Below are 57,671 nucleotides of genomic sequence, written 5' to 3'. Positions count from 1 at the left end.
GAGCAGGAGGGGAGCACCACATCGGCCAGCTGGGCGGTTTCGGAGAGGAAGATATCCTGCACCACCAGAAACTCCAGCTGCTTGAGCCCCTCGATGACGTGATGCTGATCCGGATCGCTCAGCACCGGGTTCTCCCCCATTACATAGAGCCCCTTGAGGCTGCCTGCGCAGGCGGCATCGATGCTCTCGGTGAGGGTGAGGCCGGGTGTGCGCGGCAAGTTTGGCTGCTGCCAGGCGGTGGCGAAGCGGGCATGCACCTTGGGGTTGGCCACCTTCTGATAGCCGGGGAGGCAGTTGGGCAGTGCCCCCATGTCACAAGCTCCCTGCACGTTGGACTGGCCCCGCAGCGGGTTGATGCCGCCCCCTTCGATGCCGATGTTGCCGCACAGCAGTTGCAGGTTGGCGATGGCCCGCACGTTGTCGTGGCCGGTGGTGTGCTGGGTGATCCCCATGGAGTAGTAGATGGCGGTGCGTTCGGCGGTGCCGATGAGGCGCGCGAGTTCGATCACCTGCTCGGCCGGTACGCCGGTGACGAGGGCCACCTTGTCCGGTGCATAGGCCGGGGAGAGCACCTCCGCTTGCAGCGCCTCGAACCCTTCCACTCGTGCGGCAATGTAGGCCTTGTCGTGCCAGCCGTGCTGGATGATCTGCTGCATCAACCCGTTGAGCAGCATCACGTCGGTGCCGGGTCGGTGAGCCAGATAGAGGCTGGCGTGGTCGGCTATCTCGATCCGCTTCGGATCGGCCACCACCAGCCACGCCTTGCCTGTGGTGACCGCACGCTTGATATGGGAGCCGATGATGGGGTGGGCTGCCGAGGTGTCGGAGCCGATGATGAAGATGAGATCCGAGTGATCAATGCTCGGGATGTCGTTGGTCATGGCGCCGCTGCCGAGCGATGCCTCCAGCCCGGTGACAGTGGAGGCGTGGCAGAGCCGCGCGCAGTGATCCACGTTGTTGGTGCCCAGCTCCCGGCGCATGAACTTCTGGAACAGGTAGTTCTCTTCGTTGGTGGTTTTGGCCGAAGAGAAGCCCGCCAGCGCATCGCTGCCATAGCGCTGGCGCAGGGCGGTGAAACGCTCGGCGACCAGGGCGATGGCCTCCTGCCAGCTGGCGGGCACCAGCTCGCCATCCTTGCGGATAAGCGGGGTGGTGAGGCGTTCCTCGCTCTGGATAAAGTCAAAGCCGAAGCGCCCCTTGACGCAGAGCAGTCCCTGATTGACTGGCGACTGGCGGTTCCCCTCTACATAGCGGATACGGTTGCGCGCCTCATCGACATAGAGGGTGACGCCGCAACCAACCCCGCAGTAGGTGCAGATGGTATTGACCGGCGTGAGCAGTTCGGTGCGCCCCTGCGACTTGTCGCGGGCATCCACCAGGGCGCCGGTGGGGCAGACCTGTACACAGGCGCCGCACTGCACGCAGTGGGAGTCGCCCATCGCCAGCCCGGTATCGAACTGCGGGCGGCTTGAGAAAGTGCCATCGCTGTTCTTGGCAAAGTGCAGCACCCCCTGCACCGCTTGTTCACCACAGGTCTGCACGCACTGGCCGCAGCCGATGCAGCGGTTGGCATCAAAGACGATAAATTCGCTGCTGTTATCCACGGCAAATTTCTGGCACTGGCGGGTATCGAGAGCGCTCTGCTCGACCTTGTACTCGGTGGCGTAGTCGCGCAGTGCGCAATCGGTGTTGGCCTGACAGCCGCACTCGAGGCAGCGGCTGGCTTCGCTGCGGGCATCGGCATCACTCAACCCTCGCTCCACCTCGGCAAAGCTTCCCTCACGCTCGTCATCTGCCAGATGGGGCATGATGGTGCGGGCGACCTGCTTGAGGTGGGCAAACTGGGCGGGATCGACCTGCTTGAGTTTGGGGGCCTTGCAGGCGTTGAAGGGGGGCACCGGATCGACCATATCGCCATGGAGGAACTGGTCGATGGCCAGTGCGGCCTTGCGGCCATCGGCGACTGCCTCGATGGCGGTGGCTGGCCCGCGGCGCAGATCGCCGATGGCGAACAGGTTGCCGTGGCCGCTGTGCATGGTCTCGGGATGGGACTCTAAAGTCTGCCAGCGGGTGAAGGGGAGGGTGAGAGGCTCTCCCTCCATAAAGCTCAGATCCGGCTGCTGCGACACAGCCGCAATCACGGTATCAAACTCTTCAATGAGGTACTCGCCGGTGGGCTCGGGGCGGCGGCGGCCGGAGGCGTCTGGCTCGCCGAGGGCCATTTTCTCGAGGCGTACCTGACAGACGCGACCACGGCTATCCGGCAGGTTCTCTACCGGATTGGTCAGCATCATGAAGCACACACCTTCCTGCTCCGCCTCGTCGATCTCGTACGCCTCGGCAGGCATCTCGGCACGGGTGCGCCGATAGATCAGGGTTGTTTCCGCCCCCAACCGCACCGCCGTGCGGGCGCAGTCGATGGCTGTGTTGCCGCCGCCGATCACCGCGACTCTCTTGCCGGTGGTGAGTCGCTTGGCCAACATCTGATCCTTGAGGTAATCGACCCCGAGATAGCAACCGGCCAGGGTGCTGCCCGGGTAATCCATCGGTACCGCCTTGGAAGCGCCGACTGCCAGACAGACCGCATCATAGTCGCGGCACAGCGCCGAGAGGGTGATCTGGTGGCCCAGTCGCTGCTCGGTGTGGATCCGCATGCCGCTCTGGCACATCAGGTCGATCTCCTGATCGAGGATCGCCTTGGGCAGCCGGTACTCGGGGATGCCGTAGCGCAGCCAGCCACCCGCCTCGGGCATCGCCTCAAACAGGTCGACCTCGAACCCCTCGTAACCCAGATAGTAACCGCAGGTGAGGCCGCCCGGGCCACTGCCGATAATGGCCACCCGCTTGCCCTTGGCAGGCTTCTTTGGCGGTTGATAGGGGGCCGCCTCTGCCAGGTCCAGATCTGCTGCATGGCGCTTGAGGTGGCGAATGGCCAGAGGCTCATCCACCAACGCGCGGCGACATTCCGCCTCACAAAAAGCGGGGCAAACTCGGCCGATGGAGAGAGGCATCGGCAGGGTCTGCTTGATGACGGCCATGGCTGCCTGGTGATCCCCCATGGCGATGTGATGCAGATAGGATTGAATGTCTACTCCGGCCGGGCAGGCGCGCTGGCAGGGAGCCTCGCAATCGGCGTAGTGATCCGAGAGGATGCGGCCGAGCGCCTGCTGGCGGTGGGCGCTCAGTGCCTCGCTTTGGGTCGTGATCATCATCCCTGCCTCGGGGCGCGTCTCGCAGGCGCGGCGGATACCGAGCCCGGCAATTTCCACCACGCAGAGATCGCACGGCGTCTTGGGGCCGCTGGTGTTGTCACCGCACAGGGAGGGGATGTCAATGTGGTGCTGTTTTGCTATCTGGAGCAGGGGCTGGGTCGGGTCAACCGTCAACTGAGCCCCATCGAGGGTGATGGTGATCATGGCGTCATAAACTCGCTTTCAAGGCGCAGAAAATGCTGCATCTGGCGGAGCCAGCAGGGGAAGCGACAGGGAGGCCGCTTGCTATACGCTCACCATAGCAAAGGTCATTTACAACTTTATTTGATTTTGGACAGGTTATTGCGCTAAACAAGAAAACGATTTCAGGGTGGTGATTAGGACCGAAGTTAGATGGACAAATGAGAGGTTTCGTTGTTTTTCGTTACCAGATAAGCCGTTTATTACTGTGCATGTCAGATTTGATCTGGTTGTAACAGGGGCCAGAGTTCCATAAGGAGCAGGTTGTGTTGAGCCTGTATTTTCAACTTTTTTTGAAGATGGTAGATGGTGCAACCGTATCAGGCGATGCTGCATGACCGGCGGTCGTGACCGGATCCAATGACTGGAGTCAGTGCTCGGAAATATCACAGCAAGAGATAGCTGGGTCTGGGCGTGAACAACTGCCGCTTAGTAACAAGCAACCACCTCTTGCAAGGTGGCTGTGCTATCGGGGGATATCAGGGCTTTAACCGTAGTGCCAATGGGCTTTCAGCCGCTCACCGGGTGGCTTTTCGGCTCAGTGCGAGATCAGCGTTGGTAATCTGGCTTGCCAAATCTGGTGCCAGTCTTGCAGCTCATTGCGCGGCATCGGCCGGGCACTGAAAAATCCCTGGCAGACATCGCAGCCCAATTTGGCCAGCAGTTGCCAGGTCTGCACATCTTCAACTCCTTCGGCGACCGATTTGAGCCCTAGCTTGCGAGCCAGTTCGATACTGGACTCAATAATGGCCAGGCGTGAAGGATCGGCATAGCAGCGATCGACAAACGAGCGATCCAGTTTCAGCTCGGTAAAGGGCAGCAGCGTCAGCTGTTGCATCGAGGAGTAGCCGGTACCGAAGTCGTCGATAGAGAGGCCAAAGCCGTGCATCCGAAGTCGGGTGAGCGCTTCCAGTGCCTTGCCAAGATCCTGCACGAACGAGCTTTCGGTCACTTCCAGGGTGATCAGCTCAGGGTTGACACCCCAGCGCTGGCACTGGTTGATCAGGCTGTGGCACAGATCTCCCTCGATCAGCGAGGTGCTTGACAGGTTCATCGACAGATTGAGGGAGAGGCCGGTCTGTTCCCACAGGTGACAATCTTGCAACGACTTGTTGATGATGACCTCGGTCAGCTGATCGATAAGACCGTTATTTTCGGCCAGGGGAATAAACACGTTGGGTGAAATAAGGCCATATTGCGGATGCTGCCAGCGGGCCAGCGCCTCCATCCCTACCCATTGGCCAGACGCAAAGGCGACCTTGGGTTGGTACCAGGGCAACAGCTGGTCATTGTCGAGGCCGCGCTGCAACTCGTCCACCGTGAGGGTGGGGCCATCCTCCTTGCCAGCAGGGGCGGAGGCCGGTGACCAGGCACTGATCAATTGTTGCAACTGTTGTGAGCTCGACGGCTTGTCGATGCGGCCCAGTACATGAAGGCCATAGGCGGTGCTCATGCGCAGCACTGCATCGACCACATCATCTTCCAGCGCACTGGATAGGATGATTCCGCCTTGAAAGCCTCCCAGCGAGAGGCGGCGCAGTAGCGCCATGCCATCCATGCCGGGCATCCGCAGGTCGCACAGCACAATGTCGATGCTGTGATTCTGGCACTGGGTCAGCGCCTCGATGCCGTCCCCCGCCTCCAGCAGGTGTTGATAACCGAGCCCACGGATCTGGTGCATCAGGGTCTTGCGCTGAAACGCATGGTCTTCCACGACCATGATGACCAGCTCATTTGCCGCTTTATTCATGGAGCCACAATCCCATGTTATGTTCAACGTCGTTCATCAATTCGCTTACCCCTTGCCCCAAATGTTCAAGCTCATTGAGTTGTTTCAGACGCGCCGCAGATTCAAGCTTAGCCGCCTGTGCTGCTAACAGTACTTCACCAACCATTCTGGCTGCCCCCTTGATACGGTGGGCGACCTCCACTAATTCCTCGCTATCACCAGCGGCGATCGCTTCTTCCATATCTTTGCAATCTTTGCGATTAGAAGCCATGTACTCACTGGCCATGCTTTTGGCGGTCTCGAGATCGCCAAACAGCCCTTGCCAGCGTTCGCCTAATGTGGACGCAGAGTCCGGCTCTGACAAGCTGGTTGCAGCTGCAGGTGCCGCAGGCAACCAGCGGGTTAACATCTGGCGCAGCGAGTCCAGCGAGTAGGGTTTGAACAGCATGCCATTCATGCCCGCGGCCTCCATACGAGCAGAGGCTTCTTCCGAGGTGTCGGCGGTGACCCCGATGATCGGGGCCTCTACCCCTTCTGCCCGCAAGGTTTGGGTCAGAGTGTAACCATCCAGCTTTGGCATATGGCAGTCGGTGAGCAGTAGCGCGAAGTGCTCATTTTTCCAAGCATGCAACGCTTTTTCGCCATCTTCCACCACGTGGCAATCTACCCCTAAAATAGCCAGCTGGCGGGTCAGCAGCGCACGATTGACCAGATGATCGTCTGCTACCAGCACCCGGCCCCCCAGTTTTTCGATGCTGGCTATCCCGTGGGTGACTGCTCGCTCGGTCGTCAATTCGCGACAGCTCTCGAGCAAGAGGTCAGGGTAGAGGGGGGAGTGGCCCAGACGCCACCAGTGTTCGGAGCCCATGCGTGCCCGCAGCGCTTCGCGAGGCGAGACCACCACCCCTTTGAGTGAACTGTTTAGCAACAAGGTGTGCCAGTCACTCCCCAACGCCGTTTCAAGGGCGCACTCTTCAGCCAGTAGCAAACCGCTCAGACCTTCTGTAAGCAGTTGTGCATCCAGTGGCATTAATGTGGCACCCAGCCGTGCCATGGTGGCCTGCAAGCCAGGGTCATCACCCACAAACCACCATTCGCTGCCCGCGAGGGCTAGCGGTTCCCACAGACCATTCACCAATGGGATCGTGAAACTGAAACAGGAGCCTTCACCGGCCTGACTGCTGACCGCTAGGGTACCGCCCATTTTTTTAACTAACTGTTCACAGATGGTCAGACCGAGACCGGTACCGCCAAAGCGGCGGGTGATATCGGACTCCACCTGTTCAAACGGGGTGAAGAGCAGCCCGAGTTTCTCTGTGGCGATACCGATCCCGGTATCAGCGACGGCGATCACCAACTGCTGTTCATCGTAACTGGCCCGGATAGTAACAGAGCCTCGCTCGGTGAATTTCACCGCATTATTGAGCAGGTTGGAGATAACCTGGCCGACTCTGATCGGGTCGATATCTGCCAGATCAGGCAGGGCATCATCCCAGTGGATCGCCACGTTCAACCCTTTGCCATAGGCCAAAGTGGCATGGCCACGGATCACATCACAGATGACCGATTGCAACCGGCATGATTGGGTGTTGAGGTTGAGCTGACCCGCTTCAATTTTGGAAAAATCGAGGATGTCGTTGACCAGATAAAGCAGGTTATTAGCCGAGCTCTCCACATTGCGCAGCAGATAGCGCTGGTCATCATTGAGCTCGCTCATGCGCAGTAGCTCCAGCATGCCGTGCATGCCCGAGATGGGGGTTCTCAGCTCATGGCTCATGGTGGCCAAAAAGCGGCTACGGGCCTGCATCGCCTGTTCGGCAGCGGCACGCGCCTCACGCAGTGCATGCTCTTGTTGTTTGAGAGTGGTGATGTCCTGTACGACCCCGTTAAGCAGCCGATGACCATTGGCTTGCGGTACAAAGTTGCCACGCACTTGAAAATAGCGCTCCCCTTGCACCGAGGGCACCTGTACCTCCATATCCAGCGGCTCAAGGGCGCGAGCATGGCGTGCTACTTCGTCAACAAATACCTTGTGAGCCGGATCATTGAGTCCGAAGATGGCCCCGCCGGATTCTGATGCCTGCAACATTTTCCGTGACATTCCCAGAATGTTGCTTGCCCCCTGAGACAGGTAGAGAAACTGTCCCTTGCCAGCTTCCTGCCAGAGATATTGATAGACGACCCCCGGCATGCTGTCGGTGATATCACGCAATCGCGCTTCCACTTCCCGGATCTTGTCCTCGGCAGCTTTGAGGGCGCTGACATCGGTCAATACCGTCAGCACCCCTTGAATAGAACCGTCCGGTGCCCGGTATGGCAGTTTGACGTAAACCACATGCAGGGGGACCTCATCTTCGCGCTGGGTATAACCCGATCCCTCGAAGATCTCGCCGGTTTCCCAGACCGCACGCTCTTCGCGCAGCATCTGTTGCCGCTCGTCATCGGTCATATAGCCCCAGCCATCGCCTGCTGAGCTGTCACCGATAAACAGCTCGCGGTATGCCCGGTTGCAGAGGGTCAGGTGATGCTGGCGATCCCGCAAGGCCACCATGTTGGGCAGGGAGTCGAGCAGGGTCTGGACGAATACCAGCTGTTCATTGAGCTTTTTCTCTACTCTGTGACGTTGCATGATTTCCTGTTGCAGGGTGCGGTTCCATGCCCAGAACAGGGCAAACAACAGGGCGGCGGCAGCACCGACAATGGCGAACCAGAGCAGCACGGTTTCGGCATTGATACCGGTTTGCACGTTCGTGGAGAGCCAGCGTTTTTCCAGCTTGTCGAGCTCTTCCGGTGGTATGGAATAGAGCACCTTGGTGAGGATCCGCTGCAACATGGGGTCTTGTCGAGTGGCCATGGCTATCGGCAGGCGCAGGTCTTTGCCGGCATAGACAATCTGATAGTGCTCGCTGACTCGCTTGTTCAGTGAGGGCATGGTTAACAGGACGTAATCCGCATCGCCATGATCCAGCAGCTCCAGCAAGCGGTTGTCATTGTTGACCTGAATCGGGTGGGCTCCGATGTTGGCCAGCAGTTCTTTATCTACCGATCCATGCACCATGCCGACACGTTTTCCCCGTAAGTGGGATATATCGGTTAAGTCCGCGCTGCGCTTGGTGCCAATGACCACCCGATCGACAAACAGATAGCTGGGGGTAAACAGCGCAAACTGGTTACGTTCAACGCTTGGCGTTATGGTGGGAATAAAATCAATCTGCCGCGCTTTGAGTAAATTCAGGGCTTCACTCCAGATGTGGGTGCGTACCAGAGAGAACTCCTGCCCGGAGTATTGACGCATCAATTCCATCAGCTCTGCGACAAAACCGACCAGCTGGCCACGATAATTGAACTCGCTCATCGATATCCAGTCAGGGAAAACGCTGTAGGTCAGCACGCCATGCTGGCTGAGCCACTGCTGCTCCTCGGCGGTAAATTGGTTCGATGTAATCTCTTCGGGGTCAGAATTCTTGTGCGCTGTTGCTGCTTTCAGCATAAGGCGGCGATCTTCAACCGGGATCTCGTTGAAGGCCTTGGTGACCAGACTGATCAGTGCCGGGTTGCTCCGGCTCATATTGATGGAGAAGGATGTCGCGCTCACCCATTCAGGGGTCACGATTGTGAAACCGGTTTTGGGGTGCTGCTCTTTCACCATCACCAGTGACGGCATATCGGCCAGATAGGCGTCAGCCATGCGCTTTTTGAGCATAAAGGCCGCTTCGCTGCGACTCTCTGCCTCGGTCACACGGGGAAATCCCAGTTTTTTCAATTCACTGCAAGCATTGACTCCCGTGACACAGACCCAGTGCAAACCATGGGCATCCTGTCGTGACAGCTCCATTTTGCCATTGTTGAGTAGCACGCCGCGTGGTATGGAGAGCAAAAACGGGAGAGAGATGATATGGGAGCGCCACTGCTCGCCCGGTTGGTAGTTGACCTGCATGTCCACTTCGCCGTAGTCAAGTCCGGTCAGTGCATCCGTATAGGAGGGGTAGACCTTGTAGCGTAGGGTCAAACCGAGTTTTCTGGCAATTTGCTGTGTAATGTCGGGGACTGGGCCGGTAAAGCGCTGATCTGCATCCTTATAGCTGTATGGAGGATCACCCATCATCGGCATGCCGATGACCAGCTCACGGTGTGATGACAGCCAAGCGCGCTCAGACAGATCGAACTCGTCTTCATTCAGACTGGTAATAGCTTGCACCGCCACGCCCCAGAGCAGTAGCAGGAGAAACAGGAATAGGCGATCACATTGGCGGAACATCAGAAGGAATCCAACAGAATTGGGCACATATTGTAAGTGCATTAAAATGCAGCGGCCAACATCAATTGACTCAATATTGATCCACAGCATGCCGACGGGCTGGTGTGAGCCTTGCCATATGGGAGAGTGGTAGACCACTCTCCCATATGGCAGTTATAACTCCAGCTCGATAATGGGCAGTTCCCATCGTTCACTTCGAACTTGTTCCTGGTAGGCATCGTCTTCCTGTTCTTTGCTTCGCTCAATCATGGCGATCACGTTGGCGTGCCGGATAGTGGCAAACTGGTGCTGCCAGATCTGATGAGCACTTTGGGAGAGGCGAGCAACGGGTGTTTGACCATGGAAAACATGAAGTTTCTGACGCTTGTCGATATCGATACGCACTGCGTCTCCGACGTGTAATTGCCGCAGGTTCTGGTGTATCGAGTGGTTTTCGTTGCTACGTCCGGCATAACCGATATCCAGTTGACGCATACCCATGATGGCAAAACGGCGTTGCCGTACAGGGGGGGTGGCCTGGATCGACTCGTTGTCACAACGTTTGGCAATGAGAGGGAGGTGGGGATGCCGCTGGTCAGCGCGGGACATAACCACTAACCGTTGGATTGCTCGGGTCATTGCGACATAGAATAGTCGTCGCTCTTCCTCGATGTTGTTCGCATTGTTTTCTGCGCAGCGTTGCCATCCGCCATCCAGGATCAAAACATGGCGATACTCCTCCCCTTTAACGCCATGCACCGTGCTGAGGAGCACGCCCTTGCCAAAGCGGATCTGGCGACGCTGCTCGCTCAGATATTCGTAAAGGAACTGCAGGAAATAGTGCGCCGACAGCGCTTGCTCTCCCTGACTCTCCTGCCATTGGGCAATCAGATCGTACAGCAAGGTTTCCCAGCGGTTTGCCTGATCAAGAGGAGGGAGTGGTGCGGCAAGTTGTTGCGCTGTCAGGAGTGCGTGGCCTTGTTGATGCAACCAGTTCTGGTAGCGCAAGATCTCGCGACAACGATGTATCGGGAAGCCATGCTCTCGATCCAGGGTAAATCTGCAGGGAATAGAAGCATCCGCGAGTGCTGAACGTACCCATGCCAGCTCTTCTTTATCCAGCCCATTGCGAGCCAGTACTGCGATAGATTCCAGTGGGCATGTCGGATCTTTTTCACGGATCAGTGTGATGTGTCTGACGATTTCAGCGGCCTGTTGGGCTGCGTCAGTGCAGGATTGGACGATGACTTTGCCGTGTGCAGGCTCCAGCCCTTCCCAAGCGCCACCCGGTACCTCCATCTTGCGCCGTTCATCGATCACAATGGGGTGCGAACGCTTCATGCGATCCAGATTGTGTTCTATCAGCTGGTTAGCCGTTTCGATGATGTGGCTTGTTGAGCGGTAGTTCCAGGTCAGGTAGTGCGTCTGGGCGTTGTAATCTTGTTCGAAGCGACGGATAAAGCTGACGTTCGCTTCGCGAAAGGCGTAGATCGATTGGTCATCATCACCCACAGCCATCAGATGCAGTCGGGCCTCCTCATCCTCTTCGCTTTTGCCCACCAGTGCCGCGATAAGCTGGTACTGTTGTTCATCAATGTCCTGATACTCGTCGACGAGCAGAAATTGCAGCCCACCGAGCAGCTTTTCCCGCTGCTCTTCCAACTCTAGACCGAGCTGGCTCTGCTCTCCCCGGAGCAGCTTGATTGCGTCATCAATGATGGTGGTAAAGTCGATATCGTCGGATGTCCGATTTTGCACCGCATTGCCTGTCAGACTCATTGCGAGACCGTGAAAGGTGAATACCGAGACCCGTGCTCCGTCACGCCCCAGCAACTCGGTCAGGCGTCGGCGCAGGGACATCGCCGCATTATGGTTGTAACAGAGCAACATGATCCGCGATGGGGAGATCTGCTTGACCCGCATCAGATAGGCGCAGCGGTGAATAATCACCTTGCTCTTGCCTGACCCCGGCCCTGCCAGTACCAGCAAGTTTTGCTCGGGCGGTGCCTGGACGATCTGTTCCTGGGAACGGTTGTGAAGATCTTCGACGATGCGCTTCCAGGAGTGTTCGCTGGTCGCCAGCTCCAGGATCTTGTTGCGCCCTTTGAAGTAGTGACCGAGGAACTTGTCAGCTTCCATGGAGAAGTAGTCTGTCACCAGCTTTTTGGCTTTCTTGAAGTGCTCCAGGCTGATGCGGGCGTATTCATTCATCACATGGATCTGAATCACCTTCTGGCGATAGTGATGCTCAAGTGGCTGATAGTCTGCCTTGTTGTATTGTTGCTGCCGCTCAGCCGTCAGAGTGAGGGTCATGGCGCTTCGGAACACTGCAAGACCATTTTGCAGCACGATGGCGTGTTGCTCATGCAGGTAGAGCAGTGCCCGCTCTGCCCCTTTGAGCAACCACTCCTGCTGGCTGCTTGCCTCCCGCTTGTTCATTAGCTGAGCCACATCCATGTCTTCTCGCAGGTATTTGACCAGTTGTTCCAGGGCAAATGACAGCATCACTTGACGCTGGACACTCTCTTCGCTGCTTGCCAACAGGGTGTAGAGAAAATCGAGGGTGGCGCCTGTGACGCGATGGCGTTGATCAATTGTCTGCTCAATCTGGGACCAGGTTCGGTTGAAGGTGAGTTGGTAAAGATCCCGAGAGAGATATTTGACATCAATGGAGCCTTTCTCGCCCCCCGAGCGACCATCCTGGGCCCAGCTGGTCAGCAAATTGCGCAGCAAGCCAGGGTTACACCGCTCATGCCCCAGATCTTTGATGGCCTGATTGACCAGTCGAATGTTAAAGATCAGCCCTTGCCCTGTATCAGGTTCGGGTTCTTTTTCACGCAAGGTGTCCAGCATCGCCTTTTCAATGCTGTGTACTTGCCCGCAGAGCACCCGTGCATTGTCTCTTCCTTTGGGGCGAAGCCAGGTAGTCAGTAACATCCCCTGAGAGAGCAGACCTACATCCGCCATTTGGGTGAGTACCCGCATCACTTCGCTGGCCTGAACACCACTTCCTTGGTCCGCCATGTATTGGCCTGCCTCTTCGGCAATGGTATCGGCACTGAGACCATCATCATCGGCAGCACTCATCAGCGCCTGGATAACAGCTTGCCAGATGGCGTTGGCCTTGGGAGCCAGTTTCAGACTGTCTACCCTTTTCATCGCCTCCTCGGTGGAAGCAAACAGGGGGCGTCCCTGAAATACCTGAGTGATGTTGTCGCTGCGCTCCAGATAGCCAGCTCGCTCGAGCCAGGCGATAGCTGTCTTGACCTTGGTATCCGCATTGTTGTCATCGGCAGCGAAGCTGGTTTCCACCTCTGGCTGGTTGATGAGCTCTGCGCTGGTTGCGACCAGTGGCGGGTTGTTCTCCTGCTTGCCTCCTTTGCTGGCCCTGAGTCTTATTCCGCGCAGGATCTGTTTGATATCGCGCAGGCTGACCTCACTCATGGCCTCGAGCTGGAACTGTTTCTCGATGTCTTGTGCATCAAACAGCAGCACGCAGTGGGCTTGCTCTGTATCGCGGCCCGCTCGCCCCGCCTCTTGCAAATAGTTCTCGAGCGAGCCGGGGATATCGGCATGAATGACCAGACGCACATCATCCTTGTCGATGCCCATCCCAAAGGCATTAGTCGCGCAGATGACCCGGATCTCGCCACTGATAAATTGTTCGAGGGTTGCTTTCTTTTGGGCACTGTCCATTCGGGCGTAAAAGCGCGCGACGGTGAGGGATTGTTGCTGGCCGAGGAAATCAGCCAACTCGTCCACGCTACGCTTGGTTGCGCAGTAGATAACGCAGGAGCCGGGCTTCTCCCCGCCAAAGAACTGCTCGAGCAGGTTGAGGATATGGCCCTGTTTATTGAGTCCTGGGCACTCAACGACGGCATATTCGAGGTTGGTACGTTCAACCCCCCCTTCCAGTCTGCGAAGCGGTCGGGGCTGCTTGTCGAGAAACTGTGCGCAGATATCCTCAATCACATCCGGCTTGGCAGTGGCGGTATAGCAGAAGACAGGAGGCATGGGGACCTGCTGCTCGCTGGCAATGGCGGCGATGGCCTTGGCGCAGTAGAGATAGTCAGGGCGAAAATCATGTCCCCATTTCGACAGGCAGTGCGCTTCGTCAAATACCCAGCCACCGATCTGACGTTGCCGTATTGCCTGTTTGACTGTGCGGTTGCGCAGCTGCTCGGGGGAGATATAGAGCAGGGCGATATCCCCCATGCGGATCTGCTCAAGAATCGCGCCTCGCTCTGGCAGCGTCAGCAGCCCCGAGATGGCGGCAACCCCTTCGATACCGGCCTTGTGTTTAAGGTTGTCCACCTGATCCTTCATCAGTGCCTGCAGGGGGGAGATCACCACAGTGAGCGCACCACTGCGCTGGTTACGCACCAGTGCCGGGAGCTGGTAGCAGAGCGACTTGCCGCCGCTGGTAGGGAGTATGCCGAGCAGTGCGACGCCAGCCATGGCCTCCTCGATCAAGGTCTTCTGCAATGGTGTCCCATCAGGCAAATTACGGAAGTTGTCGAGCTCAAAGATACGTTGCAGATGGCGGCGTGCGTCGTGGTTCTCCTGACAATAACTGCAGTCGGCATGACCACAGTGGCGCTCGCGGACAGTGTGAATGATCTCTGCTGTTTGGGGAAAGCGGCGCCAAATCCAGGGCGGCAGCACAGAGTTGCCGCCGGAAACGGGCAACCAGGCGCAGGCATAAGCCAACGGTAACAGCAGCATAGGTTGACGCAGGGCATCGCCAATCACCCGGTTGAGCTGATTGGGGCAAGCCTTCTCATGGGCAATGCTCTTGATCAGGGTGGGTAGCTCTGAGACTCTCACTGGCGGGCGGCCTGTCAGTCTGGCAAACACCAGTGACAGACCCTGAGTGTTAAATTGCGCCATGACTCCCTGGTTGAACAGGTATTGATAAAGCTGCAATTGGGTCAGAGGCAAGGCTTGCAGGGCTATCAACTGTTCCGAGAAGATCTGCATGGCGAGCCTTGCATCAGCGACCGGATCATTGAGGGTATCCCGAACCAGTTTGTAATCCTTGACCAAGCGGTGATAGGGGTTTTTGGGAAAGGCAAGGGGGGATAGATAGAGGGTATCTATTACCGGTTTTTCGAGAAGCAACTGGGGACGTACCGCCTGTTTGGCCAACCAGGGGAGATCAAAATCGAGAATATTGTGGCCAAGGACCACATCAGCCTCTTGTGCCAGCGCATTTAACGCCTTGATGGAAAGATCCTGCGGGCCCTTGAGATTGAGCTCACGATCAGCTAGGAGGGCACCCAGATGACGGAGTTTTTCATCCCGGGTCAGTTCAAGGTCAAAAGAAAGAATCTTGTCATCCCCAAACAGGGCCACGACATCAGTCGAGTTCATCAATAGCCATCTCCATCTGGCGTTGACCTCTCATAGCGATAATAAGTGCCGAGAGATCAGTGTGTTGGCTAAATATTACCCGAATTGTTGCGCTGTAGCATCATTCAGAACCCTCTTGTCGCAGTTCTTTGGGTCAAGGCCTGGTTTGTCGTAAATTCCTTTGCATCCTTAATCGTTCATGTCTGGACAGTGTCGTCCTTGTCATAGTCAACCCACTGATCTTGTGAGACTATTTCTCTTTATTTTCCGATTGGAACGCATTGTGTCCCTCGATTACTACCAGCGCCACGCCACCGAATTGGCGACCCGTTACCAGCAGGTATCTGCTCGCGCCGTTCATTGCGACTGGCTCACTCTGCTGGAGCCTTGGCTCCTGGCGGCGCCGCACCGGTTGCTCGATGTGGGGGCTGGCAGTGGTCGGGATGCTGAGTTTTTAGCCGGGCTCCATCAGGACCACCGTGTGGTCGCTGTTGAGCCCTGTCCGGCACTCGCAGCGCTGGGACAATGCCATACCCGGGATGTTGCGGTGGCGTGGGTCAGTGACGCTATGCCTGCTCTCTCTCGTGTGACAGGCGCTTTTGATCTGATTTTGCTCAGTGCTGTCTGGATGCATCTACCCCCGGAATTTCGTCCCTTGGCTCTGGCACGTCTTCATGAGCTGCTCTCACCAGATGGTTATCTGGTACTGAGTCTTCGCCTGGTTATCTCGGAGCAGGAGATGCGGGAGCGAGCCATGTACCCGGTGGCTGCCGATGAAGTGGAGCGGCTTGCATTGGGGGAGGGGATGACACTGCTCCATGTGTCAGAACCACAGGAAGATGCTTTGGCGCGTACCGGCTTGAGTTGGCAGAGTCTGATCCTTGGGGGCGAACATGCACGCCTCCCCTGAGCAGCAACTCGCCTTTATTGCCTATCTGCAACGCATCTTTACCGAGGGCGATTTTGTTGCCACTTACAAGTGCGCCTTGCTCCACGGAATTGCGGATATCGCGATTGAGCGCAGCAGCGAGACCCATGATCTGACTGCGGCTCGCACCATTACGCTGGACGAACTGACCACCAAGTTTGTGGAGCTCTATTGGCAGCACAGTCTGCCCTATTCGGCGACGGGAGAAACGGCCACCTTGCTCAAACAGAGCAGCGGTCGTCAGGCCATCATGCTGACGGAGTTGTCCCAGCTGCGTGCAGAGGGGGTCCGTTCGGTAACTGCACTGCGTCGTCACGACGCCTGGCGGCCTCTTCTTGCCCGAGTTCGGCGCATCCTTGTTGAGGGACCCTTGTGGCGTCTGCAGATCCTGGGTGGGCGAGAGGAGTGCCACCTCTATCCTCATCAAAGGGGCGCGGATCATATCTGCCTTAACCCCGGCATTCTCTACTGTCTCCACCGCTTTTACGATCTGGTGGTCTCCCTCTCCCGACAGCATTGGTTACAGCTTATCTGCGACATCAAGGGTAATCAGCCACTGATTGGCCCAAGTGTGGGGTTGGAGAATTTTCTATTTGGTTCAAGCCGTCAGGCGTTGGGGCGAGTAGGAGAGGTATTGAGGGACTTGCAGGGGGGAACCTGTTTTTACTGTAACAAGGCGATACACGGGAGTGGTGAGGTAGACCATTTCATCCCCTGGCGTCGTTATCCAATCGATTTGGGCCACAACTTCGTACTGGCACACGCCAACTGTAACCGGAGCAAACGGGATTTTCTTGCCGCTCCCGAGCACAGGGATGCTTGGTACGAGCAGAATATCCTGACTCACGGGGCGTACCTCACGGACGAGCTGGCCCCTCTGGTGAGCGTCGACGCCGAGCGTTCTACCGCCATCGCCACTTGGGCCTATCAGCAAGCTGTGCGTGAGCATGCCCGGTTGTGGCGTGGTATTGACCAGTTTGTGGACGTGACAGCCCCAGGTGTGAATATTCCCCTGCGCTTTTTATGAGACGTTGAGGTTTTAAACGCGATAAAAAAGGGCCACCTCTTTTGAGGTGGCCCTTTCCAAACGTTTGGTGGAGCTGGGGGGATTTGAACCCCCGTCCAAAATTACTACATCCGCGGTACTACATGCTTAGTCACTCTTTACATTCGCCAACCCGCTGCGGAGAGACACGCCACGAATTGACTAGCTCGATTGGTTTTAATGCTTCCGCCCCGAGCAGGACTTCCACACGATCCTGTGAAGGATGACCTTCCGATTCCCTAGGACACAGGCAAGCTAGGGTAGAAGGGCTCTATGCAGGTTATTAAGCTGCTAGTGCGTAGTTTTCGTCGTTTGCGACTATTTTTTTGCGGTTTGTTAACGAGGCCTACCGCACCTCGGCATGCACCTTGGGTTTCGTGAATCTTGTCGAATCCAGAATCAGCCCCAAGTTGTTAGAAGCGATTGTACGCAAAAATGCTGTTATAGCAAGGCGTTGATAACCATTCCCTCTGGTCATTTGGCTGTTTGCTGATTTATTGTGCTCAGCTGACTCGGGTCAACTGCGCAGGGGGGGAGCAGAATGACTTGCTGGCCCTGAACATCCGGAGTGTGAGTCCGGATAACCGGGGATTAGCCGCGATTTTTGTTCTTCATGATGCGGGATTTTTCCCGATCCCATTCGCGCGCCTTGGTATCTTCGCGCTTATCGTGCTCTTTTTTACCTTTCACCAGACCAATTTCGACCTTGACCCAGCACTCTTTCCAGTAGAGAGCCAGTGGCACTATGGTGTAGCCCTGACGGGCGGTCAGGCTTTCGAGTTTGTCGATTTCACGGCGGCTCAGCAGCAGTTTGCGGGTGCGGGTCGGATCACAGACCACATGGCTGGACGCGGCGTTCAGCGGCAGGAAGCTGGAGCCGAACAGGAAGGCTTCACCCTGCAAGAAGATGACGTAGGCTTCGCTGATATTGGCCTTGCCCGCCCGCAGGGATTTGACTTCCCACCCTTGCAGGGACAAGCCAGCTTCCACTCTCTCTTCGATGAAGTATTCGTGGCGGGCGGCTCGGTTCAGAGCAATGGTGCTGGACCCGGCTTTGTTTTTACTGTTTTTTTTGCTCATGACGGGCGATTTCCGGCAATGACTAGGAGGCTCGTATTATACGTAGGCGTGAGCGGCTGTAAAACGCGCTGCAAGTCAACTGGTGGCTTTATGAGCGGTTTGGCTGAGGTTTTCGCTCCACAACCGGAAACATGGTGATAAAATCGCGCCGATTGGATGAGGAAAAGCCATGCCCCGGATTACGCGCAGTGCCCTGGTGATGTTCAGTGCAGAACAGATGTTCAAGTTGGTTAACGATGTGGATGCCTATCCGCAATTTTTGCCCGGTTGTGTCGGCAGCCGTGTCCACGAGGCGGGTGATGACTACATGACTGCATCGGTGGATGTGGCCAAGGCTGGCATTGCCAAGACCTTTACCACTCGCAATCAGCTGGATGTGAACCGTCAGATCAGGATGGAGCTGGTCGATGGCCCGTTTCGCAAGTTGGCGGGTTGGTGGACCTTTACCCCGCTCGATGTGGATGCCTGCAAGGTGGAGTTTGATCTTGATTTCGAATTTACCTCCAAGCTGATCGAGATGGCATTTGGTCAGGTGTTCCGCGATCTGGTGAGCTCCATGGTCTCCGCCTTCTCCAAGCGGGCGAAGGAGGTCTACGGTGTCTGACCAGCTCAATATCGAGGTTGTCTATGCCTTGCCGCAACAGCAGACGGTGATTGCGCTACGCGTGCCGTCCGAGACCTGCGTGCAGGCAGCCATCGAGCAGTCCGGCATTGTGCAAAAGCACCCCGAGATCGATCTGGCGGTTAACAAGTTCGGCATCTACAGCCGCCCGGTGAAAGGGAGTGAGTCGCTGCACGACGGGGATCGGATCGAGATTTATCGGCCCTTGACCGCCGATCCGCGTGAGATGCGCAAGAAACGCGCAGAAAAGGCCAAAGAGGAGGGGAGAGCCGATAGTGTGACCGGTGGCCGCCCCGATGTGCATCGCAAGCGCAGCGAGTAACGCTCAGGTTTTCTTGCAGAAAAAAAGGCGCCGAGGCGCCTTTTTTGATCCCGTCAGTCAGTAATTGGACTGCGAGAGATATCAAGGGCGGGCTGCGTCAGCCCAGGACTGGTTCTGCCACACCCAAGCGGGCGCGGGCCCAGGCGGCCAGCAGCTCGACGCCGCTTTGCATCACCCGCTCATCGAAATCGAAGGCGTTGTGGTGGTGCGGTGCCGCCAGATCGGCCCCCAGAATGAGGTAAGCCGCTTCGCCCCCCTGCTTTTGCACCCGCTCCATCAAAAAACCGGCATCTTCGCTGGCGCCAAAGCGGCGAGTCTGGATGGTGGCGAGCCCCTGTTTGCGGGCCAGCGCCGCCAGTTCGGCTTGCAGCGCCGGGCTGTTCTCCAGCGCAATCGCCTCACCCTGTTTGATGATGCGGTAGGTGACGCCGTGGGCGAGGGAGGTGCCTTCGACGATGCGCTGCACCTGACTGAACATGTAGTCGTTGAGGGTGCTGTCGGCGCCACGGGTTTCACCGTGCAGCTCGGCATGATCGGGAATGACGTTGCGGCCGCTGCCACCGTGAAGCTGGCCGACGTTGATGCGAGTCATGCCGTCGCGGTGGCGGGGAATGCCGAGCATGGCGGTGGTGGCCATGCAGGCGGCGGCCAGCGCATTGCTGCCAGCATTTGGCTCAAGCCCGGCGTGGGCCGCGGTGCCCATAAAGTGGACGTCGAACTTGGTGGAGCAGAGAAATTCGGTGGGGTTGATCACCAGCTCGCCGCTACCGGCGTGAATGCCGATATGGAGCGAGAGCAGGGCATCCACGTCATCGAGTGTGCCGCCGGCCGCCAGCGCCTTGCCACCGCGACATCCCTCTTCGGCGGGTTGGAAGAAGAGCTTGATGCGCCCGCACAGCTGCTCCTTCATCGCCATCAACTGGCTGGCCAGCCCCATGCCGATGGCGGTGTGGCCATCGTGGGCGCAGGCGTGCATCCACCCCTTGTTGTGGGAGGCAAAGCCCTCTTGCTGCGGCTGGTGCTGTTCGGCGTTGGACTCCTCCACCTCCACCGCATCGATATCGAAGCGAAAGGCCAAGGTCGGGCCGGGACGGCCGGTATCCAGCTCACCCATCAGCCCGGTGACATCGCCGATCCGCTCCAGCCAGTCGGGATGGGCTCCCTGACGGCGGGCGCGAGCCTTTTCGGCCGCCACATCCACATCACGACCCATCATCAGGTTGCTGGCCAGCAGCTTGTCGCCGAGCACGATGCGATAGCCGAGCTCGCTTAGGTGGTGGGCAATCAGGCTGGTGGTGCGAAACTCTTTCCAGGCGGCTTCCGGCAGGCGGTGCAGGTCGCGGCGCCACAGGATCAGGTGCTCAAGGGTCATCTTGGCTTCCTTGGTGATTCGATTTATCGGCTATTGTGCCTTTTTTCCCGGCTGACCACACGGGGCCCGCAGCTGGTCGGGGGAGCTGTGATCGCGGGCAATGGCATTGGAGGTCATTGACAGGGGTGAGAGAAGATAAAAAAACGCCTCCACAAGGGAGGCGTTGTCGAGGCGTGGTTATCAGGCCGCGTGATGGTAAGCGGAGGCTTCAAACAGCTTCTTGTTGGCCACCAGATCGATGGGGTCAAAATCATCGACGTTGATGGTGCGCAGGCGACTCACTTCGGCGCAGCGCAGCAGCTCGGCTTCGCTCTGGGTCAGTACGCCAGCGGCCAGGCCAATGTCGGCTACCTTGTTCAACTGGGTGAAGGGACGCTTGATGCCATCTGCTTTGCAGACCTTGTCAAACAGCGGCTCGGCGGCCAGCACGTCATCGAGCGCCTGCTCCAGCAGTCCGAAGGGGTTACCCTCTTCGCGGGTCAGATACTGCCCCTTGGCCAGACGGCTGCGGGTCTCGCTCGGGGTTTGCAGCAGACGGGCGACCTGGCTATCGAGCTTGTCGCACGGACGGTTGAGGTCACGGCCCAGTGGCAGCACCACGGCGCGCAGGGCAAGGCCAATCCAGCGGTTCGGGAAGTTGCGCAGCAGCTCGTCGATCGCCTCTTGCGCCTTGAACATGGCATCTTGCAGAGCCCAGTGCAGCAGCGGCAGGTCGGCCTGCTGGCGTCCCTCGTCCTGATAGCGCTTGAGGGCGCTGGAGGCCAGATAGAGCTGACTCAGTATGTCGCCAAGGCGAGCGGAGACCCGCTCTTTGCGCTTCAGTTCGCCACCCAGGGTGCCCATCGCCATGTCTGACAGGAATGCCAGGTTGGCCGAGAGGCGGGAGAGCTGCTGGTAGTAGCCCTTGGTCTGATCCTTGTAAGGTGCAGGTGCGAAGCGAGCGCCGGTGATCCCCAGCCAGAAGCTGCGCACCAGGTTGCTGATGGCAAAGCCGACGTGGCTGAACATGGCCTTGTCGAAATCCTTCAGTGCCTGCTCCTTGTCGGGATGGCTGGCAGCCAGCATCTCCGGCAACACATACGGGTGGCAGCGGATGGCGCCTTGACCGTAGATGATCATGCTGCGGGTCAGGATATTGGCCCCTTCCACCGTGACGGCGATGGGGGCACCCTGATAGCCACGGGCCAGATAGTTGTTGGGGCCCATGCAGATCGCCTTGCCGCCGTGGATATCCATGGCATCGATGATGCACTTTTGGGCACGGTCGGTGAGGTGGTATTTGACGATGGCAGAGATGACCGACGGCTTTTGCCCCAGATCGATACCGGTCACTGTCAGGGTTGCGGCGGCGCCCATGATGTAGGCGTTACCGCCGATGCGAGCCAGCGGCTCTTCGATCCCTTCCATCTTGCCGATAGGTAGCTTGAACTGGCGACGGATGCGGCTGTAGGCGCCGCTCGCCAGGGCTAGCATCTTGACACCGCCGGTACTGTTGGAGGGCAGGGTGATACCGCGACCGACCGACAGGCACTCCACCAGCATGCGCCAGCCCTGACCGGCCATGGCCGGGCCGCCGATGATGAAGTCGAGCGGGACAAACACATCCTTGCCCTGAGTCGGGCCGTTCTGGAACGGCACGTTGAGCGGGAAGTGGCGACGGCCAATGCCGACACCCTTGATATGAGTTGGAATGAGGGCGCAGGTGATGCCTAGCTCCTCTTCGTCACCCAGCAGGTGTTCCGGGTCACGCAGTTTGAAGGCCAGACCCAGCACGGTGGCGATGGGGGCCAAGGTGATGTAGCGCTTGTTCCAGGTGAGGCGCATACCGAGCACCTCTTTGCCTTCCCACTCGCCCTTGCAGACGATGCCGAAATCGGGGATGGAACCGGCGTCAGAACCCGCTTCCGGGCTGGTCAGGGCGAAGCAGGGGATCTCTTTGCCGACTGCCAGACGGGGCAGGTAGTGGTCTTTCTGGGCCTCAGTGCCATAGTGTTGCAGCAATTCGCCCGGGCCGAGCGAGTTGGGCACGCCGACGGTGGAGGCGAGCACGGCGCTGGCGCCAGTCAGTTTTTGCAGCACGCAGGACTGGGCATAGGCCGAAAACTCGAGGCCGCCATATTTCTTCTTGATGATCATGGCGAAGAACTTGTGGTCCTTCAGGTATTGCCATACCTCGGGGGAGAGATCGGCGCGCTCGTGGGTCACCTCCCAGTCGTTCACCATGCGGCACACTTCCTCGACCGGACCATCCATAAAGGCCTGCTCTTCGGCAGAGAGGGTACTTACCGGGATGGCGTGCAGCTTTTTCCAGTCCGGATTGCCCGCGAACAGATCGGCTTCCCACCAGGTGGTGCCCGCTTCGATCGCCTCTTTTTCGGTGCGGGACATCTCCGGCATGATCGATTTGTAGATCTTGAACAGCGGCTTGGTCAGCTGGTTGCGGCGAAATTCCACCATGTTGAGCGGGATGGCGATCACCGCAAACAGCGCCCAGACCAGCAAGGGCACATGACCATAGATGGCGCCAAGCACCAGAGCGGCGCCGGTGACCAGGGTGGAGATGAACAGGGATGCCCGGCGATAGGCCAGGGCTCCGATAACCAGGATCACCCCAAGCAGAGTGAGGGTCGTCGTCATTGCTTGCTCCTTGCGTGTATAAAGTTGCCAACGTGGTATCACTGATCCAGAGGTCTGACCTGTTGGATATGGCCTCTGTTGTAATTGATACGCACAAAGTTATCAAGCTGTTTACAAGTTCATTACCTTCTCTCTGTGATCCCCGTAACGTTCATGAGGCACCCGTGCCGTGGTGGGTAGGGGGGCGACTCCGGGATTGGCTTGTGCGAGAATAGCCGCCAGCGATAAGTGACCCAAATAGTGGAAGAGACATCATGTATCAAGAACTGATCCGCAATGAATTGACCGAAGCTGCCAGTGTGCTGCAGGCCTTCCTGGCTGATGAGCAGAACCTGAAAAACATAGAAGCGGCCGCCAAACTGCTGGCTGACTCTTTCAAAGAAGAGGGCAAGGTGCTCTCTTGTGGTAACGGTGGTTCCCACTGTGACGCCATGCACTTTGCCGAAGAGCTGACTGGTCGTTACCGTGAAAACCGTCCGGGTTATGCCGGTATCGCCATCTCTGATCCCAGCCACCTCTCCTGTGTCTCCAACGACTTTGGCTATGACTATGTCTTCTCACGCTACGTGGAAGCGGTAGGCCGTCGTGGTGACGTGCTGCTCGGTATCTCCACCAGCGGCAACTCCGGTAATATCCTCAAGGCTATCGAGGCTGCCCACGCCAAAGGCATGAAGGTTATCGTCCTGACCGGCAAGGATGGCGGCAAGATGGCGGGTCTGGCGGATGTCGAGATCCGGGTGCCGCACTTCGGTTATGCCGACCGCATTCAGGAAGTACACATCAAGGTGATCCACATCCTGATCCAGCTGGTCGAAAAAGAGATGGCCAAGTAATCAGGTTATCGCGCTGAGACAAGGGCAGCACCGGTTGCATGGTTCGCCATTGGCCGGTTGCTGCCAGTCACAGGGGAAGGAATTGCACCTTCCCCTGCTGTCTGTCAACGCGGCTGGGGGTCGGATATGACACCAGCCAAATCATGAAAGGAGTCTGCCAGATATGTGCGAACTGCTCGGCATGAGTGCCAATGTGCCGACCGATATCTGCTTCAGCTTTACCGGGTTGATGCTGCGCGGCGGCAAGACAGGGCCCCACAAGGATGGCTGGGGGATCACCTTTTACGAGGGGAAGGGCTTTCGTACCTTCAAAGATCCCGAGCCCAGCGCCCAATCTCCCATCGCCAGACTGGTACAGGCGCTGCCCATCAAGAGCTGCGCCGTGGTCAGCCACATTCGGCAGGCCAACCGTGGCTGCGTGTCACTGGAAAATACCCACCCCTTTACCCGTGAGCTGTGGGGCCGTTACTGGACCTTCGCCCACAACGGTCAGCTGACCGGTTACAAGAAGCTGCCAACCGGCCGCCACCGCCCGGTGGGGGATACCGACAGCGAACACGCCTTCTGCTGGCTACTCGATCGGCTGGAGCAAAAATATCCCAAGCGTCCTGCCAACTTTCCCGCCATGTTTCGCTATCTCGCCACCCTGTGCGATGAGCTGAGAGCATTCGGGGTGTTCAACATGCTGCTCTCCGACGGGGAGTATGTGATGAGCTACTGCAGCAATAACCTGCACTGGCTGACCCGCCGTGCGCCCTTTGGCGAGGCGAGCCTGCTGGATGAAGAGGTGGTGATCGACTTTCAAAGCGAGACCACGCCCAACGATGTGGTGACCCTGATCACTACCCGTCCGCTGACCGGTAATGAGAACTGGGTCAGAATGGCCCCTGGCGAGTTTAATCTGTTCCGCATGGGTGAACGGGTCGCGACCAGTCAAAGTGGCTGCTAGAGTGCCTGCTCGAGATAAAAAAATACCAGGGTAGATTCCTACCCTGGTTCTTCGCAGCAGCCATAAATGGCAAAAGGGATGAGAGGTGTTGCTGAGCAGCAGCACGCTGACGACAAAGATTGTTGCTCACTTGTTAATTGCTGGCAATTAACTTGTTGTTTATATAAGGCATTCAGTGTCACTCTTTCGAGGCGGATCACATTTATTGCTGTTTGATCCCCAGCATCACCCAATTGGCGTCCTGTGTGTGACACTGATGAGTGACCTGGTCGTGAGTGACGGCCTCGAAAACTATCTATAGTATGGTCTGTTTGAATACCTTTCTGGAGGAGCCTGACATGGAGTGGGTGGATCGCAAGGTGTTGCAGCAGTTGGCCGATGATATAGGCCAAGAGATGTTGCCGGTGGTTATTGCTGTGTTTATCGAAGAGGTGGGCGAACAGCTAAGCCAGCTCAGGCCTCTTTACGAGCAGGGTGAATGGGATGCGTTGGCCCGGGTGGCCCACAGCATGAAATCATCCTGTGGCAGCTACGGCGCAATGCCGAGCTACCAGCAGGTGATGGCACTGGAGATGGCCAGCAAGCAGGCGGATGTGGCCGAGGCCGAGCGCCAATTGCAACTGCTGGAAGTCTCCTTGCCCCAAGTGCTCGCGTTTCTTGCTGATTATCAGTAGCGGCGCCATGCAGGGATGCCGGGGCGCCGTGGCCGTCGCCTAACGCTGGTTGAGCAGTTGCTGGATGATCCTGTCCAGCGCCAGTTTCAGCTTCAACCGATCGTGCCGATGGGGCAGCTCAAGCTCACCCAGCTCGGCTTCGATTAACCGCCCTTGCCAGGCCCCCGCATCACCCGTGCCCTGGGGAGCCAGGATGGCGTCCAGCCGCCCATGACCCACCCTCGACTCCAGCCAGCGACACTGACTCATCAGATCCAGCTGGCTGGCAGGGCCGTTTTCCGCCACCAGATTGCAGACGAAGACCAGCATGGCACTGCTTTCGTTGATGGCTTGGGCGATCTCGGCCAGCAGCAGTGGCGGCATGATGGAGGTGAGAAAACTGCCCGGCCCCAGAATGATCATGTCTGCCTGCTGCAGTGCCAGCACCGCTTCCCGGGTCGCTTGTACCTCCGGCATCAGGCCGAGGGAGAGGGGTGGTGTTGCCAGTTGATCGATGGATACCTCTCCCAGGATCTGGGTGCCACACTCCATATGGGCGCAAAGATCGGTGGGAAATTCAGACATGGGTAGCAATTGTGACTCGATTTTGAGCATGTCACTGATCAGCTTGATAGCATCAAGAGGACGGACACAGAGATTATCGAGCGCCAGCAGCATCAGGTTGCCAAGGTTGTGGCCCGCCAGCTCGCCCTTGCCAGCGAAGCGGTATTCGAACAACAGGCTGCCGATGCTGGGATCGGTGACCAGCTGGTTCAGGCAGTTGCGCAGATCGCCCCAGGCGATGCACTCCTGACTCTTGCGCAGTCGTCCGGTCGAACCACCATCATCGGTGGTGGTGACGATGCCGGTGAGTCGTTGACCGAGGAACGAGAGGGATGAAAGCACTCGACCCATGCCGTGGCCACCACCGATGGCAACGACCCGATCGAAGTCATTGATGTTTTTTTGCCACATATGGGCGTCCTGTAATTGGGCTCAGTTGACAGCTATGTTAGCAAGTGAAGCGAGATAATTGTTTGATAAAGGTATGATTTTTGCTTGAGACCGCCATTCGATAAAACAAGGAGATGGTGTTGAAATTTCTGACCGTTCACTCCCTCGCCCAGAATTCATCGCTGGCGGCCCAAGATATCTGCGCGCAGCTGCGCCACCCTGCCAATCAGGCCCCCTCCCTGCTGTTACTCTATTTTACCCAAGCCCATGACGGGGCGATACTGCGCGAAGCGCTCAAACGCCAGTTCCCGACCACCCGTCTGCTGGGGTGCAGCTCCTGCGGCGGCGTCATGACCGAGATGGGTCACCACGCCAGAGACGGATATGGACTGGCGGTGGCGGCCTTGTATGACGACAAAGGGGCCTTCGGGGTGGCCGGTGCCAGCGGTGACGAGGTGGATGTGAGGCAGTTGCTGCGCCGTGCCATGAGTGACTGCGGTCGACCGGGCGAGTTGCCCCAGCTGATCCTGTTTCACGCCAGTCCCGGCAAGGAGGAGGGGCTGCTGGCCGGTATCGAGGCCGAACTTGGTGCATCGGTACCTGTGGTGGGCGGCTCGGCGGCAGACAACAGTGTCAGTGGTGACTGGCAGCTCTGCTGGGATGACGCTGTGAGTCAGGATGGCATCGGTCTGGCGGTGCTCTATCCCGATTGCCAGCTGGCCTTTCAGTTTCACTCAGGTTATGTGCCAGCCGAGTTTAGCGGCGAAATCACCGCCTGCGACGGGCGGGAGGTGCTCACCATCGATCACCAGCCCGCCGCCGAGGTTTATGCGCGCTGGTGCGGGCGCGAGCAACCCTGGCCGGTGGGGGCAATCTTGCGGGAGACCACGCTCACCCCGCTGGCTCGTCAGGTGGGGGCGTTGGATGGCATTCCCTACTATAAGCTCTCCCATCCCGAAGCAGTGACCGAACAGGGCGGGCTGCGGCTCTTTACCGATGTGGTGCAAGGGGAGCGTCTGCTGCTGATGTACAGCAGTCAGGAGGGGTTGCTGCAGCTCAGCCTCAATGCCATGCGCGTCGAGCCTGGCTATGGGGTCGATGTGGAATTGCAGCCTATCGGCGCCCTCATCATATTTTGTGCTGGTTGCCGTTTGGCGCTAGGTGATATGTTGTGCCAATTTGTCGAACAGAGCCAGGCTCGCCTCGGCAAGATCCCGTTTATTACCCCCTTTACCTTCGGCGAGCAGGGGCGGCTGCCCAATGGCGAGCTGGCCCACGGCAATCTGATGGTATCGAGCGTGATTTTCCTGACCCCTTGAGTCGGCAGAACATAACAGAGCAGGCAACAAGATGATTGGCAACAGTGAACTGGAAGCCCTTGGCGATAAATTGCAGACCACCTTGGTCGATCTCGTGCGCTGTCGTGAGCGGGAGGCCAAATATCGGCAAGAATCCCAGACCTTGCTGGGCGGGGTGGCCACCCTCGCTGATGCCAAAACCCTTGAAGAGGTGCTGGAGAGCTTGATCCAGGTGCTTAAACCCTTTATTGGCTTTGAACATGCGGATGTAGTGGCTTGGGAAGGTGAGCTCGGGATCACCCACCTCAGTACCGAGCCAATGATATTTGCCCGTAGCTGGTGTATGACCCCGGCATTTACTCGTGCCATCGCGGGTGAAACCCTGGTGATCTATGACCCCTCCCAGTTACCCGAGCTGGCACCGCTGGCGAGCGAGCCGGGCTGGGCCAGCGTGATGCTGACCGGGCTGCAGGCGCCAGGGTTTACCGCGACTCTCATCTGCCGTCACTCACGGGCGGGTACTTTCGATCTCAACAGCAAGGCTGCTATTGAGCGCTGCCGCCCGCTTATCGCTCAGGCGCTGGTCAACATCACCTACCGGGCTCGTTTGCAGGATCAAGTCGCGGTGAAAACCGAGGCGCTGCAGACCAGTGAGCGTCGTTTTCGCAGTTTCGCCGCCATGGCCTCTGACTGGTTTTGGGAGACCGATGCCGAACATCGCCTCAGTTATGCCTCCGAGCCCGGTTATATCGATGATCTGACCCCGCTGGCGACCCGGCCGACACTCTATGACTACGTTTGCAACAAGCAGAGCAGTGAGGCGCAGAAATACCTGCGACTACTGGAACAGCGCCTGTCGGTGCGAGGGGTGCGGATGCAGGTGGCGCTGCTTGATGGCCCCTGCTGGATGGAGGTGAGCGCCGAGCCCTGTTTTGACCACCATGGCCTGTTTACCGGGTATCGCGGTACCGCCCGTGATATCAGCACCCAGATCCGCCGGGAAGAGGAGCTGGCGCGGGCACGGGATGAGGCCGAAGCAGCCAACCGTGCCAAGTCCCAGTTTCTGGCCATGATGACCCACGAGATCCGCTCCCCCATGAATGCGGTGTTGGGGATGCTCGATCTGGTACAGCATGCCGAGCTGGCACCTGAGCAGCAGAGCCTGCTGCGCCATGCCACCCATTCGGCCAGATTGCTGCAAACCATCATCGACGACGTGCTCGATTTTTCGAAAATCGAGTCGCAAACCCTGGCGTTTCACTGCGAGACCCTGCAGCCAATCCAGCTTTGCCAATCCCTGGTCGAGCCACTGCAGGGCCGCGCCAGCGTTAAAGGCATTTCGCTGGTTTACCACATTGATGAGGCGGTACCTTTAGCCCTGCAGGGTGACCCCATGCGTTTGTCGCAGGTGATGGGCAATCTGCTGGATAATGCCATCAAATTTACCGATCAGGGGCAGGTGAGCCTGCACCTGGGCTGGCAGGACGGCAAGTTGCGGGTTTCGGTGTCCGATACCGGGATTGGCATCGAGCAGGCGGATCAGGCTCGGCTGTTTGAGCCCTTTTCTCAAGTCGATAATTCGGCCAGCCGCCGTTTCTCCGGCACCGGCCTTGGCCTTGCCATTAGCAAGCGATTGGTTGAGCTGATGGGGGGGATGATTTTGTTAGAGAGTGAGCCTGGCAAGGGGAGCTGTTTCTGGTTCGAATTATCAGGTATGGCACTGCCTTGTGATTGTCGGCCAAGGCAAGAGGAGAGCCAGGCTGCGCTGATGCCGCTGGATGTGCTGGTGGTGGAGGATAGCCCGGTTAACCAGCTGGTGGTGTCGCTGATGCTGCAAAAACTGGTGAGCAAGGTGCGTTTGGCTGCCAATGGTCTGGAAGCGCTGGCGCAGGTGGATGAACAGCTGCCGGATCTGATCCTGATGGATATGCGGATGCCTTTGATGGATGGGCTGGAAGCCACCCGCCGGTTGCGGGAGCTGGGATGCACCATACCTATCGTCGCCCTGACGGCCAATGCGATGGCCGAAGACAAGGCGTGTTGCCTGGCGCAGGGGATGGATGATTTTCTTGCCAAACCCATTACGTTATCGCGGTTGCGAGAGTGCTTGCTACGCCACTTTGGCCAACGCTTGCCAATTCGCGGATAAAAAAAATGGTCAACTTTGTGGGTTGACCAGTTCTTCAGCAAATACTGAAGAGAGCACGGGATAAATCGGGTTGTATTAGTTTATATGAAAAATCCATGCCAACTTTTTAGTGACTCTTTTGTGTTCATATTGGCCGTTTAGCGCAGCGGCTCTCTCTTGTTATGTTCCTACCTCGTTGCAAAATGCGAATTTGTGATTTTCATTTTTGGAATAATTGCATTTTGCAACGCCGTTTTGTTATTGCGAAATCAGGCGATGCAGGAATTTACGGGCCGCTTCGCTGTTCTGTTTGGCAATCAGCATCTGCTTTTCATAAATCGGCATCGGCAATATCTCTAGCCAGCGCTGGCAGAGCCATGCGGCATCTTCAAAGCGCTTGTCCGGATAGAGCTCATCAAGCTCCGGATACTGTTCAAACACTTCGCGCAGGCGGTTGACCAGCAGTTTGTCGTTGAAATCGGAGTGGGTGCTCGGCCAGTTGGGCAGCAGCTCCACTTTGGCGCGGCGCAGGCCCATCTCATCTGTTTCCATCTCGTGGATGCAGAAGCGTTCCAGTCCCAGCACAGTCACTCCCAGCAGGCCATCATTGAGGGTGTAAAAATCGGTCACCTTGACCCGGGTGCCCACCGGCAGAATGCGGCCGGATTGTCCCGAGGTAGTCGACTCTTCCATCACGATGCCAAAGCCCTGATCGTTGATGAATGACTCTTTGAGCATCTGCAGGTGGCGTGGCTCGAACAGACGCAGTGGAAGCTTGCCGCCCGGCAGTATGTGGGAAGGCAAGGGGAACAGTGCCAAAGGTTGTAGTTTCATGTTCCATCCTCCATTGAGTAGTTGCTGAATATGACAATGCAGCGACTGTGCCAGAGAATGAAAAAAGCCACCGGAGGGTGGCTTTTCGGGAGGAAGAGGGCGCTTAGTTACGCTGTTCCAGATACATGACAGCCGCTTCCACGCGGCTTTGCGCCTCGAGTTTCTTCAGCAGGCTCTTCACGTGAACCTTGACCGTTCCCTCGGAGATATGGAGTACCGAGGCAACCTGTTTGTTGGACAGGCCTTTTGCAATTTCGCGCAGGATTTGCATTTCGCGACGCGTTAAGCTTTCCAGCTTCTGCTGCAGGTGATCCAGCTCGTAGATATTTTCGAGATAGGGTCGCAGCGGTTCGCTCAGGATCTGCTTGCCGGTCATCACGTCTGCCAGCTGGGCCAGCAACAGATCAGGCTCGGTATCCTTGAGCAGATAGCCATCGGCACCGGCCTTGAGCAAGGCCACCACATCCTGACGGGCATCGGAGACAGTGAGGATCACCACCCGGGAGGTGATCTCTTCGGCTCGCAGCGCCTTGAGGGTATCGAGGCCGGATAGTCCCTTCATGTTGAGGTCGAGCAGGATCAGATCCGGCTCGGACTCCTTGGCCAGCGCCACGGCATCTGTGCCGTTGGAGGCTTCACCGGTCACCTCCATGTTCTCTTCCAGAGCCAGCAACTGCACAATCCCTTTGCGCATGAGGGGATGGTCATCTACGACCAGAACAGTGTATTTCATCTCGTCCATCAGGCGTCTCTCGCTAGACTGGTGGGGAAGGTCAGATGCACGCAGGTGCCTTGTGGCTGTAGCTCGCTGATGGTCAGCAGACCATGCAGTTTGCTGGCGCGCTCGTTCATGATGCTCAAACCGTAATGGTTGATCGCCGAGCTGGCGAGTCCGATCCCGACACCGTCATCTGAAATCTGAACGTTGATGTTACCACTGGCGAGGGTCTCACAGCTAACATCAATCACTTGCGCGTTGGCATGTTTGATGGCGTTGAGGACGGCCTCGCGGATCAGTTGCAGGATATGGATGTGCTGGCCCGCTTCCAAATCGCTATCGGCCAGTTCGTAATGGCACCTTATTTTTGCCTGGGTCTGGGGTTGCAGCTGATCGAGCATCACCCGGATTGCTTCCCCCAGATTGGCATCCCCAATGGTGAGACGGAAGGTGCCGAGCAGTTCGCGCAGCTGGGTATAGGCATTGCTGAGCCCTTCGTCTATCTGCTGCATCGCCTCCTGTGCTTTCTCCTGCTGCCCTTTGGCGTAAGAGCGCTTGAGCAGGGTGGACTGGATCTTGAGATAAGAGAGGGCCTGCGCCAGCGAGTCATGCAGCTCCCGGGCGATCACTGCCCGCTCCTCCATCAGCAGCAGCCGCTGCTGTTGCAGCAGAGTCTGATCCTTGTGCAACACCTGAGCCAGCAGCATGGTGAAGTTTTTGATCAACCGCTCGTCGATAGGATGCTGGCTGATGATGTCGAGGCGGCCAAACTCCTGCTCATCCATTTGCAGATAGAAGTTGGCGACCGCATCGAGATCGCCGGGCCAACCGGTGCGCCCCGAGATGTAGACCGGCATAGCGTTGTGTTCGAAGCGGGTCAGCCGGATATGGTCGATGTGCTGGTGGGCGGCGGCGCGATCCAGCAACTTGATCAGGGTGCGGGTGCTGAGCGGTGCCGCGTGCAGCTTCTGGGCGGTCGAGTAGAGAAATGAGAGCGTATCGTTGGCCTGCTGCAGCTTGGCGGTTTTCTCTTCCACCTTGTTCTCCAGCTCCCGATAGAGCTTGCCGAGCTCGTCGGCCATGGTGACGAAAGCCCGTGACAGCTCCCCCAGCTCATTTTCACCGTGGGCGGGCAGCTGGAGATCGAAGTCCTGGCGCTGGATCTGGCGGGCGCAGTAGACCAGCTGATTGAGGGGGGCAACTACCTGTTGGCGGGTAAAGCGCACCGTAAACCAGGCGATGGTGATGATGGATAGCAGCCCCAGTCCCTCCGCCAGGGCCAGCATCCGTACCTTGAATTCCACGTGGTATTGCATCTGATTGACGAAATTGTCGATGGCCGCCACAAACCGCTCGGTGTTATCTGTGTACCGTCTGGGGGTGCGCTCTTCGATATGCTGGCGCATCACCGCCCACTGGCCGAGCACTTCACCATAGGTGCGGCGCAACGAGGCGGGCGTGATCCAGCGCTGGGTCTCCTGCAGCTCTTCGGCGTGCAGGGTCTCTTCAAACTGGGCGAGCCGCCCCAACACGCTGTCACCTCGCTCGATCTCGTAGGCCATCCGGTAGGCTTGCATCCGCAGTGAGCCGGAGAGGTTGATCGCCTTGGCATCGGGGACCGAGTAAAAAAGCGTCACCATCGCGACCAGCGCGATCAGGCTGGCCATGAAGAGGATCAACACCATGGCACGGCCGATGGCGCCGCTGACCGAATGGACTCTGAACCGTTTTCCCATGCTGATGAACACCTCTGGACAGTAATAATGACTCCGCAAGATGCGTGGGAGTGTACTTCAACTTGTGTTAGCATCGAAAAACTAGATGAACTCCGAGCTGTTTTGCCTACGTCCTTGCGATAGGGGAAAACCAGCCGTCAGCCGATTGTTGAACCTAATGGTCGAGCTGTAAGGGTCAGGAAAGAAATGCCCTGGCCTCCCGTATTTGGAAAGGTGTTTATGTTGCCACTTGAAGATGGTTTTTCCCGTCGTTTTTACTATTTGCGTCTGTCAGTGACCGATGTGTGCAATTTCCGTTGCACCTACTGCCTGCCCGACGGCTATCGCCCCCCGGAAGGTCACAAAGAGGGACGTAAATCGTTTCTCTCGGTTGACGAGATCCGTCGCGTGGTGGGCGGTTTTGCCGCCATGGGCACTCGCAAGGTGCGCATCACAGGGGGAGAACCCTCCCTGCGCCGTGATTTCACCGAGATCGTCAATGTGATCGCCACCACGCCGGGCATCGAGAAGGTCGCCATGACCACCAACGGCTATCGCCTCAAGGAGCGGGCCCAAGAGTGGTTTGATGCCGGACTCAACGCCCTCAATGTCAGTGTCGACAGTCTCGACCCGCGCCAGTTTCACCAGATCACCGGTGAGAACAAGCTGGCGGAGGTGATGGAGGGGATCGAAGCGGCACTGGCCGCCGGTTTCAAATCGGTGAAGATCAATGCGGTGCTGCTCAAGGGGCTCAACGACTACCAGCTCGATGCCTTTCTGGGCTGGATCAAGCACAAGCCCATCGAGCTGCGCTTTATCGAGCTGATGCAGACCGGCGAGATGGATACCCTGTTTCGCGACCACCATGTCAGCGGCGAGCAGATCAAACAGCGCTTGCTGGAGAGTGGCTGGGTGCAGCAGTTGCGGGGCAAAGATGACGGCCCCGCTCAGGTCTTTATGCACCCGAAATCCCAGGGTGGTGTGGGTCTTATCATGCCCTACAGCAAGGATTTCTGTGCCGGTTGCAACCGGCTGCGGGTCTCCTCGCTAGGGAAGCTGCATCTGTGCCTGTTTGGTGACAATGGCGTCGATCTGCGGGACTTGCTCAGCGCAGATGCGCAGTCCGATGAGCTGCAACAGCGCATTCGTGCGGCGCTGGCGGGCAAGAGTGCTAGCCATCGGCTTCATGAAGGCAATGCCGGCATCACTCCTCATCTCGCCTCCATCGGCGGATAACTGCAAAAAATCCCCAACGATTAAATAGCAATCCTCACATGGAGGTATTTTAACCGATACCTCCATTTTTATTGCGCTGCAAGGCTTTGATCTGGCGCAAGAATCCCCCCTGTTTATCTCCCTGGTGGTATATCCTTGACCTTGTCAGGATCGCAATATACACCCACTCTTATAATTGGTATCGAAAATGCCAATCATGGACTCGCACTGCACCCTTCCTCACCAGAACAGGAGTCAACATGCCGGATGAGATCGATCTTGCCCGCCGCGGCCTGTTTCGGGGGCGGCTGAGAACCGCCGAACCGCCGGTGCAGTTGCCCTGGTCAGTCAACTGGTCGGCATTTGTCGCCGACTGCACCCGCTGCGGGGAGTGTCTGGCCGCTTGTCCGGAGCAGATCCTGGTGATTGGCGAGGGCGGTTTTCCGGTGGTCGATTTTCAGCGTGGCGAGTGCACCTTCTGCACCGAGTGCGTCACGGTCTGCAAGGCGCCGCTGTTTCGTCCGACCACCGAATCTCCCTGGCACTACAAGGCCCATATCGAGGCCAACTGTCTGGCCAATGGTCAGGTGTTCTGCCAGCGCTGTCAGGACAGTTGCGAGCCCAATGCCATTCGTTTTATTCCGGTGCTGGGGCGTGTGCCCACCCCAACGGTCGAGTTTGATCGCTGTAACGGCTGCGGCGCCTGCGTGCAGGATTGTCCGGTTGGCAGCATCAAGGTCGACGGGCGAGCAGCCCCATCCGGTGGTGCCAGCCAGCCCACCCTCAAGCAGGAGTCATAATGAGTCAGAAGCCGTGTGACACAGAAGCCACAATGGATCAGGAGTTCCATGTATCGAGTCTGGTAGTGCTGACCCAGCCCCCCTTGCGCCATCAGCTCGCCGAGCAGATTGGCGCCCTTGAAGGGGCCGAGATCCACGCCGTCAGTGACGAGGGCAAGCTGGTGGTGACCCTGGAAGGTCCGAGCCAGCGGCCGATTATGGCGGCCATTGATGCGATACAGGCGATGCCGGGCGTGCTCTCTGCCGCCCTGATTTACCACCAGTTCGATGAACTCGGCGGTCACTGAAAAGAGTGATGGGATGCCGGGCGTGCCCTCTGCCGCTGTTGGCTGGCTCCCGTTCGACAGATTCGACAACTATTACGCGATAAGCAATGCGAGGATATGCCATGAAGCTGAGTCGACGCGACTTTATGAAGGCCAACGCGGTGGCCGCTGCCGCTGCTGTGGCCGGTGTCAGTGCCCCCACGCTGGCGGCCAATCTCATCACCAGTACCGACAAGACTGCCATCCATTGGGATAAAGCTCCCTGTCGCTTCTGCGGTACCGGTTGCTCCGTGCTGGTGGGTTCGCAGAATGGTCGGGTCGTGGCGACTCAGGGTGATCCGGATGCGCCGGTCAACCGTGGCCTCAACTGCATCAAAGGTTACTTTCTTTCCAAGATCATGTACGGCCAGGATCGCCTGACCCAGCCGATGCTGCGGATGAAGAACGGCCAGTTCGACAAGGATGGCGACTTTGCTCCCATCAGCTGGGATCAGGCGTTTGACATCATGGCCGAGAAGTTCAAGGCGACGTTGAAAGAGAAAGGCCCGACTGCGGTCGGCATGTTCGGCTCCGGCCAGTGGACCGTCTGGGAAGGCTATGCCGCCGCCAAGCTGATGAAGGCCGGTTTCCGCTCCAACAACCTCGACCCCAACGCCCGTCACTGCATGGCCTCTGCGGTAGTTGGCTTCATGCGTACCTTCGGCATGGATGAGCCGATGGGCTGCTACGACGATATCGAGCAGGCCGATGCGTTCGTGCTGTGGGGCTCCAACATGGCCGAGATGCACCCCATCCTCTGGTCGCGGATGTCTGATCGCCGTCTCTCCAACCCCGATGTGCAGGTACACGTGCTCTCCACCTTCGAGCACCGCAGCTTCGAGCTGGCGGATAACGGCATGGTGTTCACCCCGCAGACCGATCTGGCGATCCTCAACTATGTCGCCAACTACATCATCCAGAACGACAAGGTGAACTGGGACTTCGTCAACAAGCACACAGTGTTCAAGAAGGGGGTCACCGACATCGGTTACGGCCTGCGCCCGACCGATCCGCTGCAGCAGAAAGCGAAGAACCCGGACAGCGGCGATGCCACACCGATGACCTTCGACGAGTTTGCCAAGTTCGTGGCGGATTACGATGTGGAGTCGGTCGCCAAGCTCTCCGGCGTCTCCAAAGAGAAGCTGGAAAAGCTGGCCCAGATCTATGCCGACCCGAGCAAGAAGGTGGTCTCTTACTGGACCATGGGTTTCAACCAGCATACCCGTGGCGTCTGGGCCAACAACCTCTGCTACAACATTCACCTGCTCACCGGCAAGATCTCCGAGCCGGGTAATGGTCCTTTCTCCCTGACCGGTCAGCCTTCTGCCTGCGGCACTGCACGGGAAGTGGGCACCTTTGCCCACCGTCTGCCTGCGGACATGGTGGTGACCGAGCCCAAGCACCGTGCTATTGCCGAGCAGATCTGGAAACTGCCGGAAGGGACCATTCCCGACAAGGTGGGTTTCCACGCTGTGCTGCAAGACCGCATGCTCAAAGATGGCAAGCTCAACGCCTACTGGGTGATGTGTAACAACAACATGCAGGCCGGTCCCAACATGAATACCGATCGCCTGCCTGGCTATCGTGACCCGCGCAACTTCATCGTGGTCTCTGACCCGTACCCGACCGTTACCGCCCAGGCGGCTGATCTGATCCTGCCCACCGCCATGTGGGTGGAGAAAGAGGGGGCCTACGGCAACGCCGAGCGCCGTACCCAGTTCTGGCACCAGCAGGTGAAAGCGCCGGAAGGGGCCAAGTCTGACTTGTGGCAGCTGATGGAGTTCTCCAAGCGCTTCAAGGTCGAGGAAGTGTGGCCGGCTGAGCTGATTGCCAAGATGCCGGAAGTGAAGGGCAAAACCCTGTTCGATGTGCTCTATGCCAACGGTCAGGTCAACCAGTTCCCGAAAGAGCAGAGCAAGGGGATGCTGAACGACGAAGCCGAGCACTTCGGGTTCTACGTCCAGAAAGGTCTGTTCGAGGAGTACGCCACCTTCGGTCGTGGCCACGGTCACGATCTGGCGCCGTTCGATCAGTACCACGAAGCGCGCGGTCTGCGCTGGCCGGTAGTGGATGGCAAAGAGACCCTGTGGCGTTATCGCGAAGGATTTGACCCCTATGTGAAAGCGGGCGAGGGGGTGCGCTTCTATGGCAAACCCGATGGCAAGGCAGTCATCTTCGCCCTGCCGTTCGAGCCTGCCGCCGAGTCGCCAGACCAGGAGTACGATCTGTGGCTCTCCACCGGTCGCGTGCTGGAGCACTGGCACACCGGCACCATGACCCGTCGGGTGCCCGAGCTCTATCGCGCCTTCCCGGATGCGGTGCTGTTCATGCACCCGGATGATGCCAAAGCCCGCGGCGTGCGTCGTGGGGAAGAGGTGATCGTCTCCTCCCGCCGTGGCGAGGTGAAGACCCGGGTCGAGACCCGTGGCCGTAATAAACCCCCTAAGGGATTGGTGTTCATGCCCTTCTTTGACGCCAGCCAGCTGGTCAACAAGCTGACCCTGGACGCCACCGATCCGCTCTCCAAAGAGACCGATTACAAGAAGTGCGCCGTCAAGGTGATGAAGGCCTGAGGCGGGGGAGCGCGAGATGAGTCGTAGTCGTCGCCAGTTTCTGGCCGACATGGCAAAAGGGGCCTGCGGTGTGGGCCTGCTTGGCATGGGGCTCGGTGGCGTGGCCCGCCAGCAGGCACAAGCTGTGCCTGCCCAGGCGCTGCGTCCGCCCGCCGCTCTCGACGAAGCGGAGTTTCTCGGCGCCTGCGTGCGCTGCGGGCTCTGCGCCCTGGCGTGCCCCTACGACACCCTCAAGCTCGCCCGGCTGTTTGACCCTGTGACCACCGGCACCCCTTACTTCAAGGCGCGTGCTGTGCCCTGCGAGATGTGTGATGACATCCCTTGCGTGGTGGCCTGTCCGAGTGGGGCGCTTGATCAACAGATGACCGATATCGATCAGGCGCGGATGGGGGTGGCAGTGCTCATCGATCACGAGACCTGCCTCAACTATCTGGGCTTGCGCTGCGATGTCTGTTATCGGGTCTGCCCCTTGATTGACAAGGCGATCACCCTCGATTTGCAGCATAACCAGCGCACCGGCAAGCATGCCATGTTCCTGCCCACGGTGCACAGCGATGCCTGCACCGGCTGTGGCAAGTGCGAGCACGCCTGCGTGCTGGAGGAGTCTGCCATCAAGGTAGTGCCCCGTCAGCTCGCCAAGGGTGAGCTGGGTCATCACTACCGGCTCGGCTGGGAAGAGAAGGCCAAGGCGGGAAACAAGTCGCTCATCGGCGATAGGCTCACCCTGCCGACACGCAAACCGGAGGGGCTATGAGTCGTTATCCGGGAGAGGAGGCTCGCATCAAGCTGGGGTGGTGGCGTGCTCACCGCTTCCTGCTGTTGCGTCGACTGAGTCAGTTGGGCGTGCTCGGGCTGTTTTTGCTGGGGCCGCTGGCGGGCATCTGGATCCTCAAGGGCAACCTCTCCAGCTCGCTGTTGCTGGAGACGGTGCCGCTGAGCGATCCGCTGACCCTGCTGCAGTCGGTAGCGGCGGGCCATTGGCCCATCACCACCCTTTGGCTGGGGGCGGCAGTGGTGCTGGCCGGTTACTGGCTGGTCGGGGGGCGGGTGTTCTGCTCCTGGGTCTGTCCGGTCAACCTCATCACGGACGCCGCGGCCTGGCTCAGGGGGCGACTTGGCCTCAAGAGCAACGGCCAGTTCAGCCGCGCGACCCGTTATTGGCTGCTGGCCATGGTGCTGGTGGTGCCTGCGGTGGTCGGGGTGATGGCGTGGGAGCTGGTCAATCCGGTGTCCTTGGCCATGCGCGGTCTGCTGTTTGGCATGGGGGCGGGCTGGGGTCTGCTGGCGGCGCTGTTCCTGTTCGATCTGTTCGTGCTTGAGCGGGGCTGGTGCGGTCATCTCTGTCCGGTGGGGGCTTTCTATGCCCTGGTCAACCGGGTCGGATTTATCAAGATTTCTGCCAAGGGGCGCGAGCGGTGCAGCAACTGCATGGATTGTTATGCGGTCTGCCCGGAGCACCCCATCCTGCGCGGGCCTGTTCACGGTGCCAAGCGCGGTCACGGGCCCTTGATTGCGGCTCAGGAGTGTACCAACTGTGGCCGTTGCATCGATGTCTGCGCGGAACAAGTTTTTGAAATCACTGTAGGTTTTGCCGTCAAGGCAGAAAAAACGTTGGAGAATAAATAATGAAAAAGCTGATTGGAGCAATGCTGGCCTGCCTGATGGCGGGATCCTTGATGGCCGCCACCCCCGAGATTACCAATAGTACCGGAGGGATCAAATCCGAGCGGGGGGCCACCGATCTGGTGATCGAGGCGGATGCCGCACCACTGAAGAATTTTCGCAAAGACGGTGATATGTATGATCGCCAGTACATTCATCAGCCACCGCTGATCCCCCACGATATTCGTAACTACGAGGTGGATAACAAGGTCAACAAGTGCCTGGCCTGCCACAGCTTCAAGAATGCCAGCGCCATGAAGGCCCCCAAGATCAGCCCGACTCACTTCGAGACCCGTGATGGTACAACCCTGGGTGAGGTTTCCCCCCGTCGCTACTTCTGCTTGCAGTGCCATGTGCCGCAAGCGGATGCCAAGCCGCTGGTGGAAAATACTTTCAAGCCGGTTGAAGCACTGAACTAAGGAGTCCATCAATGAAATTACCCGGCTTTATCCAGCGTCTGTGGACCACCTTCAAGTCACCGTCAAAAGCGGCCCTCTGGGTGCTGCTGATGATGGGATTTTTCGGTGGAGTGATCTTTTGGGGCGGCTTCAATACCGCCATGGAAGCCTCCAACACCGAGAAGTTTTGTACCAGCTGTCACGAGATGAAGGATAACGTGTTCGAGGAGTACCGCGACACCATCCACTACGCCAACCGCTCCGGTGTGCGGGCCAGTTGTCCTGATTGCCACGTGCCGCACGAGTGGACCTACAAGATCATCCGCAAGGTGCAGGCTTCCAAAGAGTTGTGGGGCATGATTACCGGCAAGGTGGATACCCCCGAGAAGTTCGAAACCCATCGTCGGGCGATGGCCGAGCGGGAGTGGCAGCGGATGAAAGAGACCGACTCGCGCGAGTGCCGCAACTGCCACAACTTCGAGTACATGGATTTCTCTTTGCAAGGTAAACGGGCTGCCCAGATGCACTCCGCCAATCTTGGCAAGGAGGGACAGGGCACCTGCATCGACTGTCACAAGGGGATTGCGCACCAGCTGCCTGACATGACAGGGGTGAAGGGATTCTGATCCTCCCTCATCACAGGCCGGGTTCCCCCGGCCTGCGTTTTACTGATATCTGAGACAAACATCAGATTTGTGTATCTTTTAAATCCCATATCCCGTGAAACCTTTGGTAGAATCAGCCCGCCGTCAAACGTCTGGGCACGTGGGCTAACGGGATGGAGACGCGGGTTCTTGTTGCTCTCTATGACTGTTCGCTCCCCCTCCTCATTTTGCCTCGTTGACGGCCCATAGCCATAAGGAGCTGCCCGATGGGACAGAACAACAACGAATTTATTCCCCTCAAGATCGCCGTATTGACGGTTTCCGACAGCCGCACTACCGCCGATGACAGCTCGGGCGACTATCTGGTATCAGCCCTCACAGCAACAGGACACCAGCTTGCAGGTCGGGCGCTGTGTGCTGATAACCTGTTTCGAATTCGGGCGCTGGTCAGTGACTGGATCGCCGACAGCGAAGTGCAGGCAATCCTGATTAACGGTGGCACCGGCTTTAATGAGCAAAATTGGGTGCCTGAGGCGGTCGGCGTGCTGTTCGAGCGCACTGTGCAAGGTTTTGGCGAACAGTTCCGCCAGCTCTCCTTTGCCGAGATCAAGGGTTCAGCCATGCAGAGTCGTGCCTTGGCCGGTCTTGCCAATCGCACCCTGATCTGCTGTTTGCCGGGCTCCCCCGGTGCGTGCCGGCTCGGCTGGGAGCAGCTTATTCGCGATCAGCTCGATGCCCGTACCAAGCCGTGCAACTTTGTCTCCCACCTTTGAGAGCAAACGATGAACCAGACCGATCCCAAGCAGACCCAGCCCAACCTGACTCATATCAATCAAAGCGGCGAAGCCCATATGGTGGATGTGACCGACAAGCAGGTGACCGAGCGTGAAGCTCGTGCCGAGGCCTTCGTCGCCATGGCCCCCGAGACCCTGGCGCTGATCCTGAGCGGCCAGCATCACAAGGGTGATGTGTTCGCCACTGCCCGCATCGCCGGTATCATGGCGGCCAAGAAGACCTCCGATCTCATCCCCCTCTGCCATCCGCTAGCCCTGACCAAGGTAGAGGTAGAGATAGTGCCGCTGCCCGAGCAGCACAAGGTGCATATCCGCACTCTCTGCAAGCTCTCCGGCAAGACCGGGGTGGAGATGGAGGCGCTGACGGCGGCATCTGTTGCGGCGCTGACCATCTACGACATGTGCAAGGCGGTGCAAAAAGACATGGTGATCGAGCAGGTGCGACTGGTAGAGAAGAAGGGCGGCAAGTCCGGCCATTTTCAGTTGGGGTCAACGAGCGGGGAGCAAGCATGATCAAGGTACTGTTTTTTGCGCAAGTGCGTGAGCTGGTGGCCTGTGACGAGCTGAGCCTGCCCTGCGATTACGCCACCGCCGAACAACTGCGCTGCGACTTAAGTGAGCGCGGTGACAAGTGGGCACTGGCCCTCGAGGCTGGCAAACTGCTGGTGGCGGTCAACCAGACCCTGGTGCCCCTCGATACCCCTATCAGTGATGGCGATGAGGTCGCCTTCTTCCCGCCGGTGACCGGAGGCTGAGAATGAATGAGATAATGACCGTGGATCGTACCACTGAGCTGTGCGATGGCGACGAAGTGGCCTTCTTCCCTCTCCCTCCAGTAACGACCGGAGGCTGATGATGAGCGAGGCAATCATCACAGATCGCATTGTGGTGCAGCGGGAAGACTTCTCGCTGGCCGACGAATATGCTCGCCTCGCCACCCGCCCCGACAGTGGCGCTATCGTCACCTTCGTTGGCAAGGTGCGTGACTTCAATCAGGGGGAGGAGGTGAAGGGGCTGGCCCTTGAGCACTACCCCGGCATGACCGAGAAGGCGCTGGCCGATATCGTGCAGGAGGCCCGTTGCCGCTGGCCGCTGCAGGAGTGCACCCTGATTCATCGCATCGGCGAGCTGTGGCTTGGCGATCAGATCGTGCTGGTGGCGGTGAGCAGTGCCCACCGCAACGCCGCCTTTGATGCCTGTCACTTCATCATGGATTTCTTGAAAACCCGGGCGCCGTTCTGGAAAAAAGAGCTGACCGCCGAGGGTGTGCAACGCTGGGTCGAGGCCAAGGAGAGCGACAACGCCGCCGCTGCCCGCTGGCAAGCCTGACCTGTTCATCACGAGGGGCGCAGGTTCAACGGGAACCACGGCCCCGTCAAGGGGCGCGGATGTGCGGGCCCCATCAGGAGAAAGGGAATGAAACCGCTGTTATCTGTTGTTATCGCAGGCATCTGCGCCGCCACCTTGCATACCGGTGCCGTGCAGGCCGATGAAGTGAAAGTGGCCGTGGCTGCCAACTTCAAGGGCACCATCGAGCGTATCGGCAAAGAGTTTACCGCCAAGACCGGCCACACCCTAGCCATCTCGTCTGCCGCTACCGGAGTGCTTTACACCCAGATCAGCCACGGTGCGCCGTTCGATCTCTTCCTCTCCGCCGATGTGGCGACCCCCGAGAAGCTGGAAAAAGAGGGCAAGGGGAGCGATCGCTTCACCTACGCCATCGGCCAGCTGGGGCTGTGGAAGAAGGGGGGCCCAGCCCCTGACGAGGCGACTCTGCGCAGTTGGAAAGGCAACCTCGCCATCGCCAATGCCCGCACTGCTCCCTATGGTGCTGCCGCCATGGCGACCCTCGACCATCTCAAGATCGATCCCAAGCAGTACCGGCTGTTGACCGGCGCCAATATCAGCCAGACTTGGCAGTTTGTCGATACCGGCAATGCCGAGCTGGGCTTCGTGGCCTGGGCCAATCTGGTGGAAGCGGGCAAGACCGGCGAAGCCTGGGCGGTGCCTGCGAGCTTTTATCCACCCATCGAGCAGCAGGGGCTGGTATTGAAGAAAGGGGCTGCGGTGGAGGCGCTGGTCGCCTGGCTCAAGGGGCCGGGTCAAGGGCAGATCAAGGCCGCGGGCTATGCCCTGCCCCAATAAGGGCTTGGGGCTGACGCGATACCCTGAGTGGTCGGCCTTCGGGTCGGCCACTCTTTGCAATGAGGATAGAGACCATGCCGTTGGCCGCATTCAACCGGGAGCCGGACGATGAGTAGAGAGCTGCTGGCGATGACCTGCCTGACTCAGGATCAGGTCTGCCGGGAGTGCGGCTCGTTGGCCGTGTCTGGTGCTGAACCTGGCGTTGGGAGTGAGTCCGATGAGTGACGGGGATCTGCTGGCGGTCTGGCTCACCCTGAAGCTTGCGGCCTGTACCACCGCGATTTTGCTGTTGCTGGCGCCGCCGCTGGCATGGTGGCTGTCGCGCAGCCAGAATCGGCTGCGACCGCTGGTGGAGGCGCTGGTGGCGCTGCCGCTGGTGCTGCCCCCCACCGTGCTGGGGTTTTATCTGCTGCTCGCCTTCTCCCCTGAATATGGCTTCGGCGCCTGGTGGCGCGACACCTTCGGCGCCCCGCTTGCCTTCAGCTTTCTCGGTCTACTGTTTGCCTCCATTCTCTATTCGTTGCCGTTTGTGGTGCAGCCGCTCACCTCCGCCTTTGTCAACATGGGCAACAAGGAGCTGGAGGCCGCCGCTACCCTGGGGCTCGGCCCGCTGGAGCGCTTCTTCCACATCATTTTGCCGATGACCCTGCCCAGTTTCGTGATGGCGGCAGCCCTCGGCTTTGCCCACACCCTGGGGGAGTTTGGTGTGGTGCTGATGATTGGCGGCAATATCCCCGGTGAGACCCAGGTGCTTTCGATTGCCCTGTTTGATCATGTGGAGGCGATGGATTACCAGAACGCCCATATTCTGGCGGGCGGCTTGATGGCCTTCTCGCTGGTGATGCTGGTGCTGGTCTACGGAGTGCTGCAGCGCAGACAGCGGAGAGTGTTTGGATGAATCAGCCAGCCACGATTTCGCCAGGCAACGCCCTGCACTGCCATGCCCTGAACCTCAGTGCCCGGCGCGTGTTTGGCCCCTTTACCCTCGATTGCGCACTGACCCTCGAGCTGGGTGGGATCCTCGGTCTGTTTGGCCCCTCCGGCTGCGGCAAGAGCACCCTGCTGCGCATCATCGCCGGGCTCGATCGCCAAAGCGGGGATCGCTTATGGTGGCGCGGGCGGGAGTGCGCCGCGCTGCTGCCCGAAGCGCGTCGTATAGGACTGGTGTTTCAGGACTCGCGGCTGTTCCCTCACCTGACGGTGCTCGGCAATCTGCAACTGGCGGCTCGCAAGGGGCGAGGGCGCTGGCAGCCCGAAGTGCTGGCGGCGCGGCTTGGCTTTGCCGATCTGTTGGGGCAGCCTGCCCATGCCCTGTCGGGTGGCCAACGCCAGCGGGTGGCATTGGGGCGGGCGCTGCAGGCCGAGCCCGATCTGCTGCTGCTCGATGAACCTTTTTCGGCGCTGGATCGGCGCAGCCGCATTCATCAGGCCCATGTGCTCAAAGGCTTGCAGCAGGAGAGCGGTATCCCGATGATCTTCGTCAGCCACGCCATGGAGGAGGTGAGCCTGCTCTGCGATCAGCTGGTGCTGCTGGAAAGTGGCAGGGTGGAGGCGCAGGGGCGGCCGAGCGAGATCTTCGCCCGCACCGATCTCTCGCTCGCCAGCCGTGACGATGCCGGGGTGATGCTGGATGCTACCCTGTCCCACTACGATGACGACGAGCAGATGGCGACCCTGCAGCTCGGCGAGCAGCGGCTGCGGGTCACCATGACCCATGTGCCGGACGAGAGCGGCCCCTTGCAGATCAAGGTGGCAGGGCGAGATGTGGTGATTGCCACAGCACCCATCGAGCACTCCAGCCTCTCCAACTGTCTCGTCACCCGTCTGCTGGCGGTGCGCGAGGTGCGCCCCGGCCAGACCCTGTTGCAGTTGGCGCTGGGTGAGCAGATACTGCTGGCCCGGATCACCAGCCGCTCCGCCAGACGCCTGGCACTGGCGCCGGAGCAGCAGATCTACGCTTATATCAAGGCGGTGAGTCTGGTCAGCGAAGGCTGATTGGGCGCCGCGCTGATAACGTGGCAGGATGGCCACGGGCAACATAACAACAAGAGATGGTTCAGGTGATGAGTCGAGAGGCAATACACTGATGCGCCGCAATCAGGTGATGAAATTCAACGGTCTTGCCCTACGCAGCGCGGGGGAGGGCCCCTTGCTGTTGCTGCTGCACGGGCTGGGCTCCTCCAGTCTCGACTGGCAGGCGCAGATCGAACGGTTTTCCGAACACTACCGGGTGGTGGCGCTGGATCTGCGCGGCCATGGCCAGAGCATGCAGGAGGGGCCGTTCGACGTATCAACCCTGGCGGCTGATGTGGCGAACTGGCTCGATGAGCAACCTGAGCCCGCCTGGGTAGTGGGATTGTCGCTGGGGGCCATGGTGGCGCTGGAGCTGGCACTGCAATTGCCGCACAAGGTGCGGGGGCTGGTGCTGGTCAACGGTTTTAGCGAGTTTCTGCTGGAGACCCCCAAAGAGCAGGAGCGCTACGCCCAGCGCCTCAAGTGGCTGCGCTGGTTTGGCATGCGGCCGCTCGCCTGGTGGCTGGGACGCGAGCTCTTCCCGGGCCCGGATCTCGCGCAGGTGCGCCATACCTTCCGGCTGCGTTTCGTGCGCAACAAAAAGAAGGTTTACAAGGCGCTGCTGGAAGCGCTCCCCGGCTGGTCAGTGCGCGCCCGGCTCGGCAGCATCTGGCAGCCGGTGGCCATCATCTCCACCAGTCACGACTACCTGCCGCTGGCCAAACGGGTGGAGCAGTTTGCCGCCCTGCCCAACGCCACTATCCACACCCCCAACGGCCACCACGCCTGGCCCGCGGAAGATCCTTCCGGTTTTAATCATTTGCTTCACTGGATTTTAGAAACCCATTAAACTTGTCGCCCTTTTAACCGTGTATGTATTGGTTCGATCGCCTTGCCAAGGGCATAAGGCAACGCAATCGGACCTATTTTTGATCTATTAACAGGTGTTTCCTCATGTCTGAAGTAATGAAAATGGCCATCGATGATGGCTCGACCAACGTCAAGGTGAGCTGGATTGAGAACAAGGTGCTCAAGACCGTCATCTCTCCCAACTCCTTTCGCAAGGACTGGAAGAGCGCCGCATTGCGTAAAGACAAGAAGATCTATAACTACGAGATAGGCAACACCAAGTACACCTACGACGCGACCTCCGATAAGTCTCTGGCAACCACCCATGTGGAGTACCAGTATGACGATCTCAACCTGCTCTCCGTTCATCATGCCCTGCTGCAGACTGGTGTGACGCCCTGCGATGTGGCCATCACCGTGACCCTGCCCATCACCGAGTTTTACAACCCTGACGATTGCCAGCGCAACGAAGAGAAGATCGAGAAGAAACGCCGTAACCTGATGCGTCCGATCACCCTTAACAAGGGTGAACTGTTCAATATCGTCAGTGTCGAAGTGATGCCGGAGAGTCTGCCTGCTGCGCTCTCCCGCCTGATTGGCTCTGGCTGCAACGAGTTCACCAAAACCCTGGTGATCGACTGCGGTGGTACCACCCTGGATATGGGGATCATCGTCGGCGAGTTTGATGATGTGTCTGATGTCTACGGCAACAACGAGATCGGTGTCTCCATGGTCACCGACGCCACCCGCAAGGCGCTGGCCGCAGCAGACAGCGACTCCAGCTATCTGGTGGCCAACGAGTTTATCAAGCGTCGCCACGACATGAGCTTTGTGCGTGATGTGGTCAACGACGAGAGCCAGATCCCCAAAATCCTCGAGAAGATGCAAAACAAAATCGACGAGCTGGGTACTCAGGTTGCACATGAAGCGAAGAAGTTTGCCAAGAATCCGAACCGTGTCTATCTGGTCGGTGGCGGTGCGTCCCTGATTTATGACGCGATCAAGGCGGCCTATCCGACCCTGGGTGACCGTGTCGAGCTGCTGGACGATGCCCAGTCCGCGCTGGCTCGCGAGATCTGCCTCTACACCACTGAAGAGGATGAAGTCTATCGCGAAGCGTCTGTGATGGCCGAGGTTGATGATGAGTAGTCAACTCAAGCGCATGACCTTCTCCATTTACATGGATCCGGGTGCGCTGGAGTCTGATCGCTATGCGGTCGGGGTATTGCAGAACTGGTATCAACGGGCGCGCAAGATCCAGGATAGCACCGAGGAGTTTGACTTCTCCAGGAGCCGTTTTCACAAGGATATCTACCTCTCCGGCATGTTCATGTACGTGCTGGCACCCAACCTCTGCAAAGCGATCGCCAATGCGTTGGGGCCGGAGCAGGTGAGCATGACTACCCTACGTCATGCCTTTGGCAGCTGTGGTTTCAATCTGGGCGAGGTGGCTGGCGATGCGCAGCCTGCCGCTGATGTGATGATCGACGAGATAGTGGCCAGGCTGGCGCCGCAGCTGGGACAGCGTGATACCACGTCACTGGTGGACGAGATTGTCAGCCGGCTTGGCGAGCAGCAACCCGCCGAGATGTGGGATGAACTCAGACAAGGACTGCCAGCCGCGCTGGATCAGGATCAGCTGGCCGAAGCCATCGCTGGCAAACTGCCATCAGCAGGGGCCGAGCAGGACCTTGCTCCCCTTGCCAGCAGTATCCAACTGCTCTCTCGTCAACTGGAAGAGCAATCCCGACTTATTCGCGAGCAGCACAGATTGATCCAGCGGCTGGCCAGTGCCCCCGCTCGACAGAATGCTGTCGGCACGGAGGCAGAACCCTTGATCGAGGATCTCTCGAGTCAGGTCGCCAATATGAAAAAGGTCAAAGCCAAGGGGATCTTCTAAGGTTCACGCAATGGCAGTAGTCAGGAATAAGAAGCATGAAACAAGTAGTATGGATGGCGTGCTGCGCCTTGCTGTTGTCGGGGTGTGCCCGGCAGACCTTCTTCGTACACGAGGGGAACCCAGGCCAGCCAACACGAGAAGTGCGCCATGATTTTGTACTGGCGGGAATTGGCCAGAGTGAAATGGTTGATGCTTCACTAGCCTGCCATAGTGACCCGAAAAAAGTGGTGAGGGTCGAAATGCAGCAGAGTCCGCAAGATGTGCTGATGGCTATCCTGACACTGGGTATTTACACCCCAAGAACGGCCCGAGTTTATTGCAATCTCTGACCTGATATTTGGTAACGTTGAGTCTCAAATAAAGCCTTGTTGCCCTGTCCGGATTTTGATAGTGTGCCAACAGCTTAGGGTTTTTCTATTTATCTTATTGATAATAAGCATGAATTTCTCTTTGTGTGGCACCGGCAAAGCCGGAAAAATAATATTGTCAGGGATAATAAAATGAAAAAAATGGTGTTGACTGCGGCCGTTGCAATGATGATTACCGGCTGTGCCCAACAGGGGTTTACCGTGCATTCCGGTAATGCAGTAGAACCCACCAAAGAAGTGACTCATCATTTCTTCATCTCCGGTTTGGGCCAGAGCAAAACCATCGATGCTGCCACCGTTTGCAATGGTGCCGACAAGGTTGTGCGTGTCGAAGCACAGCATACCTTCGTCAATGGTTTGCTGGCCGCGGTGACCTTCGGTATCTACACCCCGCGCGAGGCTCGGGTCTACTGCGCCGGTTAATCTGCGCAAGCTTGATGCCAAAAGCCGAACCACAGGGTTCGGCTTTTTTGTAGGCATCGCGCGGGTTTAAGGATGGGAGCAGACCGGGCAGTCGGGGCGCTTGGGTAGCTTCATCTCGCGGAAGGTGCCACCGAGGCCATCGATCATCAGCAGGCGGCCGCTGTAGCTTTTGCCCATGCCCGCCAGCAGTTTGATCGCCTCCAGCGCCTGCAGGCTACCCACCAGCCCCACCACGGGGGCGAGGACTCCCGCTTCGACGCAGGTGAGGGCTTGTTCGCCAAACAGGGCACTGAGGCAGGCGTAACAGGGTTCATCTTCCTGCCAGGTAAAGCTACAGAGCTGCCCCTCCAGCCGGATGGCGGCGCCACTGACCAGCGGAACCCTGTGTCGGCGTGCCTTGTGATTAAGCAGGTTGCGAATGGCCAGATTGTCAGTGCAGTCGAGAACCAGCTGATGCTGGGGCAGCAAGGCATCGAGCAGCACCTCGTCGGCCACGGCAGCGTGGGTCTCCACCTTGAGCCAGGGATTGAGCGCGCGCAGCGATTGCGCTGCTGAGTCTACTTTGTGGTGGCCGATGCGCTCATCGTTGTGCAGCACCTGACGCTGCAGGTTGGAGAGCTCCACCTTGTCGAAATCGACCAGGGTGAGCTGGCCAACCCCGGCCACCGCCAGATACTGGCTGGCGGCACAGCCAAGGCCACCCGCGCCGATCACTAGCACCCTGGCCTGCTTGAGCGCCTCCTGTCCCTCGAAGTCGAAGGATTTGAGGATGATCTGGCGGTTGTAGCGCAGCAGTTCGGCGTCGCTCAGGATCTCGCTCACAGCAGCAATCCCCCGAATGGCTCCACGGTCACTGTCTCGCCCGCGGCGACGCGGCCCCGTTCCCGTTCAAGAACGATGTAGCAGTTGGCTTGCGACAGGGAGCTGAACACGGCGGAGTCCTGCGAGCCAGTGCTGCGCACCTCGAGGCCGTTTGGCCCTTGGCTCATGATGCCGCGCTGGAAGTCGAGTCGGCCGGGGCTCTTTTTGAGTGGTTCGGCCGCAATGGCTTGCAGCTGGAGCGGGCGCTCGAAGTGCTGACCTGCCAGCTTGGCCAGCGCCGGTTGCACCAGCTGATCGAAGGTGACCATGGCGGAGACGGGGTTGCCCGGCAGGCCGAAGAACCAGGTGCGGGGCAGACGGCCAAAAGCAAACGGCTTGCCCGGCTTGATGGCCAGCTTCCAGAAGCCAATCTCGCCGAGCTCGTCCAGCAGTTGTTTGGTGAAGTCCGCTTCCCCCACCGAGACGCCGCCGGTGGTGATGAGTACATCGGCCTCTTCGTCGGCGCGTATAAAGGCAGCGCGTAGCTGGGCCGGATCGTCGGGGATGATGCCAAGGTCGAGGCAGTCGCAGCCCATGCGCGCCAGCATGGCCCGCACGCCGTAGCGGTTGGAGTCATAGATATCGCCGTGGGCAAGCGGAGTGCCGACCGGTTTGAGTTCATCACCGGTGCTGAAGATGGCCACTTTCAGCGGTCGGCGTACCGCGACGGTAGCCACGCCGAGGGAGGCCAGCAGTGGCATCTCTCTTGGGGTGAGGCGGGTACCGGCTGGCAGCACGCAGGCGCCCTTGCCGATGTCGCTACCCGCCAGCCGAATGTTCTGTCCGACGGTCGGCTCGCACAAAAAAGTGATCCGATCGCCGTCGGCCTGCGTTTCTTCCTGCATCACCACGGCATCGGTGCCTGCGGGGACCGGGGCGCCGGTCATGATCCGCACGCAGTGGCCAGCGGGCCATTCGCCCTGGTAGGGCTGGCCTGCAAAGGCTTTGCCCACCATGATGAGCGGGGTGACGGTGGCGAGATCCGCAAGGCGCACGGCGTAACCGTCCATGGCGGAGTTGTCGAAGGGGGGCACGGCGAGGGGGGAGGCGATATTGCTGGCAAGTACCCGGCCAAGAGCCTCTGGCAGGGGCAGCTGCTCGCTGTCGCAGCAGCAGGCGAGTTGCTCCAGCATCCCTTGCAGGGCATCGCTTAAGGGGAGTAGTCCGCTGGTATCAAATCCCATCGTCATGACCTCTTTCTATGATTGAAGGCGGGATTATCACAAAATTCCCCGGGGATGGGCAGGTTATCTCAAGGGAATCTCGAGGTAATCAGCGCTGAAACGGGGTGAGATGGCCATAAAGTATGAGGTGACGCACAAGTTGACTTGAATCTTGGCGGCAATGGCCGTTTACTATGCCGCCATAACAGATGGCCGTCACATCTCATGTGGCTACCATTACAGCGATGCCGTCGGCCCTGTGCGCCGCCATAACATAAGGGGTTACTCGACGAGCAGCCCTCACATAGTCCCTGAGCGTGGGAGAGAAGAGAATGACAATACTTAGTCAGGAAGCCTTGCTGGTCAGGGCCGCCCTCGAAGCCCAGGGACTGGAAACACCCCTGGTCGCCAACGAGCTGAACAGCCAGCAGAAGCGGGAGAAGATCGAAGGCCATATGCGCTCCATCATGGAGACGCTGGGGCTCGATCTGGTCGATGACAGTTTGGCCGAGACGCCGCACCGCATCGCCAAGATGTACGTCAACGAGATCTTCTCCGGCCTTGATTATTCCACCTTCCCCAAGGTGACGGTGATCGAGAACAAGATGCAGGTGGACGAGATGATCATGGTGCGGGACATCAGCCTCACCAGCACCTGTGAGCACCACTTCGTCACCATCGACGGGCTGGCCCATGTGGCCTATATCCCTCGCGGCAAGGTGATTGGCCTGTCGAAGATCAACCGCATCGTGCAGTTTTTTGCCCGCCGCCCCCAAGTGCAGGAGCGGCTGACCCAGCAGATTTTGCTGGCGCTGCAGACCCTGCTCGGCACCAAAGACGTGGCCATCAGCATCAGGGCGACCCACTACTGCGTCAAGGCGCGCGGGGTAATGGACTCTACCTCCCATACCACCACCACCTCGCTGGGTGGGGTATTCAAGACCCAGCCTGATACCCGGGCCGAATTTCTCGGTGGCCTGCGCGGATAAGATAGAGTAATGGTTATTTTGTGACCACTCATCTGAATAAACGAGACGTCAGCAACCCTTGCTGGCGTTTTTTATGGACGATGGTCAGAGATGGCGAGCCTGTATCGACCACTTTCTCTATTTTCGTAAGCGAATATTTCATGTTCGTGATCGAACGCTCAAAGTGTGAAAATCCTGACTGGTAGCTCTTCGGAACCAACCTATCTCCTCTTAAGATGCTTGCCATTACCAGCAGGGCATCATTTACAGGTTGGAGTCGCCGTGTTTCGTTCAATCAAACATCAGGTCATGTTTTTTGGTGGCTGTATTTTACTGGCTACCGTGTTGAGTGTGGTCGGGTATAGCTATCTGTCTCTTGCGACCATGCAAGGTGGTATTCAGGGCGAAATGCGCGAGACAACTCGTCAGGATGCCGGGCGATGGCTGATGGCTCTGGCTGGTCAACAAGCCGGCGAGATTGCAGGTACCTTTGAACAAGCCCTTAATACAGCAGAGACACTTGCCGCCATGCTGGCTGGCAATGTTCATCAACCCAGGCCATTGGACCGGGCTACCGTTACGGCGTTGCTCAAGGATGTTGCTGAACGGAACAGCGACTTTCTCAGTATCTACAGTGGTTGGGAGCCTAATACCTTTGATGGTCAGGACAGTGCATATCTGACTGACGGGGTACATAGCCAGGCCACTGGCAACTTTGCCCCCTATTGGAGTCGTGGCCCAGTCGGGTTCACCATCAAACCGCTGGGCGACTACTACAGCAAGAGTTTGAGCAAGACCGGTATCCGGGCATCGGAATGGTATCTCTGTCCGATGGAGGGCAAGGCTGCCTGTGCTGTCGACCCTTCCGTTTATACCGTGAATGGCCAACCGACGCTGTTGACCTCTTTTGTGGTGCCCGTTCTGGATCAGGGCCGCTATCTGGGGATGGTCGGGGTCGACTATTCCCTCAATTACTTGCAACAGTTGGCCAAGCAGGTAAGTGGCCAGGTGTTCTCTGGCCAGAGCCGGGTCAGGATCATCAGTCCACACGGCATCATCGCCGCGGATTCGGCGCAACCTGATGTGATCGGGGGGCGGCTTGAAGAGTCTGGCTTGATGGCTTTGCTCAACAAGGGAGAGGCCAGTAGTCAGCAAGTCTCGGGTCAGTTGCGCGTGCTGGTGCCAATCCATCTTAAAGGGGTTACTCAAGCCTGGGGGATCATCATAGAGGTGGCTGATACGGCGCTGTTTGCCGATGCTGATCAGGCTGAACAGGCGAGAGCCGCTGGTTTCAGCGAGAGTCTTTGGATGCAACTGCTGGTTGGGATCGTGGTGGCATGCCTTGGTCTTGTCGGCCTGGCCTGGGCTGCCGGGTCCATCTCCCGCCCGGTACAACAGACCGCCAGCATGGTCGGACGCCTTTCTGCCGCCGGAGGGGACTTGACCCAACGTCTCAATGTAATGCGCAGAGATGAGACTGGCGAGTTGGCTGAAGGGATCAACCGATTTGTCAGCACCATTCATCATATTGTGAGTGATACGGCACAAAGCGGCCGCGACCTGCAGCTCGCTGCTCGCCAATCTGCCGAGCTGGCTCAGCAAGGATTGTCCAACAGCCATCGGCAATTGGAAGAGATTGAATTGGTTGCAGCTGCCATCCATGAAATGGCCTCGACGGCGGATTCTGTCTCCAGCAGTGCACAGATTACCGCTGATGCAGTAGATGAGACCCGCAAAGCGGTACATCGAGGTCAGTATGTGGTGAGTAATTCAGCTGGCGGGATCCGTGAACTGAGTGTGCAAGTAGATGTCGTGGCACAGCGGATTGCCGAGTTGCAGCAACAGGGTCAACAGATCGGTTCGATTCTCGATGTGATCCGTACCATTTCGGAACAGACCAATTTGTTGGCTCTGAATGCAGCGATTGAGGCCGCTCGTGCCGGGGAGCATGGTCGGGGGTTTGCGGTGGTTGCGGATGAGGTGAGGGGGTTGGCGTCCAAAACCCAGGCATCAACCAAAGAGATCCAGGGCATGATCGAGCGCCTTCGTCAGACCACGGCAGAAGCTGTGAGCACCATGGGAGAGGGGAAAAACTTGAGTGAGCTGGCATTGCAGGATGCAGAGCTTGCCGTGACCGAGCTTGCGACAATCGTGATGTCGGCAGACCGGATCCAGGATATGGCGACCCAGATCGCCAGTGCGGCAGAGGAGCAGTCCAAGGTGACCGATGATATCAGTCGAAATGTCAGCAACATTCATGAAGCGGCAACCGCATCGACCCGTTTGGCTAACCAGCAGGATGAACAAAGTCAGCAGATGCATAAGTTGGCTAGCGATGTGATGGACAAGATTGGGCGCTTCCGCTATTGAGGTTGTTACTCCTTTATCGTTGAGCTTTTATCCAAAAGGCCCCTGTTTTGCACGGGGGTCATTTGGGTTGGGTGAATTTTAATCAAAAGACTCTTTCCGAACCGCAATAATCCGGCTATTCTACCGCCCTCACGTTTCTCGCTGCAGCTCATGGATTTCAGAGATATTCATCAAGGTTGGATGGTATGCCACAGATATGTGGCCAGATTGTGCATGCCTGGAGGGCATGGACCTGACGCGTGCTACTTAATTTAACGACCACCAGGATATCCCATGAATACCAGTACCATGACCATAGGTAAAAAACTCACAGCCGGCTTTGCCGTGCTCGGTTTGATGGTCGCCTTTATTGGCGGTTTTGCCCTTGTCCAGTTTGGCAATATGAATGATGTGGCAATCCGGTTTACCGACAGTATTCTGCCTGCGGTCAATCGTACCAGTGCCATCGGGGATTCTCTCGGTGAGTTGCGTCGTTATGAGCTGGGCTATTTCATGGTGGCAGCCGAGCCGCTAAAAAGGGCTGAATATCGGAATATTGCCAGTCAACAGCTTAACTCGATCACGCAGCAGTTGAGTGCCCATGACAAGACCATTTGGCCTGAGGATGTGGCGGAGCGCCGTACCTTCGATACGGTGAAATCTGACTGGGATCGTTATGTCGCCCTGCACCAGCGAGTCAAACAGCTGCAAGACAGCGAGCAGCTTGCCGAAGCCCAACGCATCTTCCTTGAGGAGGGCGTTCCCCTTTACACCGCGCTGAGCAAGTCAGTGGCCTCCCTTATCCAGATCAACCATGGTTATGCGTCTGAATCCCGCAGTGACATTGTCGAGTCTTACCAATCCGCCAAGCTGAGCGTTACAATAGCGCTGGTGCTCGGTCTGGTACTGGTGGTGGTGCTCTCTATGGTGCTGACTCGTCAGATCCGCGATCCGCTGATCATGCTGGCCCGTCAGGCCCAACGCATCGCCAATGGCGAGCTGGGGCAGGGCGAACTGCAGCAGTGGATCCGTGACAGCCGCTTCAACCGCGACGAACTGGGTCAGCTGGGATCCGCTATCAACCGGATGCAGGGTTCCCTCTCCGATCTGGTGAGCGAGATCGCCGGTTCGGTGAGCCAGCTGAGCAGCGCAGTGGAGGAGGTGAGCGCCATCTCCAGCCAGTCTGCCAGCGGCATGGCCATTCAGCAGAACGAAGTCTCCCAGGTGGCGACAGCCATGAACGAGATGCAGTCCACCGTCAATGAAGTGGCCCGCAATACCACAGATGCCATGAGCGCCGCCAAGGATGCCTCCCGCACCTCGGCCGATGGCAGCGAGGTGGTACGCAGCTCCATCGCCAGCATCGAAGAGGTGTCGGTCAAGATTGAACAGGCGGGCACCGTGGTGCAGCAGCTCGAAGCCGATAGCGCCAACATCAGCGTGGTACTGGATGTGATCCGCGATATCGCCGGTCAGACCAACCTGCTGGCCCTTAACGCTGCCATCGAAGCTGCCCGTGCCGGTGAGCAGGGTCGTGGTTTTGCGGTCGTTGCGGATGAAGTGCGCTCCTTGGCCCAGCGTACCCAGGACTCCACCGCCGAGATCAGCAAGATGATCGAGCTGCTGCAGAGCCGCGCCGCCGAGGCGGGCAACGCTATGCAGCTGAGCCGTCACCAGATGCAGGAGAGCGTAGGTCTGGCGCGGGATGCCGGTACCAGTATCGATACCATCAACGGTGCCGTAGTGCGCATTACCGACATGAATACCCTGATCGCCACCGCCACCGAAGAGCAGAACGCTGTGACCGAAGAGCTCAACCGCAGCATCGTCAACATTCACAATGCCGCAGACGAGAATGCCCAGGGCGCCCATCAGATCGCCCAGGCCTGTGGCGAACTGAGCAAGCTGGCCAACACCCTGCACCATATGACCCAACGCTTCACCCTCTAAACCGTGACGCATGGATAACAGAAGGCCCCGCCAATTGGCGGGGCCTTGTTGTATCTGGCCGGTTTGTTGATCGTAGGGTCGATTAGCGAAGCGTAATCGGCCGAAGCCAGACCCCTCACCCGACCTTTAGCTCAGTCCAATCATCTCGCCGTACTCATCGATATGACGGTCAGGAAGGGCAGGCTGCCAACAGGCTCTTCAGCTCAGGCCGATTATTTCCCCGTTCTCATCAATATCGATATGACGATAGGCCGGCAGGCTGCCCAGCCCCGGCATGGTCATGATGGGGCCCGCCAGCGCATAGACGAAGCCGGCACCGGCGCAGAGCTTCACCTCGTCGATGGGCACCTCGAAATCGGTCGGCACCCCCTTGAGGGCGGGATCATGGCTGATGGAGAGCGGCGTCTTGGCCACGCAGATGGGCAAGTGATCCCACCCTTCGGCGGAGAGTTGCGCCAGCTGCTGGCGGGCTCTGTCGGAGAGTTGCACCCCGCGGCCACCGTAGCCGCACTCCACCAGGGTCGCCAGCTTGGCTGCGAGGCTCATCTCGTCGGGGTAGAGCAGTTTCACCTTGCTAGGTTGCTCGCAGGCGGCGACCACGGCGTGGGCCAGCTCGCTGGCACCCACGCCACCTTGGGTGAAGGCATTGGAGATAGCCGCGCCACAGGCACCGGCTTGCTGCGCCTCATGGGCCAGCAGCGCCAGTTCGGCCTCGCTGTCGGTGGGGAAGCGGTTGATGGCGACCACCACCGGCACCCCGTAACGGCGGGCGTTCTGGATATGCCAGGCAAGGTTGGCGCAGCCCTGCTTGAGGGTTGGCAGATCCTCCCCTTGCAGGCTCGTCGGTAGCGGTTGGCCCGGGCGGATGTCGAGCAGACCGCTGTTAGCCTTGAGGCCGCGCACCGTGGCCACCAGTACCACGCAGGCGGGGGTGATGCCGGATTGGCGGTTCTTGATGTTGAAAAACTTCTCCAGCCCCATGTCGGAGCCAAAACCTGCCTCGGTCACCACATAGTCGGTCAGGCCAAGGGCGATGCGATCGGCGATCACCGAGGAGTTGCCGTGGGCGATATTGGCAAAGGGACCTGCGTGCACCAGCACCGGCGTCTGCTCGGTGGTCTGCATCAGGGTCGGCTGCAGGGCGTCTTTGAGCAGCACCGTCATGGCGCCTGCCACTTCCAGCTGCTGGGCGGTGACGGGCTTGCCGTGGATGTCGCGAGCCAGCTGGATGCGGCCGATGCGATCGCGCAGATCCTTGAGATCGCTTGCCAGCGCCAGAATGGCCATTAGCTCGGAGGCGGCGGTGATGACGAAGCGATCGCTGCGCTCCACACCATCGGCAGCGCCGCCCTGACCGATGGTGAGGTGGCGCAGGGCGCGGTCATTCATGTCGAGGCTGCGCGGCCAGAGGATATTGGCCGGGTCGATCTCGAGCCGTTGCAAACCGGTTCTGGCGGTGAACTCATCGCCGA

Annotated in this window: 46 protein-coding genes, 1 other RNA gene and 1 riboswitch (2 of these 48 only partly in view); of the genes, 32 read left to right on the top strand and 15 right to left on the bottom strand. The window is 58.5% G+C overall.

Annotation, left to right across the window (positions count from 1 at the left end; genetic code table 11):
- The 4 genes from fdhF to BN4575_RS02600 form a co-directional block, all read right to left on the bottom strand.
- Nucleotides 1-3,416, bottom strand: the 5' portion of a protein-coding gene (gene fdhF, locus BN4575_RS02615; protein WP_068977021.1) for a formate dehydrogenase subunit alpha. Its footprint begins 748 nt before the window's first position; the window shows 3,416 of its 4,164 coding nt (coding positions 1-3,416); its start codon is at nucleotides 3,414-3,416; its stop codon lies off the left edge, out of view.
- Between the two features lie 574 nt (nucleotides 3,417-3,990).
- Nucleotides 3,991-5,202: an EAL domain-containing response regulator gene (locus tag BN4575_RS02610; RefSeq protein WP_068977020.1), complete on the bottom strand. Its 1,212-nt coding sequence runs from the start codon at nucleotides 5,200-5,202 to the stop codon at nucleotides 3,991-3,993.
- On the bottom strand, nucleotides 5,195-9,439 hold the full coding sequence (locus tag BN4575_RS02605) for an ATP-binding protein (protein ID WP_068977019.1): 4,245 nt from the start codon (nucleotides 9,437-9,439) through the stop codon (nucleotides 5,195-5,197). Before BN4575_RS02605 ends, BN4575_RS02610 begins: the two co-directional genes overlap by 8 nt.
- A gap of 153 nt (nucleotides 9,440-9,592) precedes the next feature.
- Entirely contained in the window at nucleotides 9,593-14,791 is a 5,199-nt protein-coding gene (locus BN4575_RS02600; RefSeq protein WP_068977018.1) for a RecQ family ATP-dependent DNA helicase, read from the bottom strand.
- Between the two features lie 262 nt (nucleotides 14,792-15,053).
- Here BN4575_RS02600 and BN4575_RS02595 point away from each other — a divergent pair, with 262 nt between their 5' ends.
- On the top strand, nucleotides 15,054-15,680 hold the full coding sequence (locus BN4575_RS02595) for a class I SAM-dependent methyltransferase (protein WP_256028873.1): 627 nt from the start codon (nucleotides 15,054-15,056) through the stop codon (nucleotides 15,678-15,680).
- A complete protein-coding gene (locus tag BN4575_RS02590) occupies nucleotides 15,664-16,725 on the top strand; it encodes an HNH endonuclease (RefSeq protein ID WP_068977016.1) in 1,062 nt (353 codons plus the stop codon). Before BN4575_RS02595 ends, BN4575_RS02590 begins: the two co-directional genes overlap by 17 nt.
- A 65-nt stretch (nucleotides 16,726-16,790) precedes the next feature.
- Here BN4575_RS02590 and ssrA read toward each other — a convergent pair.
- Both ssrA and smpB read right to left on the bottom strand, forming a co-directional pair.
- Nucleotides 16,791-17,150, bottom strand: a transfer-messenger RNA (tmRNA) gene (gene ssrA, locus BN4575_RS02585).
- A 184-nt stretch (nucleotides 17,151-17,334) separates the two neighbouring features.
- Nucleotides 17,335-17,823 carry an SsrA-binding protein SmpB gene (gene smpB, locus BN4575_RS02580; protein ID WP_042020331.1) on the bottom strand — a complete coding sequence of 163 codons (489 nt, stop codon included), beginning with the start codon at nucleotides 17,821-17,823 and terminating at the stop codon, nucleotides 17,335-17,337.
- 169 nt (nucleotides 17,824-17,992) lie between these two features.
- On the opposite strand from smpB, the gene BN4575_RS02575 reads away from it, so the two are divergent.
- Nucleotides 17,993-18,427, top strand: coding sequence for an SRPBCC family protein (locus BN4575_RS02575; RefSeq protein WP_042020332.1), 435 nt, complete (start codon nucleotides 17,993-17,995; stop codon nucleotides 18,425-18,427).
- Nucleotides 18,420-18,767: an RnfH family protein gene (locus BN4575_RS02570; protein WP_068977015.1), complete on the top strand. Its 348-nt coding sequence runs from the start codon at nucleotides 18,420-18,422 to the stop codon at nucleotides 18,765-18,767. Before BN4575_RS02575 ends, BN4575_RS02570 begins: the two co-directional genes overlap by 8 nt.
- A gap of 97 nt (nucleotides 18,768-18,864) precedes the next feature.
- On the opposite strand, the gene BN4575_RS02565 is transcribed toward BN4575_RS02570, so the two are convergent.
- Entirely contained in the window at nucleotides 18,865-20,139 is a 1,275-nt protein-coding gene (locus BN4575_RS02565) for an amidohydrolase (RefSeq protein WP_068977014.1), read from the bottom strand.
- Between the two features lie 180 nt (nucleotides 20,140-20,319).
- The gene (fadE, locus tag BN4575_RS02560; protein WP_068977013.1) at nucleotides 20,320-22,776 is read right to left on the bottom strand and encodes an acyl-CoA dehydrogenase FadE; all 2,457 of its coding nucleotides are present in this window, start codon (nucleotides 22,774-22,776) and stop codon (nucleotides 20,320-20,322) included.
- Nucleotides 22,777-23,030: 254 nt separating this feature from the next.
- On the opposite strand from fadE, the gene lpcA reads away from it, so the two are divergent.
- The 3 genes from lpcA to BN4575_RS02545 all read left to right on the top strand — a co-directional run bounded on the left by lpcA (nucleotide 23,031) and on the right by BN4575_RS02545 (nucleotide 25,232).
- The gene (gene lpcA, locus BN4575_RS02555) at nucleotides 23,031-23,609 is read left to right on the top strand and encodes a D-sedoheptulose 7-phosphate isomerase (RefSeq protein WP_068977012.1); all 579 of its coding nucleotides are present in this window, start codon (nucleotides 23,031-23,033) and stop codon (nucleotides 23,607-23,609) included.
- Between the two features lie 163 nt (nucleotides 23,610-23,772).
- Complete coding sequence (locus BN4575_RS02550) at nucleotides 23,773-24,558, top strand: class II glutamine amidotransferase (protein WP_068977011.1); 786 nt, start codon at nucleotides 23,773-23,775, stop codon at nucleotides 24,556-24,558.
- Between the two features lie 338 nt (nucleotides 24,559-24,896).
- Nucleotides 24,897-25,232: an Hpt domain-containing protein gene (locus BN4575_RS02545; RefSeq protein WP_042020338.1), complete on the top strand. Its 336-nt coding sequence runs from the start codon at nucleotides 24,897-24,899 to the stop codon at nucleotides 25,230-25,232.
- A 39-nt stretch (nucleotides 25,233-25,271) separates the two neighbouring features.
- Here the strand turns inward: BN4575_RS02545 and yvcK are convergent, their stop codons facing one another.
- Nucleotides 25,272-26,186, bottom strand: coding sequence for a gluconeogenesis factor YvcK family protein (gene yvcK / locus BN4575_RS02540; RefSeq protein ID WP_068977010.1), 915 nt, complete (start codon nucleotides 26,184-26,186; stop codon nucleotides 25,272-25,274).
- Nucleotides 26,187-26,299: 113 nt separating this feature from the next.
- Here yvcK and BN4575_RS02535 point away from each other — a divergent pair, with 113 nt between their 5' ends.
- Nucleotides 26,300-27,484, top strand: coding sequence for an FIST signal transduction protein (locus BN4575_RS02535; RefSeq protein ID WP_068977009.1), 1,185 nt, complete (start codon nucleotides 26,300-26,302; stop codon nucleotides 27,482-27,484).
- Between the two features lie 31 nt (nucleotides 27,485-27,515).
- The gene (locus BN4575_RS02530) at nucleotides 27,516-29,612 is read left to right on the top strand and encodes a hybrid sensor histidine kinase/response regulator (protein WP_068977008.1); all 2,097 of its coding nucleotides are present in this window, start codon (nucleotides 27,516-27,518) and stop codon (nucleotides 29,610-29,612) included.
- A 237-nt stretch (nucleotides 29,613-29,849) separates the two neighbouring features.
- On the opposite strand, the gene BN4575_RS02525 is transcribed toward BN4575_RS02530, so the two are convergent.
- From BN4575_RS02525 to narQ, 3 genes are all read right to left on the bottom strand, one after another.
- The gene (locus BN4575_RS02525) at nucleotides 29,850-30,425 is read right to left on the bottom strand and encodes an LON peptidase substrate-binding domain-containing protein (RefSeq protein WP_042020342.1); all 576 of its coding nucleotides are present in this window, start codon (nucleotides 30,423-30,425) and stop codon (nucleotides 29,850-29,852) included.
- 103 nt (nucleotides 30,426-30,528) lie between these two features.
- Nucleotides 30,529-31,167, bottom strand: coding sequence for a two-component system response regulator NarL (narL, locus tag BN4575_RS02520; RefSeq protein ID WP_005334471.1), 639 nt, complete (start codon nucleotides 31,165-31,167; stop codon nucleotides 30,529-30,531).
- Nucleotides 31,167-32,879 (bottom strand): nitrate/nitrite two-component system sensor histidine kinase NarQ, encoded by a 1,713-nt coding sequence (narQ, locus tag BN4575_RS02515; RefSeq protein WP_068977007.1) that lies wholly within the window; start codon nucleotides 32,877-32,879, stop codon nucleotides 31,167-31,169. The genes narL and narQ overlap by 1 nt, the downstream gene beginning before the upstream one ends.
- Nucleotides 32,880-32,957: 78 nt before the next feature.
- Nucleotides 32,958-33,111, top strand: a riboswitch (molybdenum cofactor riboswitch).
- Here narQ and moaA point away from each other — a divergent pair.
- From moaA to BN4575_RS02415, 20 genes are all read left to right on the top strand, one after another.
- Nucleotides 33,099-34,094: a GTP 3',8-cyclase MoaA gene (moaA, locus tag BN4575_RS02510; RefSeq protein WP_068977006.1), complete on the top strand. Its 996-nt coding sequence runs from the start codon at nucleotides 33,099-33,101 to the stop codon at nucleotides 34,092-34,094. It overlaps the preceding riboswitch by 13 nt.
- Before the next feature lie 239 nt (nucleotides 34,095-34,333).
- Nucleotides 34,334-34,873: a ferredoxin-type protein NapF gene (gene napF / locus BN4575_RS02505; RefSeq protein WP_068977005.1), complete on the top strand. Its 540-nt coding sequence runs from the start codon at nucleotides 34,334-34,336 to the stop codon at nucleotides 34,871-34,873.
- Nucleotides 34,874-34,905: 32 nt separating this feature from the next.
- On the top strand, nucleotides 34,906-35,160 hold the full coding sequence (locus BN4575_RS02500) for a chaperone NapD (RefSeq protein WP_031227438.1): 255 nt from the start codon (nucleotides 34,906-34,908) through the stop codon (nucleotides 35,158-35,160).
- A gap of 101 nt (nucleotides 35,161-35,261) precedes the next feature.
- On the top strand, nucleotides 35,262-37,751 hold the full coding sequence (gene napA, locus BN4575_RS02495; protein ID WP_068977004.1) for a nitrate reductase catalytic subunit NapA: 2,490 nt from the start codon (nucleotides 35,262-35,264) through the stop codon (nucleotides 37,749-37,751).
- Between the two features lie 16 nt (nucleotides 37,752-37,767).
- A complete protein-coding gene (gene napG, locus BN4575_RS02490) occupies nucleotides 37,768-38,505 on the top strand; it encodes a ferredoxin-type protein NapG (protein ID WP_068977003.1) in 738 nt (245 codons plus the stop codon).
- Nucleotides 38,502-39,377 carry a quinol dehydrogenase ferredoxin subunit NapH gene (napH, locus tag BN4575_RS02485; RefSeq protein WP_068977002.1) on the top strand — a complete coding sequence of 292 codons (876 nt, stop codon included), beginning with the start codon at nucleotides 38,502-38,504 and terminating at the stop codon, nucleotides 39,375-39,377. The genes napG and napH overlap by 4 nt, the downstream gene beginning before the upstream one ends.
- Nucleotides 39,377-39,832, top strand: coding sequence for a nitrate reductase cytochrome c-type subunit (locus BN4575_RS02480; protein ID WP_068977001.1), 456 nt, complete (start codon nucleotides 39,377-39,379; stop codon nucleotides 39,830-39,832). Before napH ends, BN4575_RS02480 begins: the two co-directional genes overlap by 1 nt.
- A gap of 11 nt (nucleotides 39,833-39,843) precedes the next feature.
- On the top strand, nucleotides 39,844-40,437 hold the full coding sequence (locus tag BN4575_RS02475; RefSeq protein ID WP_042020349.1) for a NapC/NirT family cytochrome c: 594 nt from the start codon (nucleotides 39,844-39,846) through the stop codon (nucleotides 40,435-40,437).
- Nucleotides 40,438-40,682: 245 nt separating this feature from the next.
- Nucleotides 40,683-41,189 (top strand): molybdenum cofactor biosynthesis protein B, encoded by a 507-nt coding sequence (moaB, locus tag BN4575_RS02470; RefSeq protein ID WP_042020350.1) that lies wholly within the window; start codon nucleotides 40,683-40,685, stop codon nucleotides 41,187-41,189.
- 9 nt (nucleotides 41,190-41,198) lie between these two features.
- Complete coding sequence (gene moaC / locus BN4575_RS02465; RefSeq protein ID WP_042020351.1) at nucleotides 41,199-41,723, top strand: cyclic pyranopterin monophosphate synthase MoaC; 525 nt, start codon at nucleotides 41,199-41,201, stop codon at nucleotides 41,721-41,723.
- A complete protein-coding gene (gene moaD, locus BN4575_RS02460; protein WP_068977000.1) occupies nucleotides 41,720-41,965 on the top strand; it encodes a molybdopterin synthase sulfur carrier subunit in 246 nt (81 codons plus the stop codon). The genes moaC and moaD overlap by 4 nt, the downstream gene beginning before the upstream one ends.
- A gap of 100 nt (nucleotides 41,966-42,065) precedes the next feature.
- Entirely contained in the window at nucleotides 42,066-42,539 is a 474-nt protein-coding gene (gene moaE, locus BN4575_RS02455; RefSeq protein WP_068976999.1) for a molybdopterin synthase catalytic subunit MoaE, read from the top strand.
- An 87-nt stretch (nucleotides 42,540-42,626) separates the two neighbouring features.
- Complete coding sequence (gene modA, locus BN4575_RS02450; protein WP_068976998.1) at nucleotides 42,627-43,355, top strand: molybdate ABC transporter substrate-binding protein; 729 nt, start codon at nucleotides 42,627-42,629, stop codon at nucleotides 43,353-43,355.
- Between the two features lie 217 nt (nucleotides 43,356-43,572).
- Nucleotides 43,573-44,253, top strand: coding sequence for a molybdate ABC transporter permease subunit (gene modB / locus BN4575_RS02445; protein WP_068976997.1), 681 nt, complete (start codon nucleotides 43,573-43,575; stop codon nucleotides 44,251-44,253).
- Complete coding sequence (modC, locus tag BN4575_RS02440) at nucleotides 44,250-45,350, top strand: molybdenum ABC transporter ATP-binding protein (RefSeq protein ID WP_068976996.1); 1,101 nt, start codon at nucleotides 44,250-44,252, stop codon at nucleotides 45,348-45,350. The genes modB and modC overlap by 4 nt, the downstream gene beginning before the upstream one ends.
- A 91-nt stretch (nucleotides 45,351-45,441) precedes the next feature.
- A complete protein-coding gene (locus tag BN4575_RS02435) occupies nucleotides 45,442-46,218 on the top strand; it encodes an alpha/beta fold hydrolase (RefSeq protein ID WP_068976995.1) in 777 nt (258 codons plus the stop codon).
- A gap of 104 nt (nucleotides 46,219-46,322) precedes the next feature.
- Nucleotides 46,323-47,366 carry a plasmid segregation protein ParM domain-containing protein gene (gene parM / locus BN4575_RS02430; RefSeq protein ID WP_256028871.1) on the top strand — a complete coding sequence of 348 codons (1,044 nt, stop codon included), beginning with the start codon at nucleotides 46,323-46,325 and terminating at the stop codon, nucleotides 47,364-47,366.
- Nucleotides 47,356-48,117: a hypothetical protein gene (locus tag BN4575_RS02425; protein WP_256028869.1), complete on the top strand. Its 762-nt coding sequence runs from the start codon at nucleotides 47,356-47,358 to the stop codon at nucleotides 48,115-48,117. Before parM ends, BN4575_RS02425 begins: the two co-directional genes overlap by 11 nt.
- Nucleotides 48,118-48,152: 35 nt before the next feature.
- Nucleotides 48,153-48,446: a Bor family protein gene (locus BN4575_RS02420; protein ID WP_068976994.1), complete on the top strand. Its 294-nt coding sequence runs from the start codon at nucleotides 48,153-48,155 to the stop codon at nucleotides 48,444-48,446.
- 171 nt (nucleotides 48,447-48,617) lie between these two features.
- On the top strand, nucleotides 48,618-48,908 hold the full coding sequence (locus BN4575_RS02415) for a Bor family protein (RefSeq protein ID WP_068976993.1): 291 nt from the start codon (nucleotides 48,618-48,620) through the stop codon (nucleotides 48,906-48,908).
- A gap of 66 nt (nucleotides 48,909-48,974) precedes the next feature.
- Here the strand turns inward: BN4575_RS02415 and moeB are convergent, their stop codons facing one another.
- Nucleotides 48,975-49,730: a molybdopterin-synthase adenylyltransferase MoeB gene (gene moeB / locus BN4575_RS02410; protein ID WP_068976992.1), complete on the bottom strand. Its 756-nt coding sequence runs from the start codon at nucleotides 49,728-49,730 to the stop codon at nucleotides 48,975-48,977.
- The gene (gene moeA, locus BN4575_RS02405) at nucleotides 49,727-50,953 is read right to left on the bottom strand and encodes a molybdopterin molybdotransferase MoeA (RefSeq protein ID WP_068976991.1); all 1,227 of its coding nucleotides are present in this window, start codon (nucleotides 50,951-50,953) and stop codon (nucleotides 49,727-49,729) included. The genes moeB and moeA overlap by 4 nt, the downstream gene beginning before the upstream one ends.
- A gap of 311 nt (nucleotides 50,954-51,264) precedes the next feature.
- On the opposite strand from moeA, the gene folE reads away from it, so the two are divergent.
- The 3 genes from folE to BN4575_RS02390 all read left to right on the top strand — a co-directional run bounded on the left by folE (nucleotide 51,265) and on the right by BN4575_RS02390 (nucleotide 56,199).
- Nucleotides 51,265-51,921 (top strand): GTP cyclohydrolase I FolE, encoded by a 657-nt coding sequence (gene folE, locus BN4575_RS02400; RefSeq protein ID WP_068976990.1) that lies wholly within the window; start codon nucleotides 51,265-51,267, stop codon nucleotides 51,919-51,921.
- A 165-nt stretch (nucleotides 51,922-52,086) separates the two neighbouring features.
- On the top strand, nucleotides 52,087-54,270 hold the full coding sequence (locus BN4575_RS02395; RefSeq protein WP_256028868.1) for a methyl-accepting chemotaxis protein: 2,184 nt from the start codon (nucleotides 52,087-52,089) through the stop codon (nucleotides 54,268-54,270).
- Between the two features lie 273 nt (nucleotides 54,271-54,543).
- Complete coding sequence (locus tag BN4575_RS02390; protein WP_068976989.1) at nucleotides 54,544-56,199, top strand: methyl-accepting chemotaxis protein; 1,656 nt, start codon at nucleotides 54,544-54,546, stop codon at nucleotides 56,197-56,199.
- Between the two features lie 198 nt (nucleotides 56,200-56,397).
- Here BN4575_RS02390 and BN4575_RS02385 read toward each other — a convergent pair whose 3' ends face one another.
- Nucleotides 56,398-57,671, bottom strand: the 3' portion of a protein-coding gene (locus tag BN4575_RS02385; protein WP_068976988.1) for a formate--tetrahydrofolate ligase. The gene runs 457 nt beyond the window's last position; only the last 1,274 of its 1,731 coding nucleotides appear in the window; its start codon lies beyond the right edge, outside the window; its stop codon occupies nucleotides 56,398-56,400.

This window comes from Aeromonas sp. EERV15 (assembly GCF_900079845.1).
In the GTDB taxonomy this organism is placed as follows: Bacteria; Pseudomonadota; Gammaproteobacteria; order Enterobacterales; family Aeromonadaceae; genus Aeromonas; species Aeromonas sobria.
The sequence above is the reverse complement of the archived record's forward strand: the minus strand, read 5'-3'. Positions and strand labels throughout refer to the sequence as shown.

Coding starts and splice junctions, on each gene's coding strand:
- BN4575_RS02535 (WP_068977009.1), top strand. CDS start 26,300: ATGGTGTTGAAATTTCTGACCGTTCACTCCCTCGCCCAGAATTCATCG.
- BN4575_RS02415 (WP_068976993.1), top strand. CDS start 48,618: ATGAAAAAAATGGTGTTGACTGCGGCCGTTGCAATGATGATTACCGGC.
- BN4575_RS02575 (WP_042020332.1), top strand. CDS start 17,993: ATGCCCCGGATTACGCGCAGTGCCCTGGTGATGTTCAGTGCAGAACAG.
- modA (WP_068976998.1), top strand. CDS start 42,627: ATGAAACCGCTGTTATCTGTTGTTATCGCAGGCATCTGCGCCGCCACC.
- BN4575_RS02550 (WP_068977011.1), top strand. CDS start 23,773: ATGTGCGAACTGCTCGGCATGAGTGCCAATGTGCCGACCGATATCTGC.
- BN4575_RS02590 (WP_068977016.1), top strand. CDS start 15,664: ATGCACGCCTCCCCTGAGCAGCAACTCGCCTTTATTGCCTATCTGCAA.
- BN4575_RS02525 (WP_042020342.1), bottom strand. CDS start 30,425: ATGAAACTACAACCTTTGGCACTGTTCCCCTTGCCTTCCCACATACTG.
- napH (WP_068977002.1), top strand. CDS start 38,502: ATGAGTCGTTATCCGGGAGAGGAGGCTCGCATCAAGCTGGGGTGGTGG.
- moaE (WP_068976999.1), top strand. CDS start 42,066: ATGAGCGAGGCAATCATCACAGATCGCATTGTGGTGCAGCGGGAAGAC.
- BN4575_RS02480 (WP_068977001.1), top strand. CDS start 39,377: ATGAAAAAGCTGATTGGAGCAATGCTGGCCTGCCTGATGGCGGGATCC.
- modC (WP_068976996.1), top strand. CDS start 44,250: ATGAATCAGCCAGCCACGATTTCGCCAGGCAACGCCCTGCACTGCCAT.
- moaC (WP_042020351.1), top strand. CDS start 41,199: ATGAACCAGACCGATCCCAAGCAGACCCAGCCCAACCTGACTCATATC.
- BN4575_RS02610 (WP_068977020.1), bottom strand. CDS start 5,202: ATGAATAAAGCGGCAAATGAGCTGGTCATCATGGTCGTGGAAGACCAT.
- moaA (WP_068977006.1), top strand. CDS start 33,099: ATGTTGCCACTTGAAGATGGTTTTTCCCGTCGTTTTTACTATTTGCGT.
- BN4575_RS02475 (WP_042020349.1), top strand. CDS start 39,844: ATGAAATTACCCGGCTTTATCCAGCGTCTGTGGACCACCTTCAAGTCA.
- BN4575_RS02600 (WP_068977018.1), bottom strand. CDS start 14,791: ATGAACTCGACTGATGTCGTGGCCCTGTTTGGGGATGACAAGATTCTT.
- moeA (WP_068976991.1), bottom strand. CDS start 50,953: ATGGGATTTGATACCAGCGGACTACTCCCCTTAAGCGATGCCCTGCAA.
- BN4575_RS02605 (WP_068977019.1), bottom strand. CDS start 9,439: ATGTTCCGCCAATGTGATCGCCTATTCCTGTTTCTCCTGCTACTGCTC.
- napA (WP_068977004.1), top strand. CDS start 35,262: ATGAAGCTGAGTCGACGCGACTTTATGAAGGCCAACGCGGTGGCCGCT.
- narL (WP_005334471.1), bottom strand. CDS start 31,167: ATGGACGAGATGAAATACACTGTTCTGGTCGTAGATGACCATCCCCTC.
- BN4575_RS02425 (WP_256028869.1), top strand. CDS start 47,356: ATGATGAGTAGTCAACTCAAGCGCATGACCTTCTCCATTTACATGGAT.
- BN4575_RS02420 (WP_068976994.1), top strand. CDS start 48,153: ATGAAACAAGTAGTATGGATGGCGTGCTGCGCCTTGCTGTTGTCGGGG.
- BN4575_RS02500 (WP_031227438.1), top strand. CDS start 34,906: ATGGATCAGGAGTTCCATGTATCGAGTCTGGTAGTGCTGACCCAGCCC.
- smpB (WP_042020331.1), bottom strand. CDS start 17,823: ATGAGCAAAAAAAACAGTAAAAACAAAGCCGGGTCCAGCACCATTGCT.
- narQ (WP_068977007.1), bottom strand. CDS start 32,879: ATGGGAAAACGGTTCAGAGTCCATTCGGTCAGCGGCGCCATCGGCCGT.
- napF (WP_068977005.1), top strand. CDS start 34,334: ATGCCGGATGAGATCGATCTTGCCCGCCGCGGCCTGTTTCGGGGGCGG.
- folE (WP_068976990.1), top strand. CDS start 51,265: ATGACAATACTTAGTCAGGAAGCCTTGCTGGTCAGGGCCGCCCTCGAA.
- BN4575_RS02565 (WP_068977014.1), bottom strand. CDS start 20,139: ATGACCCTTGAGCACCTGATCCTGTGGCGCCGCGACCTGCACCGCCTG.
- napG (WP_068977003.1), top strand. CDS start 37,768: ATGAGTCGTAGTCGTCGCCAGTTTCTGGCCGACATGGCAAAAGGGGCC.
- parM (WP_256028871.1), top strand. CDS start 46,323: ATGTCTGAAGTAATGAAAATGGCCATCGATGATGGCTCGACCAACGTC.
- BN4575_RS02435 (WP_068976995.1), top strand. CDS start 45,442: ATGCGCCGCAATCAGGTGATGAAATTCAACGGTCTTGCCCTACGCAGC.
- BN4575_RS02545 (WP_042020338.1), top strand. CDS start 24,897: ATGGAGTGGGTGGATCGCAAGGTGTTGCAGCAGTTGGCCGATGATATA.
- fadE (WP_068977013.1), bottom strand. CDS start 22,776: ATGACGACGACCCTCACTCTGCTTGGGGTGATCCTGGTTATCGGAGCC.
- BN4575_RS02530 (WP_068977008.1), top strand. CDS start 27,516: ATGATTGGCAACAGTGAACTGGAAGCCCTTGGCGATAAATTGCAGACC.
- moaD (WP_068977000.1), top strand. CDS start 41,720: ATGATCAAGGTACTGTTTTTTGCGCAAGTGCGTGAGCTGGTGGCCTGT.
- moaB (WP_042020350.1), top strand. CDS start 40,683: ATGGGACAGAACAACAACGAATTTATTCCCCTCAAGATCGCCGTATTG.
- lpcA (WP_068977012.1), top strand. CDS start 23,031: ATGTATCAAGAACTGATCCGCAATGAATTGACCGAAGCTGCCAGTGTG.
- yvcK (WP_068977010.1), bottom strand. CDS start 26,186: ATGTGGCAAAAAAACATCAATGACTTCGATCGGGTCGTTGCCATCGGT.
- BN4575_RS02390 (WP_068976989.1), top strand. CDS start 54,544: ATGAATACCAGTACCATGACCATAGGTAAAAAACTCACAGCCGGCTTT.
- modB (WP_068976997.1), top strand. CDS start 43,573: ATGAGTGACGGGGATCTGCTGGCGGTCTGGCTCACCCTGAAGCTTGCG.